Origin of the sequence: Sphaerimonospora mesophila, assembly GCF_001417795.1 — a bacterium.
In the GTDB taxonomy this organism is placed as follows: Bacteria; Actinomycetota; Actinomycetes; order Streptosporangiales; family Streptosporangiaceae; genus Sphaerimonospora; species Sphaerimonospora mesophila.
In genome coordinates this window covers 1-57,671 of record NZ_BCBX01000044.1, presented here as the reverse complement: position 1 = coordinate 57,671, position 57,671 = coordinate 1, and the positions used below count along the sequence as shown (strand labels likewise).

Genomic DNA, 57,671 nt, shown 5'->3' with positions numbered 1-57,671 from the left:
CCAGTGCGGCGGTCGCACCGGCACGCCGGTCGGCCGCCTGCCGGATCGACAGCGGGCCGCCGACGTACCGGATCCTCCGCAAAAACCTGTTGGCGGACCACGGCGACCACTGCTACTTTTCCGGAGGCCGTGCGAGAGAACGAGGAGGTGGTACCCGTGAACGCAGTATCGACATGGGTGCTTCCCTCCGGGGTCACGGTCGGGCGATAGGTCGTCCGGGAGCGCCGTTCAAGAGCACTCCCGAAAGGCACGACCATGCGATTCACTTCCGAGCAGCGCCTCGACGGCGTCCTCGAACGCGAATTCACCCTCGGCGAGATCCCCGGCATCCTGTGGACGCCCGCATCCGCACCGGCGCCGCTGATCCTGCTCGGCCACCCCGGCGGACTGCACAGGATGTATCCCCGGCTGGTGGCCCGGGCCCGGCAGTCGGCGGAGTACGGCTTCGCCGCGGCCGCCATCGAGCTCCCCGGAAGCGGTGACCGGCCCCGTTGGGCCGCCGCCGAGCAGGCCCGCGCCGACCTGCACCGGGTGCTGGAGGCCGGCGAGCCGGTCTCCGAGGAGATCGTCGACCGGCTCGTCCTCCCGCTGGTCGAAAAGGCGGTCCCGGAATGGCAGGCCGCCCTGGACGCCCTCCTTTCGCTGCGCGAGATCGGCGGCCCGGTCGGGTACTCGGGGGGAGTGATCGCGATCGGGATCCGGCTGGCGGTGGTCGAGCCGCGCATCTCGGCCGCCGTTCTGTTCGCCGGGAGTTTCGTGCCCCGCACCATGTTTGAAGAGGCCCGGCAGGTCACCGTTCCGCTGCACGTCCTGCTGCAGTGGGACGACGAAGGCAACGACCGGCAGATGGCCCTGGACCTGTTCGACGCCTTCGGCACGAGGGAGAAGACGCTGCACGCCAACATGGGCGGGCATACGGGAGTCCCGCAGTTCGCGGGGGATGACGCGGCCCGGTTCTTCGCCCGGCATCTGAGCTAGCCGCCACCACCCTTGCCGGCCGCTCCCGCCGTGCCATAGGCACCCTCGCCGTCGACTTATGGGGGTGTCCGATCAGCGTGACGTGGTGGCCTGGCCGGGTGGCGGGCTCACGGGCCCGTCGGGTGATTGGGCGCGGCGGTCGAGGTCCTGGACCCACTTGACCGCGACCGCGGCGACCTGGATCAGCTCGTCGCGCAGGCGGTCGGCGCCGTCCTCGGCGAACGCCTCGAGCACCTCCTCGTGCAGGATGTGCCGCCAGGTCAGCCGGCCTTCGGCCGCGGCATCGGCCACCGCCTGCTTGGCCAGGTCGGCCTCGGCCGCGTACCGCGCTCCGGTGCCGTCGGGATGTGCCTGGAGGCCCCATTTCGCATCCTGAGCGGCCCGTTCTGCTGCCACATCAGCCAGGACTCGCTCCAGAGAGCCGGAAAGACCATAATCGCCAGGCTGGATCATGTGTTCGCGTCCTTTCCCAGGGGGACCCAGTCTTGCTGATCCCCGGCTGAGACGCCCAAGGCGTGAAATCGGCGGGTGGCGTCGTCGCAGGCCGGACGTCGGCGAGATCATCGCTCGCTTCTCCGTCTCGACGCGACTGGGCGGCACTCGGTCCGGCAGCCACCCTGAACGGATGCCCCAACGGGAGACACGTCCGCTCATTGGCCTCACTCCTGCCGGGCTCGAAAAATGTTGGCGCCTCCAACACGTTGATCTGTACCCTGACCGCATGCCGGTGACGGATGTACCAGGATCCAGGCGGCCGGACCTGTCGGCGCTGTGGCGCGAGCGGTGGCCGCTGTGCCCGCCGCTGGCGTACGAGCTGAAGAACGCCTACCACGACCGGTGGGTCCGCTTCCACAGCCTGCCCGATTCCAAGCGCTATGCCGATGACGAGGCCGAGTACGCGATCCTGCTGCACCGATACAACACGGTCCTCGGCCCTGCTGCACCGGTACAACACGGTCCTCGGCGAACTGTTCGCCGGTGAGCGGGTTCACATCGTGACGGCCGGCTACGGACCCTCGGGGAAGCCCATCGAATTCTTCGGTGGGTGTGACCCGCACGCGCTGAACCCCGGATCGGAGTTCTGGACGACATTACGGGACGAAGATCCGGCCAGGGATACGTTCGTGCACCTGTACGTCAGCGAACGCCCATGGGAGTCCGGGTTGATCGACCCGCTGCTCCGGGCCGTCGCCGACGACGGAGGCGTTGACGTCATCATCACCGACACTGGGCTGCGCCGCCTGTATCACCCCTACGACGGCGGGGCGGACTGCATCCTGGAGACCACCGAAGAACGCGACTGGCTCAAGGCAGCGCACCGCGACTGGCTGTCGGGGCACCCGGGTGGTCTGTGACGTCCAGCAGGTCCGTCTCCTCCCGACGGTCGAGATAGGCAGGATCGATGGCTTTCGGGCATGGCCTGTCGCGGACGGTGCCGCCCGGCTCGTGCTCTCCGGCCGACTCCTGCCCGCCGAGATCGGCGCGGTCGTCGCCGCCCTGGCGCAGGTGAACCTGTACGACGGAGACGGTCCGGATCTGACCGGGCGGGACGCGACCGTTCTGGTCGATGGTCTCCTCCATCAGGACGGGTTCATCCTTCCCGGCGGTCTCGAGATACGAGACCTCGACACCGGTGTAACGATCGTTCCGGGGTGCTGTTGCGGGCTGGAGTCTTGGCGGGAGTGGTCGCAGGTCCCCAACGGAGGCAACGAGCGCGGTCTCGCCCGCCACGAACGGGGTGTCGGCCACTGTTCCGCCTTGTCTCACCAGGCCTCGTCGCACGGGTGGTCCTCCTGCCGCTGGGCTTCGGCAGGGGGACCCCGTTGATCGTGGGTGGCGCCGCCGGCCGGGCTCGAACCGGCGTCCACCCGGTCCCAGAGCCGGGCGCTCTACCGCTGAGCTACGGCGGGCCGAGACCCAGTCTGCTCGAGAGGGCCTGCCTGGCGCCACAGGTTAACGGCGGGCATGGTGGTCGGGCCGGTTGACGATGGATGGGGACCTTGCCGGCCGGGCTCGAACCGGCGTCCACCCGGAGAAGAGCCGGGCGCTCTACCGCTGAGCTACGGCAAGGTCACCGGCTTATTGTGCCGGATGGTCGGCTGCGGGCAGATCACTGACCACGACCCCGGAGGCCAGCCCGTGGGCGACGTCCGCGGCCAGTCCCGGTTTGACCTGCTTGCCGCTGAACACCCCGGCCCGTCGCAGCAGCGCCGCCCACACCGGGTCGGCGATGCTCACCCCGTGCACCAGCTCGGGCGTCGGGCGGAACACCGCCACCGCCCCCTGCACTCGGGGTGCGGTCCAGCCCGCTTTCTCCGGGTCGAGCCCGGCCGTACGGCAGGCCGCTTCGACGTCGGTGCGGGTGCAGGCCGCGCTGCCGTCCAGCACATCCCAGGGTGGGGGCAGCGCCGCCCACACCGCGGTGTTGGGGTCGACGTCGCCGCCGCCGGCGTGGTGCCAGGCGACCAGGTCGGCGGCCATCAAGCGCATGGCCTTGCCCGGGCAGGCCACCTCCAGCAGGTCCAAAGCGTTCAGGGCGGCCAGGCACGCGAGCCACCCGGCGCGGGCGGCGTTGTAGGCCACCGCCAGGTTGTTCCAGGTGGTGGAGTCGTCGCCGCTTTGGACGACCATCGTGGTGCGGTCGGTGGCGGGGTTCCAGCGGGCGGCCAGTAGCGCCGCGCTGTGCCGCATGACCGCCGACCACTGCCCGAGCAACCGGCCCCGTTCCCGGTCGCCCAGGTGGCGCAGCACGTCGGGTGTCGTGCGTACCTGCGCGATCATCCACCAGTCGTTGCGGTCGGTGCACCGCTCCAGCAGCACCTGGGCGATCTCGTCGAACGGGTTGTCCCGCCCGGACAGACTGAACCGCCGGCGCGTCTTGCGCCGGGCCGTGTAATACGCCACGAAGCACGCCGCGTCGATGTCGGCGATGAAACGATCGAGGGGGATTTCGGTGCCGAAGCCGGTGACGCCGATCATGAGCAGGCGCCGCTTGTCCTGCTCGACGCGGAGCGTGCCGGCCTTGGCGGCGATCCTGCCCAGCATGCGGAACCGCCGGTTGTACTGCCGCTTGGACAGCTCGATCCCCGCCGTCGCCCGTGCGTCGCGGTTGAGGCGGTCGGCCAGGAAGTCGGCTCGCTCCGGTGCCCACTGGATCTCGTGTCCCACGGCCGCGGCGAACTCCAGCAGTGATTCGGGATCCTCCGGGTCGACCTCCCTTCGGTGGTCGAACAGGCGCGTGGTGGCGGCGACCTGCCGGGCACCGCCGACGGGGCGGGCGTAGTCGGTGGACATGGAGGAAAACCATCCCTGCCTGCGGGAGGAGTGCCTGGCCCCGCGTTCCAGCACCACCCGCCCACGCCGCGACAGCCGTCCATCCAGTGCCTGCAGCACCAGGTCGGCGACGTCCTCGGGCCGGTAGCGCCGATCCAGCGAGCCGTACAGCTCAACGAGGATCTCCCGGCGGGACGAACCCCCGTCCCCGCTCTTGTCCGTGCGGAACATCATGCCCGTCATCATCCCGGCCGACGCAGTTGGCTTCGACCGGATATCCGGCATGACGTCGGGTAGCCGATGCCCTTCATGAGATCGGCCAGGTCGAGGTCGGGGTTGAGTGCCTGCGCCCTGACAGGAGCACGGCGATCGCAGCGCGCGCAGCTGCCGCCGCCGAGAAAGTTGGTGCTGTCCGCCCACTGGTCGGCGCATCCTGAGGTTCCCCTGTTCTCCGGACACCTCGTGACCTTCATCGACGAACACCGCGAACTGTTCGGTGTCGAGCCGGTCTGTCGTGTGCCGGGCGAGCACGGCCTGCCGCATACGGCGGTTTTCGCGCCTTGCGGGCAGAAGCCCGGTCCGGGAGGCCGTAGCCCTCCAGGTGTCCGGACCTCTGCCCGGGGCGTTTCACCCGATCGCCCTCATGCGTGCAACCAGATCGTCGGAATCAGCTGCGCAGGGTCCACTGCTGGTTGGCCTGGCCGTGACAGGACCACAGGATGAGCTTTGTGCCGTTGGTGGTACCGGCCGCGTTGGCGTCGAGGCACAGCCCGGACTGCACGCCTGTGATGGTGCCGTTGGAGTTGATGTTCCACTGCTGGTTGGCCTGGCCGTTGCAGTCCCAGATGATCACCTGCGTGCCATTGGCGGTGCCCTGTCCGTAGGCGTCCAGGCACTTGTTGCCGTACACCTGCAACTGCTTGCCGGAGGTGTAGGTCCAGCGCTGCATGATGCCGCCCCAGCAGTCCCACAGCTGCACCTGGGTGCCGTTGGTGGTGCTGGAGTTCGGCACGTCGACGCACCGGCCGGACTGGCCGCCCACGATCTGGACGTTCTGCTGCGGGTCGGCGCCGCTCGCCGGTGCGTAGCCGGCGGCGGCGATGTTGGCCTGTACGGCGTTCTCGGTGGCCTCCGACGGGTAGCCGGAGGTCAACACGCCCTCGAAGAAGGTGCCGCGGCCGGAGACGCTGTTGTCGCCGCCGATGCCGAGCAGGATGGCGCCTTCCTTCTTCATCGGGTGGTAGCCGTTGGGGCGCCGTCCGTCGAAATAGGTCGTCAGGCCGCCCGACTGCGCGTTGCCGCCCCGGATCGCCCAGTGGTTCGGCTCGCCCTTGACCATGGCCGTGACGAAACGGTGGTTGATCGACGGAAGGCTGTTGTAGCCCGCGTTCACCCCGGAGAACAGTCCCCACTCCAAGTCGGCCATGATCCATGGACCGGCTCCGTCCCCGTAGCCCCACTGTTTGTCGGCGCCGAAGTAGACGGTCTCCATGATGGCTGGGGCGTCGGCCAGGCCATCTGTCTGCGCGTTGCCGTAGTCGAAGCAACACCACTGGTTGTAGTGCGTGCCGTCGACGACTGCGTAGATGCCCTCGGGCTGGTCGCCGGTCGCCACGCCGTTGGTGTTGTTGTTGCGGTAGCCGGTGCCGGGCTCCACGCGGACACCGTACGCCTTCTGGCCGCCGATGGTGATCGGGGCCGCCTTCGCGTCGGCGAGGTTGTCCCATCCGCCAGGGGCAGGGCCCTTCCAGTAGCCGGGAGGTGCCTGGGTGAGGCGGTTGTTGCGGCCGGACTGGTCATAGATGATGGTGATGACGCAGGACGTGTTCGCGCAGAACGAGTCCTGGGCGGCGGCGTTGACCACACCGCCCGCACTCAGCACGCCGATGTCGCGAGTGGCGTTGTCCGAGGAGCGCCGCACCTGGTACAGCGGGCCGTTGTAGGAACCGTACAGCGCACGGGTCGTGCTGTGCGCCGCCACACACGGCGTCCCGCCCGCGGCGTAGATGTCACACGGCTGCGATGCCGCGGCCCGGGCCGTACCACCGCCGACCAGGCAGGCGGTGGCGAGCACCGCGCTCGCCCCGGCCGCGAGCGCCCTTCTCAGGCTCCCGAAAAGCATCATGCCTTCTTCTCTCGATCAGGAATCATGATCGGACGTACCGATACGGCAGGCCTGTGCGAGCGGGTGTTAGCGCTAACATCAATTGTCGTCCGACACTGATTCGCGATTGCCAGTTGTGGCGAGTCAATTCAATGAAGGTCCCGGCGTCAAGAACGTGGATCAAATTTCTCCGACGCCCGGGTGCCGTCGGCGCGCCGCCTGGGCTCTTACCGTGACGCGTTCGCACCGTTGCGATGAGATGTCGTGAAACTTTCATCTCTCGCGTCCGCCGGGTGAGGGTCTGCCCAGTGATCGGCTCTGTCGCGGATTCGGTGGTGACGGGATCGAGGCGCGGAGCGGATCCGGCGGAAGACGCTTTGTCGGGGGCATCTGGAAGGGTCGGTGGCATGGTCTTTTTCATCTACCGCAGCCTTTACCAGGGTCCTTCCGGCAGGCTGGTGCGTCACTTCCCCGATGAGACGGTGCTCGGCTGGTTCCGCTGGGCGTGGGAGCAGACAAAGGAGGGCGACGCAGACGGGTGGCTTGAACGCGAGCTCGGCGCGGATGTCTACGGCCTCTCCAGCATCTTCGAGACCGGACTGCCGGCACCCGAGACAACGGCAGAACTGCACCGCCTGCTGGAGGAACACCTCTACGTTGAACAGGAACTACGGATCGACGAACACAGCGTGCGGGTGCTCACCGATGACGATGAGGTCATGCTGGCCTATTTCTTCGTCGAGGATGCCCTTGTGGCGGCCGAGCCGGACCGCTGGGCCTACCTGCTGCACGACGGGTGGGCGCTACCCGATGTCCCCGCCGGCTTCTCCGGTGGCCGGCCGTTCACCTGTCCGATGCCGACCCGGACCCAGGCATCCGTGCCGCCCGCGGGTGAAGGGGCGACCTACGCCGTCGTCCTGACCTCCTACGCCACCTCCGACAGCATCGGCGGGAACACGCCGGTGTGCTTTCCCGGCGTCCGGTTGCCCCGGTTCGCTGCCACCTTGCGGGAGGCCGGCGCCACCCTCGACGAGTGGCCCGAGGAGTTGGTCGTCTTGCGCGCCCTCGTGGCACCCGGCGAGGACGAGATCGGTCCCGCCCTCAAGCGATGCAACCGCTGGCCGGACTTCGAGCGGGAGATCGCCGAGACGTACGACGCTCACCGGCAGGCGCACGAGTTCGCGCTGCGCCTGCTGGAGGGGTTCGAGCCGTCCCACGGCCGCGATCCAGACCGCACGATCATTCGTCACAGCGAGCACGTCGCTCAGATGGCCATCCATATCGACGGTTACTTCGGCTACCGTCAGTGGTTCTTCTTCGACGATGTCTGGGCCGCCGCCTATCCCGATCTGGCCGCCTCACTGCTGGACTACGGCCCTCACTGGGATCCTCGCTGTCCTCGCGACCACGGTTACGGGGAATGCGTCCCCTGAGGAGCTTCGGCATCGAACCGCAGGCGTACCGTAAGGGCGTTTCTCAGACGGTTGATCGGTCGTCCCGACGGATCGGCCGGCGCCGGATGAGACGTGAGAAGGAGCCGCTTCACGTTTAGGGGAGCCACTCCTGAAGCCCGGGGAGATGCCCGAGTTCGGACTCGACGTACTGCCTGTCGTCAGCGGTGAGCTCCAGACCACGCAGATCGGCGAGCCAGGGATCGGTGGGCGCACCGAGGGTCGTGGCCAGGTCGACAAGGTGACACAGGGCGATGGCCCGCTCGACCAGCGAGGCGTCCGCGCCATGCCTGCGTACCGCGGACTTGAGCGCACGGAAGGCCTGCAGGTCATCGTTCTTGAACTCGCGCAGTATCCGGGCGTTGTCGAGCGCCTTGGCCAGGCCCGTCAGCTTTCTCGATCCGCCATACTCCAACTCGGCCGGCTCGTCGCGCTGGATGAATATGATCGAGTTCCCGGACGGATCGACGAGCGTGAACCGGGACGCGCCGGGCCGGTAGCGGGTGATCCGTGGAAGGCCGGAACTCAGCACCTTTCCGTAGACCCGGCGCATCGCCGCGACGAACGCCGCATGGTAGGGCGCCACGGCGTCGACCATGACCGGGCAGCCCCCGGACTCCTCCCGGACCGGATCATGCGGACGCCGCCGCGCCGCTCGACCGCTTGACGAAGTGCCCGCGGCAGTGGGTGCAGCAGAAGCCGTACGTCCGCCCATCGCGCTCCAGGATCACGGCGTCCTCGAGCGGGACGGTGGCGCCGCAGACCGGATCGACGATCATGTTGTCCGGGACCGGGGCCGCAGAGCCGGTTTTGGCCTGCTCGATCAGCTGCAGGACGTCGGAGGAGTGCTGGGCCCGCCCGCGCAGGCCGTAGCCTCCCTCGGGAAGGCTGATCACATGCACCACGGCCCGCGGCTCGGGATTGCCTTCCGCCTGCGCCAGCTCAGCGGTGATGCGCGAGATGAGGTGCTCGCTCATCTCCTTTCCCCACATCCCGGCGATCACGTTGACCACATACCAGGGGCGCTGCGAGGCGTCGAGCAGCCGACCGCCGGCGTTCCATACCTCCTCCTCGCGCACCACCACATGGCTGAGTGACTCGAACAGGTCGATCACGCCAGGATCGGCGGCCTGCGTCTCCCCGGCCGACAGCAGGCGCCGCCCGGTCAGCCGCTCGGCGAGGTTTCGGCGCTCTCGCTCATCGAAAACACCCCTGGGCACCAGTAGCTCAACGAACAGCATCGTCGATTCGTCCTTTCCGAAGAGGATCCGTCAGTGGAAATGCTTCCGCGCCGGATTCCTCTCCGTCGTCGGCCCGGGGACGACTCTCCCGGCTACCTCGTCAGGAGTAGCGGGCCGGCACTCTACGACCGGGGGAGTAATGCGGTGGGCTCTCAGAACAGACCGGTGAACGGACCGGAGCCCGCCGCCGCGTGGGCCTGGACGTCCTGCCGTTCAGGGCCTGCGGCCGCGAAAAGTGCGGCGCAGGTCGTTCACCCAGGCGTCGGGGTTCTCCCAGGGGATGAAGTGGCCGCCGTGGTCGTGGGCGTTGACGTTGACGTGGTTGAACCACTCGCCCTGCGGGCCGGTCCTGAACGCCTGTACGCGCTCGGCGGCGGTGTGGATGCCAGGCGGGTTCTCGTAGGTGACGAAGGTGAGGCCGACCGGGGCCACGAGCGGGTCTCCACCGACCAGTGGCCGATAGACCGCCTTTACCAGGCCCGGATCGAGGACCCGGGCACCTCCGGCCGCCTCCACCCACTGGAGCGCCCCGAGTTCGGCGAGCTGTTCACCCACGCGCGTCGAATCGCGTCGCATTGGGCGTCCCCCTGCCGTCCACCACCGACCCCGGCAGGTGGAGGTCGCCCGAGTGCTCAGTGTGGAAACCACGGGTGTCGCCTGTCAAGAGACCTTTCGAACCGTTTCGATCCACTGCCGCTCTGCACAGGCACCCCCGCCGCGCTTTGATGAACGTTTCAGACGGTGTCCCAGCCGACGCACGGGCCCAGCGGGAGGAACCGGCCGGATGCTTGACGGGACCCCGTCGTGTCGTGTTTGCTCCGCTGCACCACCACCTTCATCAGCCGAAGGAGAGGAGCGCTGTTTCGCAGAGCGTGGTGTTAGCGCTAACGATCCAGGAAATCCCTCACCCGTCGGCGGAGGCGGGCGACCGTTCGGCGGTACCCGCCGGCCACCGGTCGCCATGAGCATCCCGTCCGCCTGACCGTCCTGTTCCGCGTCGCAGCCCGCCCCCATCGAGTGCCGCGGCCATGCCGCATGCGGTCAGGCGGACGGGATCCCCACCATGTCCCTTTCCCCACCAGAACGTCCCGCCCGCCTGGATCGGCTCCCGGAGCCGCTTCGGCAACGTTGACGCCGACCTCGGTGCCGTAGCGGTGGTGCCAGTCGGCGCCGCCAGGCGGGCGGGACCACCAGACGCAGCCACATCCAAGAAGGCTCCCGGCGCCGCGTCAGGCGGTTCCCCGGGGTGCGTCTCGAACCGTGAGCACTCCACCGTCCCTCCCAGCGAAAGGAGACAGATGAGAACCGGAGTATGGCTGATCGGAGCACGAGGATCGGTCGCGGTCACCAGCATGTTCGGGGCGCTGGCGGTGCGGGCGGGCCTGGCCGAGCCGATCGGATGCGTCCTGGAGTCGCCCGAGCTGCACAGCGACGCCCTCCCCGGCATAGGGGAGCTGGTCTTCGGCGGCCACGACATCTCCTCGATCCCCCTGGGCAAGAAGGCCGCCGCGCTGGCCGAGGCGGGAATCGTTCCGGCCCGGCTCGCCCCGGCCGTGCGGGACGCGCTACTGGAGATCGAGCAGGACGTACGGCCGCTGCCGCTCCGCGACACCCAAGCCGAGGTCGCGGACGCCATCGGCGCCGACCTCGACGACTTCCGCCGGCGACACCGGCTGGATCGCGTCGTGGTGATCAACGTGTCGACCACGGAACCGGCGGCGCGCCCACATCCCGCCCACACCGATCTCGACGCGCTGCGGGCCGCGCTGGACGGTCCGGAGCCCGTCCTGCCGCCCAGCGCACTGGCGGCCTACGCCGCGCTCCGGGCCGGCTGCCCGTACGTCGACTTCACGCCCTCCACCGGAGCCCGCCTGCCCGCCCTCGACACCCTGGCCCGCAGGAAGAGGCTTCCGTACGCCGGCCACGACGGCAAGACCGGCGAGACCCTGGTCAAGTCGGTGCTCGCCCCGATGTTCGCCCTACGCAACCTGAAGGTGCGCACCTGGTCGGGGATCAACCTGCTGGGCGGCGGCGACGGCGCGAACCTGGCCGAGCCGACGGCCAACGCGGCCAAGTCCGCCAGCAAACAGCGCGTGCTGACCGAGACCCTCGGCTACGCCCCGCAGGGTGACATCAGAATCGACTATGTCGAGGACCTCGACGACTTCAAGACCGCCTGGGACCTGATCTCCTTCGAGGGCTTCCTCGGAACCCGCATGCGCATGGAGTTCACCTGGCACGGCTGCGACTCCGCGCTGGCCGCGCCGTTGATCCTGGACCTGGCGCGGCTGACGGCGGCCGCGCACCGGGCCGGCCGCACGGGGCCGCTCACCGAACTGGCCTTCTTCTTCAAGGACCCCCTCGGAGAGGTCCCGCACGGGCTGGCCGAGCAGTGGCAGGCGTTACGGGTCGCCGTGGACGCGCTCGGCCCGCGGGGGACGGCGCGATGACGGCGCTCCGCGACCTGATCGACCTGGTCCGGGCACCGGCCGCGCTGTCGGTACCCGGCGACGTGATCGCCGGGGCGGCCGCAGGTAGGACGCTCGGCCGCCGTACCATCGGCCTGGCCTGCTCCTCGGTCTTCCTGTACTGGGCGGGGATGGCGGCCAACGACTGGGCCGACCGGCACCTCGACGCGGTCGAGCGGCCGGAGCGACCCATCCCCTCGGGGCGGGTGTCGGCCCGTACGGCTCTCGGCGCAGCGGTGGGGCTCACCGTCGCCGGGGTCGCCGTGGCCGGGCTCGCGGGCGGTCGGCGTGCCCTGGCGGTGGCCGCCCCCTTGGCCGCCGCCGTCTGGGCGTACGACGTGGCGGCCAAGGGCACCCCCGCCGGTCCCGTGACGATGGCGCTCTGCCGCGGCCTCGACGTGCTGCTGGGCGCCGCCACCGGATCCCGCACCGCCGCCGCGCTGCCTTGCGCGCTCACCATCGCCGCGCACACGTACCTGCTCACCGCGCTCTCACACGCGGAGGTGTCGGGGGCGGACCCGCGCCTGCCCGCTGCGACTCTGGCGGGCACCGCCGCGCTCACCGCCGCCACCGCCCGCGGCGCCGCCGGCCCGGTGCGGCCGGCCCTCGCCGGCTGGTACGCCGTGCAGTTCGGTCTCCCGCAGGTCCGCGCCGTCGCCGATCCCTCCGCCCAGCGTGTCCGTGACGCGGTCAGCGCGGGCATCGTCAGCCTGCCGGCCCTCCAGGGAGCCCTCGCCGCGCGCGGCGGCGCCCCCCTCCTCGGTCTCGCCCTCGCGGCGGCGGTCCCGCCGGCCCGGCGCCTGGTCAGGAAGACCTCCGTGACATGAGATTCGGCTACGGCACCAACGGTTTCGCCGGTCACCGGCTGCCGGACGCCCTCGACGTCATCGCCGGCCTCGGTTACGAGGGGGTGGCCCTGACGCTCGACCACTGCCACCTCGACCCGTACGCCGACGGGCTGGGACGGCGCGTGGCGGAGGTCGCCGACAGGCTGCGCGACCTCGAGCTGGCGGTGGTCGTCGAGACCGGTGCGCGTTACCTGCTCGATCCACGGCGCAAGCACGCACCGACACTGCTGGACGACGACCGGGACCGAAGGGTGGACTTCCTGCGCCGCGCCGTCGCGATCGGCGCTGACCTCGGCGCCGAGGCGGTGTCGTTCTGGTCCGGCATCCGCCCGGCCCGGCTCGACCGGGCCATCGCCTGGGACCGGCTGGTCGACGGCTGCGAGCGTGTTCTCGACGCCGCGCGGCGCGCCGGGGTGCCGCTGGGATTCGAACCCGAGCCGGGGATGCTCGTCGAGACGATCGCCGGGTGGCGGACGCTGCACGAGGCGCTCGGATCTCCGGACGGCTTCGGCATCACGCTGGACATCGGGCACTGCCGCTGCAACGAGCCCGACCCGGTGCCCCACTGCGTCGCGGCCGTCGCCGGGCACCTGGTCAACGTCCAGATCGACGACATGCGACGGGGCGTGCACGAACATCTGGAGTTCGGGGAAGGCGAGATCGACTTCCCGCCGGTGCTGCGCGCGCTCGACGACGCCGGCTACCGGGGCCTGGTCGCGGTCGAGCTTCCCCGGCACTGCCACGCCGCGCCCGCCGTGGCCGCACGCTCCATCGAGTTCCTGCGCAGAGCCGAGCACGCGTCCGGGCGTCGTGGCGAAGGGAGAGCGGGATGACGGGTCCGGAGCGGCTGCGCGCCGCGCTGCGGGAAACGCCGCGAGGGGAATGGGCGGAGGCCGCGCTCACCGCGGCGAGCGAGCGACCCGAAACGATCGGCCGGTCCTTCGTCCAGGCCGGACGGCGGGCCGGTCGCGCGCCACTGCCCGGCGTGCCCGGCTGGACGGCGGACGAGGCCACGCGGGCGCTGCTGCTCGCCGCGCTGCCGGCGGACCGAGTGGAGACCGAGATCGGCGACCTCTACCGCTACGGTGACGCCGACGAGAAGCGGGCCGTGCTCAAGGCCCTGCCCATGCTCGCCGTCGGCGCGGCGGGGCTGCCCCTGCTGCACGACGCGATCCGCACGAACGACGCGCGGCTGCTGGCCGCCGCCCTCGGGCCGTACGCCCGGCACCTCCACCAGGCCGCTTGGCGGCAGGCGGTGCTCAAGTGCGTGTTCATGGCGGTGCCGCTGACCGTCGTCGACGGGCTGGACGAGCGGGCCGACCGTGAGCTGGCGGTCATGCTGGCCGCCTTCGCCGACGAGCGCGCCGCCGCGGGACGCTCCATGCCCGCCGACGCCGCCGACCTGCTCGACCGTCTGACCCGCGAGGAGTCCTGATGCGCATCTTCGACCCGCACATCCACATGACGTCGCGCACCACCGACGACTACGCGCGGATGGCCGCGGCCGGAGTCCGGGCCGTCGTCGAGCCGGCCTTCTGGCTGGGGCAGCCGCGCACCAACACCGGATCGTTCACCGACTACTTCGACTCGCTGATCGGCTGGGAGCCGTACCGGGCGTCCCAGTTCGGCATCGTCCACCACGCGACGATCGCGCTGAACCCCAAGGAGGCGAACGACCCGCGCTGCCGCCCCGTGCTCGATCTGCTGCCGCGTTACCTGGACAAGGACCGGGTCGTCGCGGTCGGCGAGATCGGCTACGACTCGATGACCCCGGAGGAGGACGACGCCTTCGAGCGGCAGCTCGCCCTCGCCGTCGAGCACGACCTGCCGGCGCTCGTCCACACCCCGCACCGCGACAAGGCCGGCGGCACCCGGCGCACTCTGGAGGTGGTCGCCGCCTCGGGGATCGCGCCCGAGCGGGTCGCCGTCGACCACCTCAACGAGGTCACCGTCGGCATCGTGCACGGCTCCGGATGCTGGATGGGCTTCTCCGTCTACCCGGAGACGAAGATGTCGCCGCCTCGCATGGTGGAGATCCTCCGGCGGTACGGCACGGAGCGGGTGCTGGTCAACTCGGCCGCCGACTGGGGCGTCTCGGACCCGCTGCTCACGCTGGAGACCGGGACGGCCATGCTGGCCGCCGGGTTCACCGAGGACGACGTCGACCGGGTGCTGTGGCGCAACCCCGTGGAGTTCTACAGCGGCTCCGGGCGTCTCGACCTGACCGGCGCCGGCACCGACGCGGACCAGCCCACCTTCGCCGGCAGCTCCATCAAGCGCGGGGGCAGCTGATGCGGCTACGCCATCCGGGAGGAGCCCCGCTGCACCTCGGCTACTGCACCAACGTGCACGCGGCCGAGGATCTCGACGGCGTCATCGCCCAGCTCGACACCTACGCGGTCCCGATCCGCGTCCGCCTCGGCACGGACGTCCTGGGGCTCGGGCTCTGGCTGGCGGCGCCCGTCGCCGCCGCCCTCGCCGCGGACCCCGCCCTGCGTGCCCGGCTCCGCCGCGAGCTGACCGCCCGTGGCCTGGAGGTGGTCACGCTCAACGGCTTTCCGTACCGTTCCTTCCAGGACAAGGTCGTCAAGCACGCCGTCTACCATCCCGACTGGACCACCCGGGATCGTCTGTCGTACACCCTGGACCTGGCGCTCATCCTCGCGGACCTGCTGCCCGGCGACGTGGCCAGAGGGTCGATCTCGACGCTGCCGCTCGCCTGGCGCGACCCCTGGGACGCCGGGATGGCCGACCTCGCCGCACGCCGGCTCGATCGGCTGGCCGACGGTCTGGCCGCCATCGAGTCCGCCACCGGGCGGGTGATACGGGTGGGGTTCGAACCCGAGCCCGGCTGCGTCGTGGAGACGACGGGCCAGGCGGTGGCACGGCTCGCCGGCGTCGACGGCGACCGGCTCGGCGTCTGCCTGGACCTCGCCCACCTGGCCTGCGCCTGGGAGGAGCCGGCCGGTGCGCTGAAGGAGCTGAGCCGGGCCGGTCTGCCGGTCGTCAAGGTCCAGCTCTCCGCCGCCCTGGAGACCGCGGACCCGGACGCCCTGCGGGAGTACGCCGAGCCGCGCTTCCTGCATCAGACGCGCAATCCCGCCGGCGCCGCCGCCGACGACCTCGACGAGGCCTTCGAGCGGCGGCTTCCCGGGCCGTGGCGGGTCCACTACCACGTTCCTCTCCACATCTCACCGCCGGCGCCGCTGGCCACGACCATCCCCGTGCTGCGAACGGCGCTCGCGGAGCTCGTCGGCGGGCCGCGGCCGCTCTGCGACCACTTCGACGTGGAGACCTACACCTGGGGGGTGCTGCCACCCGCCCTGCGCCCGCGGACCCCCGGACAGCTCGCCGCCGGCATCGCCGGCGAGCTGGACTTCGCCCGTGCCGAGCTGTGTGACCTTGGAGTGAGTACATGACGTCGTTGCTGGTCCTGGACGTGGTGGGGCTGACCCCACGGCTGCTGGCGCACATGCCGCGGCTCCGGGCCGTCGCCGCCGGCGGCTTCCAGGCGGAACTCGGCACCGTGCTGCCCGCCGTCACCTGCTCGGTGCAGTCCACGTTCCTCACCGGCGTCCCGCCGGCCGATCACGGCGTCGTCGGCAACGGCTGGTACTTTCGCGACCTGGGCGAGGTTCTGCTGTGGCGCCAGCACAACGCGCTCGTCGGCGGAGAGAAGGTGTGGCAGGCCGCCCGCCGCGAGCGGCCCGGCCTCACGGTGGCGAACGTGTGCTGGTGGTACGCCATGGGCGCGGACGTGGACTGGACGGTCACCCCCCGGCCGATCTACTACGCCGACGGGCGCAAGGAGGCCGACTGCTACACCTACCCGCCGGAGCTGCACGACGAGCTCACCGCGGCGCTCGGCGCCTTCCCCCTGTTCAGCTACTGGGGGCCGGGAGCCGGCATCGCCTCATCGACCTGGATCTGCCGCGCCGCCCGGCACGTCATGACAGCGCACGACCCCGATCTGACGCTGGCCTACATCCCCCACCTCGACTACGACCTGCAGCGGTACGGCCCCTCAGACCCGCGCGCCGCCGCGGCGGCCGCCGAGCTCGACACCGTGCTGGCACCGCTGCTGGACGCAGCGGCGACGCAGGGGAGGACCGTCGTCGCCGTGTCGGAGTACGGCATCACCGACGTCTCCCGCCCCGTCGACGTCAACCGGATGCTCCGCGCTGAAGGGCTCCTGAACGTCTACACCCAGGACGGCATGGAGTATCTCGATCCGTGGACCTCGCGCGTTTTCGCCGTCGCCGACCATCAGGTGGCGCACGTCTACGTCGCCGACCCCGCCGACGTGCCGGCCGCCGCCGAACTCTGCGCGTCCCTGCCCGGCGTCGCCGAGGTGCTCGGCGAAAGCGGAAAGAAGGCGCACGGGCTGGACCACCCCCGCTCCGGCGAGCTGGTCCTGCTCGCCCAGCCCGACGCGTGGTTCACCTACTACTACTGGCTCGACGACGCCCGCGCACCCGACTTCGCCCGGCTCGTCGACATTCATCGCAAGCCCGGCTACGACCCGGCGGAGCTCTTCTTCGACCCGGCGGACCCCGGCGCCGCCAAGCGGAGGGCCGGTGTGGCACTGCTGCGGAAGAAGCTCGGCATGCGCTACCTCATGAACGTCGTCGGCCTCGACCGGGGCGCCCGTGCCGTACGCGGCTCGCATGGGGTGCTTCCCGCCGACTCCGCCGACGCACCGGTGCTGCTCTGCTCCGATCCCTCCGCGGCCAGGGAACGGTTCGAGGCGACGGATCTCAAGGACCTGCTGCTCCGCCTGCTGGCCGGGTGAACGGGACCGTCCCGCACGGGGCGCCGGCGCCGCCGACGCGAGTCTTGACCATGTTGCGGACGGTCAGGTCCTCGATCACGAGCGTTTGGTTTTCGCGCACGAGTCGAGTGGTCGGCTTGTGCAGGTGGTCGCGCCCGCGGTCGGTGATGCGGGCGTAGATCCGCGCGACCTTGCGCCGGGCCTTGGCCCGGTTGGCCCCCTCGCCCCTGGCCTTGCGGGCGAGGTTCCGATCTACCATGTCAGCTTGTGAAGCCCTGCGGCGTATTCGGCCGGCAGACCACGATCGCCCAGCGGCGATTCGTCTTTCCCTGCCCTGCTCCGCAGGAATCCGATTCCTCCCACGCCTGAAGGCGGGGGTTTCCTCGGAGGTCTCCGATGAAAGCGACTGCCCCCGTCTACGGGGGGATCGAAGCGGGCGGGACGAAGTGGGTGTGCGCGGTCGCCGGCGCCGGGGGAGACGTTCTCGCGACCGAAGTGATCCCCACGACCACGCCGGAGACGACCATCGGCGCCGTGGTGCGGTTCTTCGGGGACCGCCGGCCCCTCGCCGCGATCGGTGTCGGCACCTTCGGCCCGGTCGATGTGCGGCCGGGCTCGCCGACGTACGGCCGCATCCTGGCCACGCCCAAGCCGGGCTGGGCGAACACCGACGTCGTCTCCCCGCTGCGCGCCGCGCTGGGTGTACCCGTCCGCCTGGAAACGGACGTCAACGCCGCCGCGCTGGGGGAATGGCGGCGCGGAGCGGGCGTGGGGCTCGGCTCGCTGGCCTACATGACCGTGGGCACCGGAATCGGCGTGGGAGCGGTGGTGAACGACGGGCTCGTGCACGGACTCCTGCACCCCGAGTTCGGGCACATCCGCATCCCCCACGATCCGGTCCGGGACCCGTTCCCGGGCTGCTGTCCCTTCCACGGCGACTGCCTCGAAGGGCTCGCGTCGGGCGAGGCGATGCGCCGGCGATGGGGGCGGCCCGCCGAGCATCTGGACGACGAGTCGGCCTGGAGACTCGAGGCCGAGTACGTCGCCCTCGCCGTCATGAACCTGACCTACACGCTGTCTCCCGAGCGGATCGTCGTGGGCGGAGGCGTCGCCGAGCACCCTTCGCTGCTTCCGGAAGTGCGGGCGCGCCTGCTCGGTCTCGCCGGAGGCTACCCGGGTCCGCCGCTGCCGGCCGACCCCGAAACCATGAACGAGTACGTCACCGCACCATCCCTCGGCGATCGCGCGGGAGTGGTCGGAGCCGTGGAGCTCGCACGCGCGGCGCGGCCCGCGCCGTGATTCATCGTTTCCCACGGGTCGGAGGTTGTTCGGATGGCCCTGTGGGGGCGGCGAGACGAGACGCCCGGACCGCGGCCAGGTCCCGGCGTTCGCATCGGGCTCGCCGGCGGCCGGCGACGCGGCGGGGGGCCACGTGAGCGGTCGGCGTCGCCGTCGCACGCTTTCGCCGGCTCGGCGAACTCCGGCACCGCGGCCACTTCTCACGAAGCCGCGGTGCCGGGGTCGCTGAACGGACGAGATCTGCAGGGGCACGGCGATCCGGGGCTATCCCCGAAGGGAGACCGCCGGCGTCAGGTCCGGGTCCACTGCTGGTTGGTGCCGCCGTGGCAGCTCCAGATGTGCACCTTGGAGCCGTTGGCGGTGCCGTACCCGGACACATCCAGGCACTTGTTGGCGCCCACGGCGGTGATGGTGCCGTCGGAGTTGAGGCGCCACTTCTGGTTGTTCTGGCCGTTGCAGTCCCAGATGATCACGCTGGAGCCGTCGGCCGTGCCCGCGCCGCTGACGTCCAGGCACTTGTTGCCGTAGACGCGCAGCTCGCCGGCGCTGGTGGAGGTCCACTGCTGGTTGACGCCGCCGTGGCAGTCCCAGATCAGCGTCTGCGCGCCGTTGGTCTGGGAGGCGCCGTCGACGTCCAGGCACCGGCCGGACCCGACGCCCCGCAGCGCGCTCGTGCTCCCCGAGGACGACGGAGTGGGCGAGGGCGACACCCCGTTCCTGGGCCCGGCGGACGACATCACGGCCTGGGCTCCCGACGGCCAGTTGCCGTTGGTGACCGTGACGTTGCCGTTGACGACGTTGCCGCGGTCGCCGTTGGTCACGTTGGTGCTGCCGTTGGTCGACCAGTTGCCGGTGACGGTGAAGTTCCCCATGTTCTCGGCGAACCAGTAGTTGGCGGTGGCCCAGGTACCGGTGTCGGCGAGGACGTTGTTCCTGGCGGTGTAGTACTTGGAGCCTTCGTCGAAGTAGATCCCGAACCAGCCGTTGGTCCGCAGGCAGTAGTTGTCGCTGATCAGAGCGTTCGGGTTGGCCGACAGCGTGTAGATGCATCCGCCGTCGGTCATCTGCTGCATGACGTCGTGCACGTAGTTGCCGACCAGCCGGTTGCCGGACGCCGTGGTGGCCGTCGTGTACCGCGGCTGGTAGTTGTACAGGCCGCGGTCGGCGTAATGGTTGCTGCCGCCCGCGTCGTTGGCGCCCCAGCCGTATCCGATCGACATGCCGGTGTAGGGCATGTTGTAGACCTCGTTATGGGACACGTCGCTGCCCGTGACGTAGGTGGTCAGAACCGAGACGACGCCGCGGTAGTCCAGGCCGAGGTCATGGATCCGGTTGTCGCTGACGGTGATGTTCCGGTTGACCATCCGCTGATCGCCGGGGTGGTGCGCGTCGGCGCGGACACCGCCGACCACGATGCCGCCGGCCGAGCTGTGAGCGATCTCCGACCGGGTCACCGCGATGTCGGAGGCGCCCAGGCCGACACCGCTCGCGTGGGCGTTGGCGTCGTTGCCGATTCCGATGGCCGTCTGGCCCAGGTTGACGAACCGGGAGTCGGTGAAGGTGATGTTCTTGGCCGCGGAGACCTGCACGGCGGCGGGCATCTGGTACCAGTTCGGCCTGGTGGCCTCGAACTGCGGGCAGCCCTCCTGGCAGGAATTCGGCAGGTCGCCCGGCCAGTTCCAGTTACCGGCGATGTAGGCGCCGGTCTGCTGGTCGGCGAAACCCTGGTTGCTGCTGGGCCCCAGCCAGCTGGTGCCGGTGAACGTGATCCCGCTGAACGTGATGTGGTGCGCGGGCGCGTCGTAGGTGCCTCCGACGTTCACCAGGGACTGCAGGACGGGCAGCTCGACGCTGACGTCGTTCACGTTCCGCCCGGCGGGGGGAATGTAGTAGAGGACGCCCGTCCCGGGGTTGAGGTACCACTCGTTCGGCGAGTCGAGGAACTCGTAGGCGTTCTGCAGGTAGAGCGGGCCCGCCCGGTGCGGGGTGGTGAACACGTCGTATCCGAACATGTTGTTGTTCCAGCCGGGCTGCTGCATCGTGATGAAGTTCCCGCTGATGCTCTGCACCCGCACATACCGGTCCGTGAACGAACCGATGCTCTCCAGCTCGACCCGGTTCTGGTCGGCGAGGTTGTTCAGGTAGTTCAACGCGCCGTTGCTGAACCTCATCCCCGCGCCGGTCGCGGTGAAGTCGGCCCGGTTCACCTGGGTGCGGGCGCGGGTGGCGAGGGCGCCGTCGACGTACAGCTGCCGGGCGTCGATTCCGGCGCCGACGTTGGCGCGCCAGATGTTCTTCCCGGAGTCGGCCTGCGACCATCCGGTGACCGCCCGGGCGCCGCTGATGACAGGGTGCGCACCCTGCGCGGCCTGCCATCTGACGGTATAGCCGTTGTTTCCGGAGTCGGCGGCGGTCAGCCGGAGCGGAGCGGAGAGCCGGTAGACCCCGTCGGCCAGCTCCACGACGATGTCGCCGGACATCGCGCCGTTCAGCGACCGCACCGCCGTCTGCGCGGCGGGGAGTGAGCACGGCTGGGCGGAGGTGCAGGCGGTGCCGGAGCCGGAGGGTGACGCGTACAAGGTCGTGGTGGCCGCGAGCGCCGGGGCGGCCGGGGAGACGAGGGCGGCCGCCGAGGCCAGCGCCGCGGCGGCGATTCCGGTCAGGACCGGTCTCAGCGCCGCGACGGGCGAAGTTGATCGCACGGTGGTTCCTTGGGGGGTTAGGTGTCTGGTCAGGTCACGCCGGTGAAGTGGGAGTGCGGACGTGGCCGGCGGGGGACGCGGAGGGCCGTGAAACGCCTCCCGTCCGTGATCCGGCCCGGAGGTTCCGGAAGGGGCTCGTACGCCGGGACCTCGCTACCAATTACGATCGGAGCGCTGATGCCAGTCAAGACCTTAAGCCCACCTATTTTTCCATTCGTACAGTGAAATCCGGGTCGTCGCGAGCCCCTTTTCTCCGTTCACCAGCGGAGATGTTCACCGAACCTCCCCTCTCGCCGGACACTCCCATATGAACGGTTCAGATGTTTCGTACTGATCCGAGTCCGCCAGGCCGGGGAGAAACCGGCTCGATCAGTCATACTCTTGCAAGGGAACGGCGAGGAGGAAGCACGGTGACCGACACCCCGCGCGGAAGCGGATACCGGCCGGGCTACGAGGTGGCCGCGGAGCAGCTACTGGAGTTGATCGTCCGGCTTGAACTTCGTCCGGGCGACCGCATGCCGACAGAGAACGAGCTGGCCGCGCAGCTGGGCACCAGCCGCACGGTCGTACGAGAGGCGGTGAAGATCCTCTCCGCGCTCGGCCGGGTGCGCGCCCAGAAGGGCCGCGGCCTGTACGTCGCCGACGACGAGGGGATGCTCGGCACCGGACGCTGGGCGTCATTCTTCCTCCCCACCGACCTGGACCACGTCTACATGCTGTTCGAGTTCCGCCGGGCGCAGGAGATGGAGACCAGCCGGCTGGCCGCCCACCGTGCCACTCCCGCGGAGCTGCGGGCCATCGAGGAGGCGGCCGGCGTGTGCCGCCACGGCTTCGAGACCGGGCGCGAGGACCTGTTCAACGGGGGCGACGACAGTTTCCACACCGCCATCGCCACCGCCTCGCACAACATGTTCCTCCAGATCGCGGTGCGGGAGGCCCGGCGGCTGCAGGCACAGTCGAGCCTGATCGGGCTGCGGGGCTCGGTGGGCGAGCACGCGGCCAAGGCCGTCGAGGAGCACGATGCCATCTACCGGGCCATCCGCGCCGGCGATCCCGAGGCGGCCGCGCAGGCCGCCGCGACGCACATCGACAACACTCTGGACGACTACCGCAGGGAGATCCAGCAGCGCCTCTTCTCGTCTCACTGATCCCGGTCGGCCCGCCGCTTGCCGAACCGGTTCGACGACAGTAGAACAGACGGGGGCCCGTACCGGCAAGCGGCGCGATGATACTTTCATCGCGCTCGGATCGGCGAGACGCACAGGACGTGGGCCTTGACAGACGGTTCGGCCGTCGTATGTGCTTCCCTCTAGATATCGTCTCTCCCGTTGCGCGTGCCAGTGCCCACGCGAATCGATTCGCGTGTGGTGATCGGCTGCCCGAGCCGGTTCTCCGTCTCCGCCGCGCCCTACCCCCGAAGGAGTACGACAATGCAGCCTCCATCAGTTCCCCTACCCGGCCCCTTATCGGGCCGTGCGACGCGCGGCCGGCGCTTTCGGACGGCCGTCGTCGTGTTCGTCACGGCCGTGCTGACGACCCTCCTGCCCACCGCCTTGACGTGGTCGGCGCCCGCCTCGGCCGCGACGACGCCACTGATCGGTGTGGGGTCGGGGCGGTGCCTGGACGTCGACGGCGCCTCCCAGTCCAACGGCGCGCAGACGCTGATCTGGGACTGCCACGGCGGCGTCAACCAGCAGTGGACCTCCACCAGCGCCGGTGAGCTGCGCGTCTACGGCAACAAGTGTCTGGACGTGTACGGAGCCGGCACGGCCGACGGCTCCAGCGTGATCATCTGGGACTGCAACGGCCAGAACAACCAGAAGTGGCGCCTCAACTCCGACGGCACCATCACCGCCGTGGGCGCCAACAAGTGCCTGGACGTCGCCGGGTACGGCACCGCCAACGGCTCCAAGGTGCACATCTGGGCCTGCCACGGCGGCACCAACCAGCAGTGGACCACCGGAGCCGAGCCCAGCCCGACCCCGACCTTCACGCCGACACCGCCGCCGCCCGGCGCGCGCTCGTGCGACATCTACGCCTCGGGCGGCACGCCGTGCGTGGCCGCGCACAGCACGACGAGGGCGCTCTACGACTCATACGCCGGCAACCTGTACCAGGTCAGGCGCTCGTCCGACAACACGACCCGGAACATCGCCGTCCTCACCGCGGGCGGCGTCGCCAACGCCGCGGCACAGGACTCCTTCTGCGCCGGCACGACGTGCGTCATCACCGTCGTCTACGACCAGTCCGGGCGGGGCAACGACCTGTGGTACCAGGGCTCGAGCGTGGTCCCCGGCTCCCCCCAGAGCAGGCCGGCGATCGCGACCACCGAGTCGCTCACCGTCGGCGGCAACAAGGCCTACTCCCTCTACATCAACCCCGGCAACAGCTACTGGCGCGACGGCCACCTGACCGGCGTCCCCACGGGCAGCGCGCCGGAGGGCATGTACATGGTGACCAGCGGCACCCACGTCAACAGCGGCTGCTGCTTCGACTACGGCAACAGCGAGACGACCAGGAAGGCCGACGCCGCGGGGGCCATGGACGCCATCAACTTCAGCACCCAGTGCTGGTTCGGCGGCTGCTCCGGTTCCGGTCCCTGGGTCCAGGCCGACCTCGAGTGGGGTCTCTACCCCGGCGGTAGCCAGTCGTGGAACCCCAACCAGCGGGCCTTCCCCCACAAGTTCGTCACCGCCACGCTGAAGAACAACGGCACGAGCCGGTTCGCGATCAAGGGCAGCAACGCCCAGTCCGGCAGCCTCTACACCCTGTACGACGGCCCGCTCCCCAACGGCTACAGCCCCATGAAGAAGCAGGGGGCCATCATCCTGGGCAGCGGCGGCGACTGTTGCAAGCCCGATGGCGGCGCCAACCTCAGCGCGGGCACCTTCTATGAGGGAGCCATTGTCGCCGGTTACCCCAGCGACGCCACCGAGAACGCGGTCCAGGCCGAAATCATCGCCGCCGGTTACCGCTGATCCGCTCCCGGGACGACCCTTCACATGAACCGGACGCCGGCCGTCACTCCTCATCAGGGGGGTGACGGCCGGCGTCGGTACGCGGGGCGCGGGGACGGTCAGCGCCGGACGGTGTGAGTCACCTCGTCGCCCGGTCGTGTGCGGGGTGAACCGGTGTGGCCGTGCGGGGTGAGCCGGTGTGGCTGTCCGGGATGGTCGTGGTCGGCCACCGAGAGCAGTCGCCGCCCGGCCTGCTCCGGCCGGACGTTGGGGGTGCCGGCCGTCGTGTCGTCCGGCCCGCGGGTGAACGCGTTGATCGCGTTCTCGTCGATCGTGACGCCCAGGCCAGGCGCGTCTCCGAGGATGAAGGCGCCGTCCTCGATGTGCAGGTCGAGTGACATGCCGAGTGGTGGGTGCAGGTCCTGCAGTTCGCTGGTGATGTGGTTCGGCACCGACGTCGCGGCGTGCAGCAGCCCGACCGGTGTGTTGCCGATCGGGCTGACCGGCAGGTCGTGGGCGTGCGCCAGGGCGGACACCCGGAGGAAGTGGGACACTCCCCAGACCGCGGCCGTCTGGACGATGTCGACGGCCCCGGCCGCCAGCAGCGGACGGAACTGCTCCAGCCCGGTGAGGTTCTCCCCGGTGGCGACGGAGGCGCGGATGCCACGGCCGACCAGGGCCAGACCTTCGGCGTCCCACCGGCGGACCGGCTCTTCGATCCAGGTGAGGTCCAGGGCGCGCTCGATCTCGCGGACGTGCCGGACCGCCTGCTTGCGGGTCCAGGCCTCGTTCACGTCGAGCATGAGGCCCGGCCGTGATCCGTGTCCGGCCTCTGTCAGGACCTCGCGTACCAGCGTCAGGCGGTGCCGGTCGCGTTCGATGTCGAGACCACCCTTGATCTTGGCCGCGCGCACACCGCGCTCGGCGTAGACCTGGTAGACCGCGACGAGGTCGTCGTCGGTCAGGCCGATGTCCAGGCCCGAGGCGTAGGCGGGAACCCGTCTGTCGCGCCCGCCCAGCAGACGCCAGAGCGGTTCGCCCGCAGCCTGTGCCTTGATGTCCCACAAGGCGGTGTCGAGCGCCCCGATCGTGCCGAACACGACGCCCGCGTGCCCCGCCTTGAAGGTCTGCCGCAGCATGCGGTCGTAGAGGGCCGTCACGCCGCGCGGGTCCTCGCCCTCGATCGCGGCGAACACGGCGTCGATCTCCACGTGCGGCCCGAGGCCGACTCCGGTGATCCCCTCGTCGGTGTCCACCAAGACGATCGGTACCGGGACGGTCCCGCCGGCGAAGACGCCGTTGGCGTCACCGACGGGACGATCCCATTCCTGGACGGTCGTCATGGTCCGATACCCCGTGATCCGCATGTCAGCCCTTCGTGGAGCCGGCGGTGACCCCGTCGGCGATTCGGCGCTGGAGGAACAGATAGATCATCAGCACGGGTATCGCGGCGATCAGGACACCCGAGGCGAAGGTGGGGATGTCGCTGGAGTACTGTCCGCGCAGCGAGTTGACCCCGATCATGAGAGTGCGGTGGTCGGGCGACGGCATTATCAGCAGGGAGATGAGCACGTCGTTCCAGCAGAACAGGGTGTTGAGGATGCCGACGGACAGCAGCGCCGGCACACCCAGCGGGAGCATGATCCGCCGGTACACGCCGTAGATCGTGTTCCCGTCGATTCTGGCCGCGTCGACGATCTCCGCCGGAATCGTTGTGTAGTGGCTCGTCATCAGGAAGACGGTGAACGGGAGGAACTGCGCGACGTAGGCCAGGATCAGCCCGGGATAGGTGTCGACGAGACCGCCGTCGGCCAGGACCCTGGTGAGCGGCACCATGATCACCTGGAACGGGATGAACAGCCCGGCGAGGCAGCCCAGGAAGATCAGGGAAGAACCGCGGAACCGCAGCTGACTCAGCGCGAAACCCGCCATCGACCCCAACAGCAGCAGCAGGGCCACGGAGAACGCCACGACGATGAAGGAGTTGGCGAAGTACCGCGCCATTCCGGCGCCGGCCCATGCCTCGACGATGTTGTCCCAGCGCAGCGAATCCGCCGGGGAGAACCGGTCGAGGACGTAGTCGCGCCTGGTCTTCATCGCGACGTTGGCGGTGAACAGAAGAGGGTAGATCGTCGCGAGAGCGAGAACGGCCATCGGGACGGCGGCCAGCCACTTGGCCAGGCGCATTCCGGGCATCAGTCCTGCCTCCCAGAGCGGCGGAGCAGAGTGATCTGCAGGAGCCCCACCACGAGCATGACGACGAACAGAACCGTCGAGGCGGCGGAGGCGAGCGCCGGCCGGTTCATCTGTCCCTGCTGGTGCCAGATGTAGTACTCCGGAAGGTAGGTCGATCCCTCCGGACCTCCGCTGGTCATGATGAAGAGCAGGCCGAACATGGACGTCAGCATCCCGATCATCGTGGTCACGAAGACGAACTGGATGGTGCGGGTAAGGCTCGGGATGATCACGTGCCAGATGATCTGGTGGAGCGACGCGCCGTCCATGCGGGCGGCGTCCAGCAGCGAGGCGTCCAGGGTGCTGAATCCGGCGAGGAACACCACCAGTGCCATCCCGAACGTCGCCCATACGTGCACGCCGATGACGGTGAACATGGCGATGCCCGGATCGCCGAGCCAGTCGACCGGGCCGACGCCGACCGCCCCGAGCACGGTGTTCAACGGGCCGTCGAACGCGAGCATGAGGTTGAAGATCGCACCGACGATCACCGGTGACAGCACGGCCGGGAAGAAGTAGACGCTGCGGTAGACGCGGTGACCGGGCACCCGCAGATAGATGAAGGTCGCGAGCAGGCCCGGAATCGCCACCGCCACGGGGAGCAGCAGCACCAGCAGCCCGACGTTGCGCAGCGACGTAAGGAACAACGGGTCCGCGGCCAGCTCCAGGTAGTTGCCCAGGCCGACCACAGTCCCGTTGAGCTCGCCGTCGCCCGTGAAGGAGAAGTTGACTCCCAGGACGAGCGGCCACAGCCGCAGCACCACGATGATCAGTACGGTCGGGGCCACCAGGACGTAGGGCGCCAGACGTTCGGCGCGAGCCCTACGGGAGACCGGCCGTAGTGAACTCCCCATCGGCACGCGATCAAGCCGTCCGATCGGAGGCGGCCAGCTGCTCCAAAGCCTCGTCCACGGTGGTCGACCCGCTCAGGAGCTGCTGGGACAGCCTTCCCATCAGGTCCAGGGTCTTGGACGACAGCGCGACGTGCAGGGCGGGCTTACCGGTTTTGATCTCGGACAGGATCGTGGCGACGGCCGGGCCGGCCTGTGAGACGTCGATCGTCATGTCGGACGCGATCGCGCCGGCCTTGGCGTAGAACGCGGTCAAGGCCTCGGTCGAGGTCAGCGATCGCACCAGGTCGGCGGCCGACTCCGGGTCCTTCGTCCACTTGGCGACCGCGTAGCCGATGCCGCCGTCGAACGCGAGGCTCGGGGTGGTCCCGTCTGTGACGACGGGGGCCGGCATGACGCCGATCTTGTCGGGAGGCAGGAACTCGCCGAAGTCCTTCCAGTGCCCGACGTCCGACATCAGCCCGATGATGTGCGCGGCCTTACCGGTCTGGAAGACCCGGAAGATGTCGGTGAACATCGCGGTGGAGTTGGCGCCCTCGTTGTTCAGCCCCTCGTCGCCGGCGCTCTTCCACAACTCGAAGATCCGCTTTACGTGGGGGGAGGTCCAGTCGCGCTTCCCGGCGATCCAGTCGTCGTACTCCTGGGGCGTGAGGATGCCGGATCCGAGGCCCGACATGAAGAACTGGATGCCGGCCCCCTCCTTGTTGCCGAGCGCGAAGCATGACGCCTCGGTCGCCTTCTTGATGGCGGCGCAGCCGCTCACGAACTCGTCCCATGTCTTCGGCGGGTTCGCCGGGTCGAGCCCGGCCTCCTCGTAGAGCGCCTTGTTGTAATAGATCGGGTGCCCCTGCAGGGTCACCGGCGCCGCATAGATCTTGCCGTCCTTGGTGAACGCGTCCCAGCCCGCCAACCGGCTCTTGTCCTCGGCCACGTACTGGTCCAGCGGGAGAAGCGCGTCGACCCGGTCGCGGATCTGCCCGCCCCCGTTGAAGAGCATGACGTCGGGCCCCTTGCCGGTCTGGATCGCCGTGCCGAGCAGGGTGTAGTACTGGTCGAACGGCTGGGCGACGAACTCGACGGTGACCCCGGGGTGCCGCTTGGCGAAGTCGGCCTTCGCCTTCTCGATGTACTCGGCGGCGGTCGGTTCGCCGGACTTCCAGTCCCAGACCACGAGCTTCTGCGGCTTCTGCTGCGATTCCTCGGCCGGGGACTCCGTCTGGGCCGCGCTCCCGCAGCCGGCCAAGGCCAGTCCGGCGACCATCAGGACCGGTATGAACACTCGCAGCTTCATGGCTTGCTCACTTTCCGAGATCGGCTGGGGGGACGCCGCCTCCGCGGAAAGGTAACTCGTATGACGTATGACCGTCAATACGGTCACGTATACTCGGCGTTGGCGCTTCACCAGGCCACCGGAGGGGGACATGACGGCATCGCAGGAGACAGTCGGCGGTGTCCCGGCACCACCCGCCTGGGTACGACGCCCGGCCAGCCTCTCCAGAGCGGTCACGGCCGAGTTGGTGGAGCGCATCGTGCGCGGCCTCCACCCCCCGGGAACGCCGCTGCCCCCCGAGCCCGCGCTGTGCCAGGCCTTCTCGGTGAGTCGCACCGTCGTCCGGGAGGCCGTGAAAGTCCTGCAGGAGAAGGGGCTGGTACAGGTCCGCCAAGGCGCCGGCACGATGGTGACCCCGCCGGCGATGTGGGACATGCTGGACGAGCTCGTCCTCGCCGCGACCATCGCCGAGGACGAGAGTCTGGCGATTCTCGACGACCTCGTCGTCACCCGGCGTGTTCTGGAGTGCGACATGGCGAACGTCGCCGCCCGTCTGGCCGGGCCGGACACCGTGGAGCGGCTGCGCGCGTTGGTGGACCGGATGGACGAGCTCGTGGACGACCACGTCATGTACGCCGAGAGCGACCGCGCCTTCCACGACACGATTATGCAGGCGTCGGGAAACCGCATCGCTCGTGGCGTCGTGCGGGCGCTGGAGAGCCAGGTCGTCAACACCGCCCGGTACATGGGCCGGACCGAGCGGGCCCTTTGCGTGGCGTCGAACCACGGCCACCGGCGCATCTACGAGCGCATCGCCGCCCACGATCCCGAGGGCGCCGCCGAGGCGATGTTCAATCACATCACCGAGGCCTGGCTCGTCCGCCGCAGCGGACAGGCCGATCCCGTCCGGCTGCAGCGTTAGATCGCGTCCGGCGCCCCCGGCCCGACCTGATCGCGTGTTCGCATCGGCGCAAACGATTCGACCGGCGACGCTGAAAGTTTCATAGGAGTCTTCGGCGGTGATCACGGCCGCTTTCCCTGGCCAAGCGACAGGAGGGGCGGAGTGTGCCGGGTGGCGGCCCGCACCGTCGGAACGGCCGAACCTTGACAGGTCCGGTCACGGTCATATTTGCTCCGCTGAACCACCGCACTCCAGCCACCCGGAAGAAAGGAGATCCGGTTCGGCGGTGATGAGTTAGCGTTAACATCGAGCCTCTCGACCGGCCGGTCGATAACACCCCCGGGCCGGCGGGTTTCGACTGGCAGAACGCGCCGTGTGCGGCGAACCGGTATCCGCCGAGCCGGCGACCGGAAAAGCCGGCCGGCCGACTCCCGCACCCCCGGAGAAGGCGGAAGAAATGACTCCCCCACGCACGTGTGTCACCAGAAGATTCGAAAAGGAAATCGCGTGATGTCGCGGCACAGGTCTCTCTTCACCGTTATCGCGACCACCGCGCTGCTCCTCCTGACCTCGGCACAGACGGCGCTCGGCGACAGCACGACAACGTCGCGCACCGAGGCGAGCGCTCTCGCGGCCACCGCGGGATGCGGCAAGACTCCGACGCTGAGAAGCGGTACGCAGTCGATCACGACCAGCGGGAAGAATCGCAGCTATATCCTGAGGATTCCCGACAACTACAACAACACCACCCCTTATCGATTGATCTTCGGGTTCCATTGGAACGGCGGCACCGCCAATGACGTCGATTCGGGCGGAACCAGCGGTTATGTCTGGTCCTACTACGGACTCAGGGCATTGTCGAACAACACCGCGATTTTCGTCGCCCCACAGGGAACGAACAACGGCTGGGCCAACCCCGGCGGTGAGGACATCACCTTCGTCGACGACATGATTCAGCGGATCGAGGCGGATCTCTGCGTCGACACCGCCCAGCGCTTCGCCCTGGGCTTCAGCTACGGCGGCGGCATGAGCTACGCGCTCGCGTGCGCCCGGGCGACGACCTTCCGCGCTGTGGCGGTCTACTCCGGTGCGCAGCTCAGCGGATGCAGCGGCGGCACCCAGCCCGTCGCGTACATCGGCCTGCACGGCCTCAGGGACCCGGTGCTCAACATCTCCGCCGGCCGGTCGCTGCGTGACCGGTTCGTCAGGAACAACGGCTGCACGCCGCAGAACCCGCCGGAGCCGGCGCAGGGCAGCCTGACCCACATCATCACCTACTACTCGGGATGCCAGGCCGGGTATCCGGTCGCGTGGGCGGCGTTCGACGCGGGTCACACCCCCAGCCCCGTGGACGGGAGGTCCGGCGACTTCGAACCGGGCGAGAACTCCTGGACCAGGCATGCCGTGTGGGATTTCTTCACGCAGCTCGGCGGTGGTAACCCGACGCCGACGGCGACTCCCACGAGCACTCCTACGGGCAATCCGCCGGCGACGAGCGCGCTGCGGGGCGTCGGGTCCGGCCGGTGCCTGGACGTCGACGGCGCCTCCCAGACCAACGGCGCGCAGACGCTGATCTGGGACTGCCACGGCGGCGTCAACCAGCAGTGGACCTCCACCAGCGCCGGTGAACTGCGCGTCTACGGCAACAAGTGCCTGGACGTCAGCGGCGCGGGCACGGCCGACGGCTCCAGCGTGATCATCTGGGACTGCAACGGCCAGAACAACCAGAAGTGGCGCCTCAACTCCGACGGCACCATCACCGCCGTGGGCGCCAACAAGTGCCTGGATGTGTCCGGGTACGGCACCACCAACGGCTCCAAGGTGCACATCTGGACCTGCCACGGCGGCACCAACCAGCAGTGGACCCGGGCCTGACACCGTCTGAGGGTCTGCCCTCGTCGCTGTCACCGGCGAGGGCGAGACCCTCCTCCCCGTGCCGGCCGCGCACATCGCCGGCCGGATAGGCGACCAGGGGCGGCACCTCCTGGACGCGAAGCAGAACTCTGGCACACGATCTGGCAACAGCGCGGCGGCGCGCGCCTTGCCCTGACTGACCTCCATATGTCAGGAAGGAACACCGATGCCCCGACGTCCGTGGCTCACATCGCTGACCACGATGGCGCTGATCATCCCCGGAGCCTTCACGCTCACCGCCTCCCCGGCGAACGCGCTGACCATCCCGGCGTCCGACTACCAGCAGGTGTCGCTCGCGTCCGGCGGCGCGGAGCTGGGTGAGGCGATGTCGCTGGCCGTGATGCCCAACCGATCGGTCGTCCACACGGCCCGCGACGGCACGGTGCGCGTCACCGACGCCAACGGCAACACGAAGGTGGCCGGCAAGCTCAACGTCTACACCCACGATGAGGAGGGCCTGCAGGGTGTGGCGGTCGACCCGGGCTTCGCGTCGAACCGGTACGTCTGGCTCTACTACTCACCACGGCTGAGCACGCCGAACGGTGATGCGCCCGGCACCGGCACGCAGTCGCAGTTCGACCAGTGGAAGGGGCACCTGAACCTGTCCCGCTTCACGCTGAAGTCCGACGACACGCTCGACCTGAGCAGTGAGAAGGTCGTGCTGGAGGTGCCGAACGACCGGGGGATGTGCTGTCACGTTGGCGGCGACATCGACTTCGACGCGGCCGGCAACCTGTACCTGACGACCGGCGACGACAGCAACCCGTTCGAGTCGAGCGGCTATTCCCCGCTGGACGAGCGGACCAACCGCAACCCGCAGTACGACGCCCAGCGTACCGCCGCCAACACCAACGACCTGCGCGGCAAGGTGCTGCGGATCAAGCCGCAGCCGGACGGCTCGTACACGATCCCCAGCGGCAACCTGTTCCCGCCGGGAACGGCGAAGACCCGGCCGGAGATCTACGCGATGGGGTTGCGCAACCCGTTCCGGATGAGCGTGGACAAGGCCACCGGCATCGTCTACCTGGGCGACTACGGGCCGGACGCGGGAGTGACCAACTCCAACCGCGGGCCGAGCGGGCAGGTGGAGTTCAACCGCATCACCGGGCCGGGGTTCTTCGGCTGGCCGTACTGCACGGGTGGCAACACCACCGCAGAGACCTACAACGAGTGGAACTTCGCCACCAACAGCACCGGCCCGAAGTACAACTGCGCGGGCGGGCCGACCAACAACTCCTTCCGCAACACCGGGCTGACGACGCTGCCGGGGGCCAAGCCGGCGTGGATCAAGTACGCCGGTGACTCGGGCTCGCCGCCGGAGTTCGGCGCCGGGTCGGAATCGCCGATGGGCGGGCCGGTCTACCGCTACGACCCGAACCTGAACTCGGCCGTCAAGTTCCCGCAGGCGCTGGACGGGCGGTACTTCGCCGGTGAGTACGGCCGGCGGTGGATCAAGGCGATCGAGGTCAAGGCCGACGGCGGCTACGGGGAGATCTCGGCGTTCCCCTGGTCGGGGACGCAGGTGATGGACATGGCCTTCGGCCCCGACGGGGCCCTGTACGTCCTCGACTACGGCACCGGCAGCAACAACCAGGCGCTGTACCGGATCGAGTACATCGGCGAGGCCAACCGCAACCCGATCGCCAAGGCCTCCGCCGACAAGACGTCGGGACCGGGTCCGCTCGCCGTGAGCTTCTCCTCCGCCGGCAGCTCCGACCCCGAGGGGGGCGCGCTGACGTATTCGTGGAACTTCGGCGACGGCACCACCTCCACGGCGGCCAACCCGAGCAAGACCTACACGGCGAACGGCACCTACACCGTCACGCTCACCGTCCGCGACCCGCAGGGGCTGACCGGCACGGCGAGTGTGATCGTGACCGTCGGCAACACCGCGCCGACGGTCGCCCTGACCCTGCCGGCCGACGGCCAGTTGTTCTCCTTCGGTGACACCGTGCCCTACCAGGTGCAGGTGAGCGATCCGGAAGACGGCACGATCGACTGCACCGAGGTCACCGTCGCCTACTTCCTCGGCCACGACAGCCACGCGCACCAGATCACTTCGAAGAGCGGCTGCAGCGGCTCCATCGCTGTGCCGGTGGACGGCGAGCACGACGCCGCGGCCAACATCTTCGGCGTCTTCGAGGCGTCCTACACCGATAAGGGCGGCCTGACCTCCACCAGTCGCCGTACGCTCCAGCCGCGCCACCGGCAGGCCGAGCACTTCGGCGCCCAGCAGGGCATCCAGACGGCCGACCACACCACCGCCGAAGGCGGCAGGACGGCCGGTTTCATCGACGACGGCGACTGGATCTCCTTCCAGCCGTACGTCCTGAGCAACGCGACGAGGATCACCGCCCGGGTGTCCTCGGCGGGCGCGGGCGGCCGGATCGAGGTGCGGGCTGGCTCGACCACGGGCACGCTGCTCGGCACGGTGAACGTCGCGAGCACCGGGAGCTGGGACACCTTCACCGACGTCTCGGCGAATCTGAGCGGCGCGCCGGCCGGCACGACGACGCTGTACCTGGTCTTCCGCGGCGCGACCGGACAGGGCTACCTGTTCGACGTGGACGCCTTCACCTTCGACACCGGCACGTCTCCCTCACCCACTCCGACACCTACTCCGACGCCCACCCCGACGCCCACTCCGACACCGACCCCGACGCCGTCGGCGACCACGAGTGCGCTGCGGGGCGTGGGATCGGCGCGGTGCCTGGACGTCGACGGGGCCTCCCAGTCGAACGGCGCGCAGGTGCAGATCTGGGACTGCCACGGCGGCGTCAACCAGCAGTGGACCTCCACCAGCGCCGGTGAGCTGCGCGTCTACGGCAACAAGTGCCTGGACGTCAGCGGCGCGGGCACGGCCGACGGCTCCAACGTGATCATCTGGGACTGCAACGGGCAGAACAACCAGAAGTGGCGTTTCAACTCCAACGGCACGATCACCGCTGTCGGGGCGAACAAGTGCCTGGACGTGTCCGGGTACGGCACCGCCAACGGCAGCAAGGTGCACATCTGGAGCTGCCACGGCGGCACGAACCAGCAGTGGACCCGCGTCTGACATCTGCCGCCGGTGTCCAATCTCGACCCACCACGATCACCAATCATGTGACTCCCGGCGCGGCCCAGCTTTCGATGTCGGAAGAGGCCGCGCCGGGCATCGCGACGGAAGGACACCCATGCTTCGACATCTCTTCCCCGCCGCGCCCGGGCGCATCGCGGGGCGCGACCGCAGGACATCCGTGTTACGGCGCCTGTCGGTGACCGCGGCGGCCCTCACCGCCGCCGCCGCGATGGTGATCCCCGCCGTCCCCGCCCAGGCCGCCGACTTCAAGGTGCTGGTGTTCTCCAAGACGGCCGGGTTCCGGCACGACTCGATCCCCAACGGAGTCCAGGCCATTCGCGACCTGGGGGCCGCGAACGACTTCGCGGTCGACGCGACCGAGGACTCGAACGCCTTCAGCGCCGCCAACCTCGCCCAGTACAAGGCGGTGGTCTTCCTCAGCACCACCGGTGACGTGCTGAACAACACCCAGCAGGCCGCCTTCCAGGCGTACGTGGACGGCGGGGGCGGTTATGTGGGGGTGCATGCGGCCGCCGACACCGAGTACGGCTGGCCGTACTACGGGCAGCTGATGGGAGCCTGGTTCAACAGCCACCCGGCGATCCAGCAGGCGACCGTACGGAACGAGGATCGGGCGCACGCCGCGACGGCCCACCTGGGGACGACCTGGACGCGTACGGACGAGTGGTACAGCTACCGCACCAACCCCCGCTCGAACGTGCGGGTGCTGCAGAGCCTGGACGAGAGCAGCTACAGCGGCGGCGGCATGGGGGACCACCCGATCACCTGGTGCCACCCCCAGTCCTCCGGCCGCGCGTTCTACACCGGCCTGGGGCACACCCAGGAGTCGTACACCGACACGAACTTCCGCACGCTCCTGCTGGGCGGGATCCGGTACGCGGCCGGGGCCGCCAACGCGGACTGCCGTCCGGAGACCGGGTACACGGCGTTGTACAACGGGTCGACGACGGGCTGGTCGCAGGCCGGGCCGGGGTCGTTCGGCAACAGCGACGCCACGCTGACCTCCCAGGGCGGCATGGGCATGCTGTGGTACAGCGCCAAGGAGTTCCATTCCTACTCGCTCAAGCTCGACTGGAAACTGACAGGTGACTCCAACTCGGGAGTGATCGTCGGGTTCCCGGCCACCGGCGATCCCGACGCGGCGCTCGCTACCGGGTATGAGGTGCAGATCGACGCGACCGACACTCCGGACAAGACGACGGGGGCGGTCTACGGCGTCAAAGCCGCGGACATCAACGCGCGCGATGCGGCGCTGAATCCGCCGGGTCAGTGGAACACGTACGAGCTGCTGGTGGAGGGTGAGCGGCTCCAGGTGTTCCTCAACGGTACGAAGATCAACGACTTCACGAACACCGATTCGGCCCGCTCGCTCCAGCAGGGTCACATCGGCATCCAGAACCACGGATCCGGCGACGTGGTGTCGTTCCGCAACATCCGCGTCAAGGAACTGGCCGGACCGTCTCCCTCACCCACGCCGACGCCCACGCCCACGCCGACTCCGACGCCGTCGGAGACCACGAGTGCGCTGCGGGGCGTGGGATCGGGTCGGTGCCTGGACGTCAACGGAGCCTCCCAGTCGAACGGCGCACAGGTGCAGATCTGGGACTGCCACGGCGGCGTCAACCAGCAGTGGACCTCCACCAGCGCCGGCGAGCTGCGCGTCTACGGCAACAAGTGCCTCGACGTCAACGGCGCCGGCACGGCCGACGGCTCCAGCGTGATCATCTGGGACTGCAACGGCCAGAACAACCAGAAGTGGCGCCTCAACTCCAACGGCACCATCACCGCCGTGGGCGCCAACAAGTGCCTGGACGTGTCCGGGTACGGCACCGCCAACGGCAGCAAGGTGCACATCTGGAGCTGCCACGGCGGCACCAACCAGCAGTGGACCCGCGTCTGATCCTCCCCTCCCGGGGAACCGCGGAATCCGCCCCGTTCACCGCGACATGACACCCGGTGTGGCCCCGATCGGGCCACGCCGGGCCCGGCCGGTGCGCCCGTCGGGGTCCGCCGATCAGCGGGTGCGTGCGGGTCCGGTCGTCCGGCGCAGGGAGATGGGCGGGGAGAGGAGGATCTGGTGATGCGGGGTGGCGGGATCGGAGATCCGCCGGATGAGCAGTTCGACGGCGTGGGCGCCGAGCTCGTCGGCGGGCACGTCGGCGGCCGTGAGCGGCGGATGCAGATTCTCCGCCCAGTGACGGCCCGCCACACCGGCGATGGAGAAGTCACCGGGCACGGTCAGGCCCGCGTTCTCGATCGCGTGGTACATGCCGGGTATGGCGGCCTCGTTGATGGTGGCGATGGCGGTGAGATCGGGATGGTCGGCGAGGAGCCGCCCGACGCAGGAGAATCCGGCGCGGGAATCGTCGGCGCAGCACATCTGGACGCCTGCCACGCCGCGTTCCGCCGTGGCGCGGTCGAAACCGGCCTGAGCCCGGTGGGCGGGGCCGTACCCGGCGGCCATCAGCTCGGCGGAGCGGTTAACCAGGGCGATGCGACGATGACCCAGATCGGCCAGGTGGTGCACGCATTGTGAGATCAGCGTCTCGTAGTCGAGGTCCACCCAGGACATCTCGTCGGCGCGGTCGGTGCGGCCGATGCCGACGAAGGGCAGTCTGGTCTGCCGCAGGCGGGCGACCCGGTCGTCCTCCAGCCGGATCTCCATGACGATCACGCCGTCGACGCGCCTGCCGCCGACCACCCGCTCGAACGAGCGGTCGTGCTCGCCCCCCGAGGGCGACAGCAGGACGTCGAGGTCGGCGCGTGCGGCGGCGTCGACGACGCTGGCGACGAAGCCGAGCTGCATGTCGGTGAAGTGCCGGCTGGCCGGAGGGATGACCAGCCCGATCGTGCGGGTCCTGCCCTCCTTGAGCGCCTTGGCGGTCGCGTTGGGCTGGTACCCCAGTTCGTCGATGACCGCCTGAATGCGCCGGCGGGTCACCTCCGACACCGGGCGCTTGCCGCTCAGCGCGTAGGAGACGGTGCTGCGCGACACGCCCGATCGCTTGGCGATCTCCCCGATGTTCATCCCGCTCCTCAACCGGTCGTCCCACCGCTGACCATCGTAGGTCGAACCGATAGAACCGACGAGTCGCGGTGTTTTCGCCGGATCCCATTGACGCGAGCGATCCGCGGCCCTATCTTCAGGCGAACCGATTCGAATCGATTCGATATCGGATGACAATAGCCGCAGAACACGTGTCAGCGGAGGTCGGATCATGGGGCCAGGGACAACGAGTCGGCGTGCGGCCGGCCTGAGTATGGCGGTGCTCGCAGCCGCCGGCGGTCTCGTCGCATGCTCCTCATCGTCCGGCGGAGACGCCGCCACGGATGCGAGCCAGGCCAGGACCTACACGATCTGGGACCCCTACCCGCAGCACGACAAGAGCTCGGAGTGGGTCGAGCTGCTGGAGACGTGCGGCGCCCAGGCGGGTGTCACGGTTCAGCGCACGGCCTACGACACCACCGACCTGACGAACAAGACGCTGCTGGCCGCGCAGCAGGGCAACGCGCCCGACGTGCTCATCGTCGACAACCCGGTGGTCTCCACGCTGGCCGAGGCGGGAGTGCTGACGACGACGGAGGAGAACAAGCTCGACACCTCGGCCATCGCGCCGAACCTGCTGGGGGCGGGGCAGATCGGCGGCAAGACGTACGGCGTCCCGATCGGAGCCAACACCCTGGCCCTCTACTACAACGAGAACGTGCTCGAGAAGGCCGGGGTGGACATCGCCTCGGTGCGGGACTGGGCCTCGCTCACCGCGGCGCTGGAGAAGGTCAAGGCGGCCGGCGACAAGGGCATCACGTTCTCGGCGATCGGCACAGAGGAGGGCAGCTTCCAGTTCCTGCCCTGGTTCTGGGGGGCCGGCGCCCGGCTCACCGCGCTCGACTCCCCGCAGGGGGTCGCGGCCGTCGAGTTGTGGACCGACTGGCTGCGGAAGGGGTACGCCCCCAACTCGGTCATCAACAACACGCAGACCACCAGCTGGCAGGAGTTCGCCGGCGGCGACTACGCCTTCGCCGAGAACGGGACCTGGCAGCTGGCCAACGCCCAGAAGGCCGGCTTCGCCTACGGCATCATCCCGATCCCCGCCAAGGACGGCGGGACGGCGCCCGCGCCGACCGGGGGCGAGTTCGTCAGCATCCCGGTGCAGAAGGACACCGGGCGCTACGCCACCTCCCAGAAGCTGGTGACCTGCCTGACCAGCACGGACAACTCCCTGACCACGACCACCGCCCTGTCGTACGTCGCGCCGACAGAGCAGGTGCAGGCCAAGCAGGTCGCCGAGAACCCCGACCTGGCGGTCTGGGTCGAGGCGGTCAAGGCCGCCAAGGGCCGTACCAGCGACGACCTCGGCACCAAGTATCCGAGGATCTCCGAGCCGATGTGGGGCGCGGTGCAGGCGGCGCTGAGCGGGTCGAAGAACCCGCAGCAGGCGATGGCCGACGCGCAGGCCGCGGCCGCGAGCGCCACCCGGTAGCGGCGATGCACGCGGCTGCGAGCGCGGCGGCGCGCGGTGCGAGGGCCGGTCGGTGGGCGGCCTGGGCCTTTCTGGCGCCGGTCGTCGTCTACCTGCTGGTCTTCTACGCCTATCCGCTGTACCGCAACGTCGATCTGAGCCTGCGCGACTACACGGTGCGCTCGTTCGTCCAGGGGGACGCGCCGTTCATCGGGCTCGCCAACTACGCGAAGGTCGTGGGCGACATGACCTTCGGGCCGGCGCTGTGGCACACGGTGGCGTTCACGCTGGTGTCACTGGGCTTCCAGTTCGCCATCGGGCTCGCCCTGGCGGTGTTCTTCTACCGGAACTTCCGGTTGTCGGCCACGTTGCGTGCGCTGTTCCTGGTGCCGTGGCTGCTGCCGCTGATCGTGTCGGCCTCGACGTGGTCGTGGATGCTCAACAGCGACTCCGGCGTCGTCAACACGGTGCTCGGTGTCTTCGGCGTGGGGCCGGTCCACTGGCTGACCTCCCCCGACTGGTCGCTGTGGTCGGTGACCCTCGCCAACATCTGGATCGGGATCCCGTTCAACCTGGTCGTGCTGTACTCCGGCCTCCAGTCGATCGACCCGGTCGTCTACGAGGCGGCGGCGCTGGACGGCGCGACCGGCTGGCAGCGGTTCTGGAAGGTGACCTTCCCGCTGCTGCGGCCGGTCTCGGCGATCACGCTGCTGCTCGGGCTGGTCTACACGCTGAAGGTGTTCGACGTCATCTGGATCATGACCAAGGGCGGGCCGAGCGACTCCTCCACCACGTTCGCCACCTGGTCGTACCGGCTGGGCTTCGGGAACCTGCTGCCGGCCTTCGGACCCGGGGCGGCGGTCGGCAACCTCCTGATCGTGGCGGCTCTGGCGTCCGGGCTGATCTACATCCGGGTGCAGCGGAGGCTGGCCCTGCCATGAACGGGCGGATCGAGCGGATCGTGGGCGCGTCATGAAGGCCGCGCGCAGCTGGTGGAAGACGGCGACCGGGCTGGTGCTGACCGGTGTGATGCTGTTCCCGGTCTACTGGATGATCAACGTGTCCTTCACCCGGGAACAGGACATGCGCAAGAGCCCGCCCTCCTGGTTCCCGCTGGACGGAACCCTGGACGGCTACCGGTCGGTGCTCGACCAGCAGCTGCCCTACCTGGGGGTCAGCGTGATCGTGGGGCTGGGCACGGTCGCGCTCACGCTGCTGGTCGGTACTCCGGCCGGATACGCGCTGGCGAAGCTGCGCCCGAGAGGCGGCGGGGTGCTGAGCTTCCTGCTGCTGATCGCGCAGATGATCCCGGGGATCATCATGGCGATGGGGTTCTACGCCGTCTTCCTCAACGTGGGAGTGCTCAACACGATCCCGGGCCTGATCGTGGCGGACTCGACGCTGGCGGTGCCGTTCGCGGTGCTGATCTTCACGACGTTCATGTCCGGCATCCCCGAAGAGTTGCTGCAGGCGGCCCGGGTCGACGGGGCCGGGGCGCTGCGGACCTTCTGGTCGGTGGTCGTGCCGGTCAGCCGCAACTCGATCATCACGGTGTCGCTGTTCGCGTTCCTGTGGGCGTGGTCGGACTTCGTGTTCGCCAGCACCCTGGACCAGGGCGGCTCGCTGCAGCCGATCACGCTCGGCATCTACCACTACATCGGCAACAACAACCAGCAGTGGAACGCCATCATGGCCACCGCCGTGATCGCCTCCGTCCCCGCCACCGTGCTGCTGGTCATCGCCCAGCGTTACGTCGCCGCCGGAGTCACCGCGGGTGCGGTGAAGAACTAGCCCGGCTCTCTCTCCGACAGAAGGGACCCTTCGTTCATGACCGCCGCCGCAGGTCTGGCATTCTCCCTCTGGGAGATCCCGTTCAGCTTCCGCGGATCGTGGTTCGACTTCTCCCCGGTGATCGGTGAGAAGATCTACGCGCCCGATGTCCATCTGGTGTCGCACCAGACCGGCATGCATCCGATCCTGCGGCTGGTTCCCACCGTGGGCGGAGCCCGCGCAGAGACGACCCTGTCCGCGACCCCGCACGTGCTCGCCTGGGATCACGACGCCGGACGGATCGAGCTCGCCTACGAGACCCCCGACACCGTGCGGATACGCGGTCAGGGCCTGGGGCTGGACCTCGTGGCGGCCGATCCGGTCCTGACGCCGTTCAGCGGTCCGTACTTCTACGCCGATCCCGGCGACGGCTCGTGGGTCTTCACGGTGTACCAGACCGGCCGCCGCTACCGCGTGACCCTCCTCGCCGGGCAGGCGGAGCCGAAGGGCGCGCAGGTGCTCGGCACCGCCGAGCGCGGCGTCGTGCTCCTCGGCGGCGAGTCGTGGGAGATCGCCGTCGAGGAGTACGAGACCGCCCGCGCCCCCTACCGGAGCGGGACCGGCTTCGAGCAGGTTCTGGGAGCCGCGCGGAGCGCCTTCGAATCGTTTCGAGACGCGGTGGCGCCCTGGCGCAGCGACAGGACGCCCGCCGCCGAGCTGGCCGCCTACGTCCTGTGGTCGGCCACGGTGCGTCCGGCCGGCTTCGTCACCCGGCCCGGGGTGCTGATGTCCAAGCACTGGATGGACAAGGTCTGGAGCTGGGACCACTGCTTCAACGCCATCGCCCTCGCCGACGGGCTGCCGGAGCTGGCCAGGGACCAGTTCCGGCTGGTGTTCGACCACCAGGACGCCACCGGCGCGCTGCCCGACTCGGTCACGCATTCGGAGATTCTGTACAACTTCGTCAAGCCGCCCATCCACGGCTGGGCCCTGGGGCGGCTGCGCCCGCTGAGCGCCGGCGAGACCGCCGAGGTGTACCGGCTGCTGGAGCGGTGGACCTCCTTCTGGCTGACCCACCGGCGCGTTCCCGGCCACGAGTTCGCCCACTACCAGCACGGCAACGACAGCGGCTGGGACAACGCCACCACCTTCGACCCCGAGCGCGTCGTCGAGACGGCGGACCTGGCGGCCTTCCTCGTCCTCCAGATGCGCGAACTCGCCCGCCTGGCCGCCGAGCTCGACCTGCGGGACGCGGCCGCCGCCTGGACCCGGGGGGCCGACCGCATGCTCCAGGCGCTGCTGGCCGAGCTGTGGGACGGCGACCGGTTCGTCGCCAGGAGCGCCAGGACCGGACGCACCTGGTCCAGCGCGAGCCTGCTCGACCTCATGCCGATCGTCTTGGGGGCGGAGCTGCCGGAACCGGTCCGGGCGTCGCTGGCCGCCCGGATCGAGACCCACCTGACCGAGTTCGGGCCGGCCACCGAGCTGCCCGGCTCATCCCACTACCAGGACGACGGCTACTGGCGCGGTCCGATCTGGGCGCCCTCGACCATCCTGATCGAGGACGGCCTGCGCCGCGCCGGTTACCCGGGCCTGGCCGACGAGATCAGCACGCGCTTCCGCCTCCTGTGCGAGAAAGCCGGGTTCGCGGAGAACTTCGACGCCCGTAAGGGCACGGGCCTGCGCGACCGCGCCTACACGTGGACCGCCAGCGCCTACCTCATCCTCGCCGCCGCCCACGAACGCCGGGAGGAGCCCATCACGGCGGCGTCCGCTTGAGCCACGCCCGCCGTCGAATCGCTTCGATTCCGATTCCCGGCCAGACCACGCCATGGAGATCACCGTCCCACTTATCGGCGTGGACGACTTATCGGCGTGGACGACCACGAGCGCATCGGAACGGCCCTCGCCGGGATCGGTCGATCACCCGGCGAGGGCCGTTCGCTCCGAGCGGGACGCGGGTCAGACGCGGGTCAGGTCCGGGTCCACTGCTGGTTGGTGCCGCCGTGGCAGGTCCAGATGTGCACCTTGGAGCCGTTGGCGGTGCCGTACCCGGACACGTCCAGGCACTTGTTGGCGCCCACGGCGGTGATGGTGCCGTCGGAGTTGAGGCGCCACTTCTGGTTGTTCTGGCCGTTGCAGTCCCAGATGATCACGCTGGAGCCGTCGGCCGTGCCGGCGCCGTTGACGTCGAGGCACTTGTTGCCGTAGACGCGCAGTTCACCGGCGCTGGTGGAGGTCCACTGCTGGTTGACGCCGCCGTGGCAGTCCCAGATCAGCGTCTGCGCGCCGTTGGTCTGGGAGGCTCCGTCGACGTCCAGGCACCGGCCGGACCCGACGCCCCGCAGCGCGCTCGTGCTCCCCGAGGGCGTGGGGGTCGGCGACGGCCCCGGAGTGTCGGGGGGCAGCAGCGTGATGGTGAAGGTCTCATCGACGTTGGTGTGCGGCAGGTTCACCGTCGTGCCGTTGTTCGACAACGTCACCACCGTGTTCGACACGGTCACGGGACCGGCGACCGCTCCTCCGCCGTTGTACGGGATGCGCTCGGCCACCACCCGGACCTGGTTGTTCTGCACAAGGCCGCTGGTGGTGTCCAGCCGCTGCAGGGCGACCGCGATGTTGCCGGTCGTGCTGCCTCCGCCGACCAGGACCTTCGCCTCCCCGCTGGCCTTGGTCGCGAACGCGTCATAGGCGGAGCTCGGCGTGACCGAGGCGATCTGCCCGGTCTGCGAGCCGTAGAAGCGGTAGACCCACCACTCGCCCTTGGGCTGGTACTGCCCGGCGGAGTCGCGGACGAGCAGGTTGGCCAGGTCGTTGTGCAGGTTGCCGCCGCCGGCCCAGTTGGCCCGCAGGCCGTCCGCTCCGGCCCGCTCCAGCCGGGCTATGTACCAGGCTCCGTCACCGGGGTTCTGCTCGTTGGACGCGCCGTACTCGTTGATCTGGTACGGGCGCGGGTGCGGGATGCCGCGGGAGTCGAGGGTGGTGTTCGCTGTGGCGACATTGGCGACCGGGTCGCCGGGCAGGGAGTGCCAGCTGACGATGTCGGGGACGACGTTGTTGGCCTTGACGTAGTCGAGGTACTGGGTCCAGAAGCCGCCGGTGGACGGCACGCAGGCGCAGCTGGGGCCGACGATCAGGTGGGACGGGAACGCGGCGCGGATGCGCTGGTAGGCGCGCTTCCACATCTCGAAGTACTGGGAGATGGGACGGTTCCAGAACAGGGTGATGTTGGGCTCGTTCCACAGGTCCCACTGGACGGGGGCGCCGGTGGCCCGCACGTCGTCGAGCAGCCGGGTGAGGAAGCTGTCGTAGTCGGCCCAGTTGCCGTTGTCGCCGGGGAAGCGCGAGATCGGGTAGCCGTCCGCGCCCCACAGGTCGTGCACGAGCAGGACGAACTCACCGCCCAGTGACCGGGTGCGCAGCAACTGCGCGCGGGTGGCGTTCCACCGGCGGTCGTACTTGCCCGACACCCAGCCGCCCGGGCCGTCCAGCTGCGCGCCGCCCGCCCGCATGTAGCGGAACCGCACGTCCGTGAAGAAATGGTCCGGGGGGTTGGCGGCGTCCTCCGTCATGCCGTAGATCCACCCGGAGGCCCGGTACGTCGGGGAGCCGTCGGTGACGGAGAAGTTCACGGTGATGGACTGGTCCGCGGCCTGAGCCGGCGCCGTCGTCGTCAGGACGGAACCCGCGACGAGTGCGCCGACGGCGAACAGAGCGGCGATCCTGCGGCGGCCTGTGCGCCGCCTCTTACCTTGTGCATCCACTCATAACTCCTTGACAGGGGGGCGGGGGAGCGGCACGGCCATCGGCGGGCCGTCTCCTGGTGAGCCGCCCGGCCGCCGCCGCCCCGGCCATACGAGACCGGTGCGGTGCGTCGGCACGGAGACGACGTCGCCGATCAGGAGGTCGCTCAAGGGCCGCGAGCCGGTTCGCGCGGGTTGGCGCGGACCGGCTCGACGGTTTGCGATTACAGGTGGCCGGAGGGCGTCAGACGCGGGTCCACTGCTGGTTGGTGCCGCCGTGGCAGCTCCAGATGTGGACCTTGGAGCCGTTGGCGGTGCCGTACTCGGCGACGTCCAGGCACTTGTTCGCGCCCACGGCGGTGATGGTGCCGTCGGCGTTGAACCGCCACTTCTGGTTGTTCTGGCCGTTGCAGTCCCAGATGATCACGCTGGTGCCGTCGGCCGTGCCGGCGCCGTTGACGTCCAGGCACTTGTTGCCGTAGACGCGCAGCTCACCGGCGCTGGTTGAGGTCCACTGCTGGTTGGCGCCGCCGTGGCAGTCCCAGATCAGCGTCTGCGCGCCGTTGGACTGGGAGGCGCCGTCGACGTCCAGGCACCGGCCGGACCCGACGCCCCGCAGCGCGCTCGTGCTTCCCGAGGGCGGAGGGCTGGAGGTCCCGCCGCCGTTGAGCACGTTGAGTACGGCGTCGTAGGCGGGTTTCTTGTTGTAGTTGCCGTCGAACAGCAGCGGGGTGTCGCCGCTGCGCCAGGAGTACTTGTCGGTGACGCCCCACACGGTGATGCCGGTGCAGCGGGGCACGGCCATGCACGCCTGGGTGACGCGGCGGTAGGCGTCGGCCTGGGCCGAACCGGAGCCGCCGACGTCGAGCTCGGTGATCTGCACGTCGACGCCGAGCGCGGCGAACTGGGCGATGTTCTGCTGGTAGTTGGACGGAGGGTTCCCGAAGTGGGACTGCAGGCCCACACAGTCGATGGGCACGCCGCGCGCCTTGAAGTCCCTGACCATGTTGTAGACGCCGCGGGTCTTGTTGGCGTTGGCGTCGTCGATGTTGTAGTCGTTGTAGCAGAGCTTGACGTTCGGGTCGGCCGCTCGGGCGGCGCGGAAGGCCTCCTCGATGAAGCCGTTGCCGAGCTTCTGGGTGAAGATCGAGTCGCGCAGCGTGCCGACCGCGCCGCCGTCGGCGAAGGCCTCGTTGACCACGTCCCAGGCGAATACCTTGCCCTTGTAGTGGTTCATGACCTGGTTGATGTGGTTGGTCATCGCCGAGCGCAGGTCGTTGGCGGACATGCCGCTGTTCACCCAGCCGGGCAGCTGGGCGTGCCACACCAGGGTGTGGCCGCGGACCTTCATGCCCTTGCTCACGGCGTGGTTGACGATCTGGTCGGCGGGTCCCCAGTTGAAGGAGCCGCGGTTGGGCTCGATCGGACCCCACTTCATCTCGTTTTCCGCGGTGACCGAGTTGAACTCCCGATCCCACGTCGCTACATACGCCGAATCACCGAGATGGCCGGCCGCGATCGCGGCGCCGTAGTAGCGGCCACTCTGCGCGGCCGCCGCGCCCAGGGTGCCCTCTGCGGCCCCCGCGGCGGTGGGGACCGCCGTCAGAGCCGTCGCCATGCCCAGGGTGCCGAGAGCCGCGGCGATCAGGGCCCGACGAGTGCCGTGGAGCGGTCGCCGGGATCTTGTGGTGGATAAAGGATTTCGGGCCATGCGTGAGCCTCCAAAGACGGATCACGAGGGAAGAGTCGCAAGATCACGGTCCGATCCATCGTCGAACCGCGTCACATTCGGCGTCCCCCTGCCGCCCACCACCGACCTCGGCAGGTAGAGGTCGCCTGAGTGCTCAGTGTGGAAACCTCGGGTGTCGCCTGTCAAGGGACCGAACGAATCGTTTCGATCCACTGTCGCTCTGCACGCCGTCACCCGCCCGGCCGGTCACACCGCAGATGAACGTTTCAGGGGGCGGCCGGGCCCACGACGGACCCTACCGGACGAACCGGCCGAACGCTTGACGGATTCTCGTCATGTCGTGTTGTCTCCAGTACACCACCACCTCCGTCAGTCGAGGGAGAGGAGGCTGGGTTCATCGAGTGTGATGTTAGCGCTAACATCGCCTGTGCGGCCGCACAAGGAGAACGAGAATGCATGCACTCCCCATCCATGTGGCGCCCACGGCCGGCATCGTTTGCCGGTCGGCGTCGCCGGCAGCCCCGACGGGGTCAACCGTCCGGCGAAGACATATGTGACATTTTCATGACATCCGCGCTTGTAAGACTCATACTTATCGCGTGTGTGTCCGCCGGATGTCCTGTCGGCCTTCACCGGGCGAAGAGAGGCGAGCCGACCTGATGGATCGGCGTCATCTGGCGTTGCGCGTACTCCCGGAGACGGCGGGGCGCTCGTCCGGCGTGTCGGCAAGCCGCCCTCCGCTCACCGGAATAAGCATGCTTGACAGGTTCGTTGGGTAGATCTATTTTCCTTGCGAATCGATTCGATCAATTTGCACGGTCGGTCCCGGCGTCCATGCGCGCCGAGTGCAGAGCGCCGCGTCCCGCCGACGACTCCCACCCCCCACTAGGAGCTACACGTGCACGACTCCTCACCTCGTACGGCGCGAAGGCCGGTCCCGGCCGGTGCCACCGCCGTGGCGCCGCCCGCCGGTCCCGGCCCCGCCCTGCGTTTCGCCGGGTGGGCCGCGTGCTGAAGATGACCGGCATCGGCAAGAGCTTCCTCGGCGTCCGGGTCCTCGACGGAGTCGACCTGGAGGCGGCCGCCGGTGAGGTCCACGCGGTGGTGGGGGAGAACGGCGCGGGCAAGTCGACGCTCATGAAGATCCTCGCCGGAGTGCACGCCCCGGACGAGGGGACGATCGAGATCGACGGCAGGAGCGTGGCGTTCGGGCACCCGATCGAGGCCCAGCGGGCCGGGGTGGCGATCATCTACCAGGAGCTCACCCTGCTGCCCGAGCGGACGGTGGCCGAGAACGTCTTCCTCGGCCGGGAACCCGTCCGGCGGGGGCTGGTCGACCGGGCCGCGATGGAGTCGGCGACCGGTGAGCTGCTGAGTTCACTCGGCGAGGAGTCGTTCGGGCCGCGCGATCTCGTGCGGCGGCTCTCGGTCGCGCAGCAGCAGGTCGTCGAGATCGCCAAGGCGTTGTCGCTGAACGCCCGGATCGTGGTGATGGACGAGCCGACGGCCGCCCTGGCCGACCACGAGGTGGGGCTGCTCTACACGCTGGTGCGGCGGCTCACCGAGCGCGGCATCGCGGTCCTGTACGTCTCCCACCGGCTCCGCGAGATCTTCGATCTCGCCCACCGGATCACCGTGCTGAAAGACGGCGCCCGGGTCGCCACGGCGGAGGCCTCGAGCCTGGACGTCGCGACCCTGATCCGCCTGATGGTCGGCCGGGAGCTGGACTCCTACTACCCTCCCCGCGCGGCGGATCCGCCGGGAGAGGTGATGGTGAGCGTGCGCGGCGGCGGCAACGCCAGGCTGCGCGGTATCGATCTCGACCTGCGCGCGGGGGAGATCGTGGGAGTGGCCGGGCTGCAGGGCTCGGGCCGGACAGAGCTGGCCAAGGCGCTGTTCGGCGCCGAGCCCTTCACCACCGGCGAGATGACGCCCTGCCGTCCCCGCTCGGTGCGCGAGGGCATCGCAGCGGGGATCGGCCTGGTGACCGAGGACCGCAAGGCCGAGGGAATCCTGCCGCACCAGCGGGTGCGCGACAACGCCCTGCTCGTCGCGCGGGCCATAAGAAGATCCGCGGGAACGCCCGCGATCGAGCGGCTGCTCCGGCGGGTGCGGCTCAACCCGCCCCGGCCCGCCCAGGAGATCCGGCTGCTGTCCGGTGGCAACCAGCAGAAGGTCGTGCTGGCCAAATGGATGACGGTCGCGCCGCGCGTCCTGCTGCTCGACGAGCCCACCCGCGGCGTCGACGTCGACGCCAAGGCCGCGATCCACGAGCTGATGCGTGAACTCGCCCGGGACGGCATGGCCGTCCTGATGATCTCCTCCGAGCTCCCCGAGCTCATCGGCATGAGCGATCGCATCGTGGTCATGCGTGATGGCGGCATCGCCGGAGAACTGCCATCCGGCTCCACCGAGGAGTCCGTGATGCGCCTGGCGGCCGCGTCATGACCCAGCAGCTGAAGCTCCGGCGCGTCGCCGCCGCCGAAGGCTCGTTCCTCCGGAGGCTTTCGGCCGACCAGCCGGCGCGTGCCGTCTACCTGGCGCTGGCTCTGCTCATCATGCTGGGCTGGCTGCTGTTCACGCTGGACGGCGGGCGGTTCCTGAGCCAGGAGAACATCGTCGGCATCCAGCAGCGATCGGCGGCACTGGGCATCGTCGCGATCGGTCAGACCCTGGTGATCCTGGCCGGGGGCCTCGACCTCTCGGTGGCCTACCTGATCAGCCTGACCACACTGGTCGCGGCCGAGATCATGGCGGGGGCCGGCGCGAACGTGCCCGCCGCGATCGCCGCGGTGCTGGCGGTGAGCGCGTTGGTCGGACTGGTGAACGGGCTGATCGTCACCAGGCTCCAGGTGCACGCCTTCATCGCCACGCTCGGGACGGCGCTGATCATCAGAGGTGTGCTGGACGCGCGGTACGACGGGCCGGCCGGCAGCGTGCCCGCGTCCTTCCGGCATCTCGGGTACGACCGCATCGGGCCGCTGGCGGTGTCGGCGCTGCTGTGGGCCGCGGTGGCGGTGTCCGCATGGCTCCTGCTCAGCCGGACGCGGCTGGGATACCGGATCTACGCGGTGGGCGGGAACACCGAGGTCGCGCGGCTGTCGGGAGTTCGCACCGAGCGGGTCATGATCGCCGTCCACGTGCTCTGCTCGGTCTGCGCCGGGATCGCGGGGCTGCTGCTCGCCTCCCGGCTCGGAGCCGGCACGCCGACCGCCGGGACCGACGGCGGGTACGACCTGGAGTCGATCGCCGCGGTCGTGCTCGGCGGGACCGCCCTGGCCGGAGGCCGCGGCGGGGTCGCCGGGACCGTCGGCGGAGTCCTGCTCCTGGCCGTACTCGACAGCATCTTCAACCAGATGGAGGTCAACTCCTTCGCCAAGGACGTGGTGCGGGGAGTGGTCCTGGTGGCGGCCCTGGCGATCTACGCTCGCAGGAGGCGGACCGCATGAGACGCGCGCTGCCGATCTTCGTGGTGCTGGCCGGGCTGCTGATCGCGATCGCGGTCGTCAACCCGTACTTCCTGGAGCCGCCCGCCTTCCTCGCCTTCGTCAAACGTGCCGCGCCGCTGGTGATCCTCGCGGCCGGGCAGTACTTCGTCATCGTGTCCGGCGAGTTCGACCTGTCGGTCGGCTCCCTCGTCACCGCCGAGGTGGTGATCGCCGCCCGGCTCATCGACGGCTCCGCTGAGGCGACCTGGCCCGTCCTGGCCCTGCTGCTCGTCCTCGGCCTGCTCGTCGGGCTGGTCAACGGGATCGTCACCACCGTCTTCCGCGTCCCGTCGTTCATCACGACGCTCGGCATGCTGCTGATCCTGTCCGGGGCTGTCTTCCTCTGGACGGGCGGCGCGCCCCGGGGCGCCCTGTCCCCGGAGTTCCGCGAGCTGGGCCGGGGGAGCCTGGGCCCGATTCCCTGGTCGGTCCTGATCCTCGTCGCGGTCGTGGCCGCCGCCGTCTGCGCGATGCGCGCCGGTTTCGGCCACACGCTGGTCGCGGTCGGCGACAACGACCGGGCCGCGGCCCTGTCCGGTGTCCGCGTCGCGCGGGTGCGGACGGTGGCGTTCATGATCTCCGGGCTGTCCGCGGCGGTCGCCGCGATCCTGCTCGGTGGCTTCGCAGGGGTGTCCGCACAGGCCGGCAACGGTCTGGAGTTCCAGGCCATCACCGCCGTTGTGCTCGGCGGAGTGGTCCTCGGCGGCGGCCGCGGCTCAGTGGTCGCCGCCATGGCGGGCGCCTTCACCCTGGAGGCCCTGTTCACCCTCCTCAACCTGTACGGCATCTCGGGGGCGCTGGAGCCGGCCGTACAGGGTGTGATCATCATCGCCGCGGTGGCGCTGGGAGCCGTGCGCTTCCCGCGCAGGAGAACCGCGGCCGCCTCGTGATGGAAGGAAGACGATGCGTTCATATTCGCGGCGGTTCCTCGCCGTGGCGGCACTGGCCGTGCTGACGACGACGGCCGCGTGCACCACCGACGAACCTGCGCCCTCCGCCGCGCCGGCAGGGTCCTCCGGGCCGGCCGAGTCCGCCGGGCCGGGGGACAGGGGCACCGGAGCGCAGTCGAAGTTCTTCGTGCAGGCCGACTACGACGCTCAGATGGCGATGCGCCGGGCGGAGCCCACCGGCCCGGCGGACAAGCCGTGGGAGCAGAGCATCGACCCGCGGCTCGTCGACACCGCCGCGTACAAGAAGGCGGCGCCGTACCACCTGTGCTTCTCCAACGCCGCGATCGACAACCCCTGGCGGCAGGTCGGCTGGAAGACCATGCAGGCGGAGGTCGCCCTGCACAAGGAGATCGAGCGCTTCACCGCCCTGGACGCCGAGGGCAAGGACGACAAGCAGATCTCCGACATCGCGGAGCTGCAGGGCAAGGGCTGCGACGTGCTGATCGTCTCGCCCAACACCACGGCCACGCTGACTCCCGCGGTGTCCGGGGCCTGCCCCAAGGTCCCCGTCATCGTGTTCGACCGGGGGGTCGAGACCGACTGCCCGGTCACCTTCATCAAGCCGGTCGGCGGATACGCCTTCGGCGCCGAGGCGGCCGAATTCCTCGTCGACAAGGTGCCGTCCGGCGGGAAGATCCTGGCGCTGCGCATCCTGCCCGGGGTCGACGTGCTGGAGACCCGGTGGTCGGCGGCGAAGGTCGCGTTCGACAGCAGCGACCTCGATGTCGTCGGCGTGGAGTTCACCGACGGCGACGCCGCGAAGACCAAGAGCATCGTCGGAGACTACATCCAGCGCTACGGCAAGATCGACGGAGTCTGGATGGACTCGGGCGCCACCGCGGTCGCCGCCGTCGAGGCGTTCGAGGACGCGGGCCTGCCCGTACCGCCGATCAACGGCGAGGACCAGCAGGACTTCCTGCAGAAGTGGAGCGACGCGAAGCTGACCGCGATCGCCCCGACCTATCCGACGTACCAGTGGCGCACCCCCGTCATCGCGGCGCTCAAGATCCTCAAGGGGGAACAGGTGCCGAAGATCTGGAACCTGCCGCAGCCGGCGATCACCCAGGAGAACCTCGCCACCTACCTCAAGCCCGGCATGCCGCCGCTGCACTACGCCCTGTGCGGCTGCGAGGACCTGCCCGGCTACCCGGAGAAGTGGGGCGGCACGTCGTGATCGGCGTCAACACGTGGGTCTGGGTCTCCCCGCTCACCGACGACTCCCTGGCCGCCCTCGCGCCGAGGATCGCGGAATGGGGATTCGACGTCGTGGAGCTGCCGGTCGAGCACCCCGGCGACTGGGATCCGGGCAGGGCTGCGGCCCTCCTGGCCGGGCTCGGGCTCGGCGCGTCGGTCGTGCTCACGATGCCGCCGGGACGTGAGCTGGTCGCCGCATCGCCGCAGGGCGTCCGGGAGACCCAGGACTACCTGCGGCACTGCGTGGACGTGGCGGTGACCGTGGGTGCGCCCGCGGTCAGCGGGCCCGCCTACGCCTCCGTCGGCCGGGCCTGGCGGATGAGCCCCGACGAGCGGCGCACGCTCTACGCCGAGCTGAGGGAGAACCTGCGACCGGTGGTCGCCTACGCCGCCGAACGCGGGGTCCGGATCGGCGTCGAACCGCTCAACCGGTACGAGACCAGCGTCATCAACACCGTCGAGCAGGCGCTCGAAGCCCTTCCGGAGGAGTGCGGACTCGCCCTCGACACCTACCACATGAACATCGAGGAGAAGGATCCCCTCCGGGCCGTCCGGCTGGCCGGGGACAGGATCGCGCACCTTCAGGTGTGCGGGACCGACCGCGGCGCCCCCGGCGGCGACCACTTCGACTGGCCGGGCTTCGCCGCCGCCGTGCACGACGTGGGCTACCGCGGGCCGCTCGTCATCGAGTCCTTCACCGCCGGCAACGCGACCATCGCCACCGCGGCGTCCATCTGGCGTCCCCTGGCCTCGAGCCAGGACGCCCTCGCCACCGAAGGCCTCGCCTTCCTCCGCACCCTCGCGAACCTCCACACCTCGACGACCTGACCGACCCCTTCCCCCGACCACCCATGCCTTCGCACTCCCGCAAGTCCAACCGTCACCGGTAACCTCAGGAGATCCTTCATGCGAAGATCACGATTACTCCCCGCCCTGGCCGCAGCCCTGCTGGGGCTGCTGCTGTCCGCGGCGCCGCCGGCGGCGCACGCGGCCGAGCCGCAGTTCAAGGTGCTGCTGTTCACCAAGACCGCGAACGGCGCCTACCGGCACGACTCCATCCCCGCCGGTATCTCGATGTTCCAGCAGATGGCGGCCGACAACGACTTCCAGCTCGACCAGAGCGAGAACTCCGCCGTCTTCACCTCGTCGACCCTCGACACCTACGACGCGGTGATCATGCTCCAGACCTCGGGCATGGTGTGGGACAACGACGCCCAGCGTCAGGCCATGCAGGCCTATGTGCGCAGCGGCCACGGCGTCGTGGCGATCCACAACGCCACCGACATGAACATCGAGTCGCAGTTCCCCTGGTGGGACCAGGTCGTGCTGGCCGGCGCGCACATGACCCAGCACTCCTCGATCGTGCAGGGCACCGCCAAGGTGGCCGACAAGGTCCACCCCTCCACGCAGGGTCTGCCGGATCGGTGGACGCGTACCGAGGAGTGGTACAACTTCGACAAGAACATGCGCGGCTCGGTGCACGTGCTGGTGACAGCCGACGAGACCACCTATGACGCGGGCTCGTACAAGATGGGCGCCGACCACCCGATCTCCTGGTGTCACAACCCGGAGGGCGGCCGGGTGTGGGCCACCGCGATGGGCCACCAGTCGTCCTCCTATTCGGAGCCGCTGTTCAAACAGCACCTGCTGGGCGCGGTGAAGTGGGCTGCCGGCGCGGCGCCGGGTGACTGCGGCGGCACGGTCGCGGCCCGGTTCCAGAAGGTGACCCTCGACGGCGCGCCCGACCAGCCGATGGAGCTGGACGTGGCCGCCGACGGCAGGGTCTTCTACATCTCGCGCTCCGGCAAGGTGAACATGATCCCCGCGGACGGCGGGGGCACGCGCGTCATCGGCACGCTGTCGGTGTACGACGGCGGTGAGGACGGCGGAATCGGGCTGGCGCTCGACCCGAACTTCTCCACCAACGGCTGGATCTACCTCAACTACTCGCCGTCCAACGGCGGCGAGGTGAACCGGGTGTCCAGGTTCACCTTCAACGGCACCAGCCTCGACATGGGCAGCGAAAAGAAGATCATCGAGGTTCCGGCGTACCGCAACGTCGACGAGCCGGGCCACACCGGGGGCTACCTCGCGTTCGGGCCGGGCGGCAACCTGTACATCGGCCCGGGTGACGACACCAACCCCAACGCCTCCAGCGGGTACGCCCCGATCGACGAGCGGTCGGGCCGGGAGCACTACGACGCCCAGCGGTCCTCGGCCAACACCAACGACCTGCGCGGCAAGATCCTGCGCATCCACCCCGAGCCCGACGGCACCTACACGATTCCGTCCGGCAACCTGTTCGCGCCGGGAACCGCCAAGACGCGGCCGGAGATCTACGCCATGGGCTTCCGCAACCCGTTCCGCTTCTCGGTCGACAAGGTCACCGGGTGGATCTCGTTGGGGGACTACGGCCCTGACGCGGGCAGCACCAACCCCAACCGTGGTCCCGAGGGCACGGTCGAGTGGAACCTGATCAAGCAGCCGGGCTTCTACGGCTGGCCGTACTGCACCGGCGACAACACCCCGTTCAACGACTTCAACTTCGCCACCAACACCTCGGGGCCGAAGTTCAACTGCTCGGCGCCGGTCAACGACTCGCCGAACAACACCGGGCTGACCAACCTGCCCGCGGCCAAGCCCGCGACGGTCTGGTACGACTACCACGCCTCGGCCGAGTTCCCCGAGATCAACTGCTGCGGCGGCGCTGCCCCCATGGGCGGCCCGTTCTACAGCTACGACGCGAACAGCACCTCGGAACGCAAGTTCCCCGAGTATTTCGACGGCACGCCGTTCATGTACGAATGGAGCCGCAACTTCGTCAAGGAGTTCCGCCTGGACTCCTCCGGCAATCTCCTGAAGATCAACGCATTCGCCGCACAGCTCACCCCGCACGCGCCGATCGACATGAAGTTCGGCCCCGACGGCGCTCTGTACATGGCCGACTGGGGCAACGGCTTCGGCCACGCGAACACCGATGACGCCATCTACCGGATCGACTATGTGGCCGGGAACCGCGCTCCCGTCGCCAAGGCGAGCGCCGCCCCCGACTCGGGCACAGCGCCGCTGACGGTGGCGTTCTCCTCGGCCGGCTCGTCCGACCCGGACGGCGACGCGATCACCTACAGCTGGAAATTCGGCGACGGCGGGACCTCCACCAGCGCCAACCCGTCCCACACCTACACCGCCGACGGCAACTACACCGCCACACTGACCGTACGGGACTCCGGCGGGAAGACCGGCAGTGTCACGTTGCCCATCATCGTCGGCAACACCCGTCCCAAGGTCGCCTTCGCGGCGCCGCCCGACGGCGGGTTCATCGGCTTCGGTGATCAGGTGGCCTACACGGTGAACGTCACCGACCCCGAGGACGGCGCCGTCGACTGCGGCAAGGTCAACGTGATCACCGCGCTCGGTCATGACCAGCACGCCCACGACACCGGTCAGTACACCGGTTGCTCCGGGACGGTCACGACCACGGCGTCCGGCCACGACGAGGCCTCCAACGTCTACTACGTCCTGTCCGCCGACTACACCGACGGTGGCGGCCTGAAGGGCACGGCCGGCGTCATGCTGCAGCCCAAGCACAAGCAGGCCGAGCACTTCACCGGCTCGTCCGGGATCCGGGTCGTCGAAGAAGCGGGAGCCGAGGGTGGCAGGCGCATCGGCGACATCTCCAACAACGACTGGATCTCCTTCACGCCGATCAACCTGTCCGGGATCGACACGGTGTCCTTCCGCGTCTCGGCGCCGTCCAACACAGGAGGCTCCATCGAGCTGCGCGCCGACTCGCCGACCGGGGCGCTGATCGCCTCCAGTTCCGTGCCGGCGACCGGGGGATGGAACAACTACGTGTCCCTGCCCGCGGTGGCCGTCACCGACCCCGGTGGCACCCGCGACGTCTATGTCGTGTTCAAGGCGCCGTCGGCGAACGCGTTCGACCTCGACTCGTTCACCTTCGGCGGCGCGGGCGTCGGGCAGGGGGGTGGTTCCCCCTCACCCACCCCGACACCCTCGGGGAGTACGAGCGCGCTGCGGGGCGTGGGGTCGGGACGGTGCCTGGACGTGACCGGGGTGTCGCAGTCGAACGGTGCGCAGGTGCAGATCTGGGACTGCAACGGCGGCGCCAACCAGCGGTGGACCTCCACCGGCGCCGGTGAACTGCGTGTGTACGGCGGCAAGTGCCTGGACGTGAACGGCGCCGGCACGGCCGACGGCACCGCTGTAATCATCTGGGACTGCAACGGGCAGAACAACCAGAAGTGGCGCCTCAACGCCGACGGCACCATCACCGCAGTCGGGGCCAACAAGTGCCTGGACGTCGACGGCGCCGGCACCGCCAACGGCACCAAGGTCCACATCTGGACCTGCCACGGCGGCACCAACCAGAAGTGGACCCGCGTCTGACCCCGGCACGACACCAGAACCTTGGAACCGGTCCGCCCCCCGGCGGACCGGTTGGGTCCGACCGGGGGCGAGCGGAGTCAGGTCAACCGCGATAGGTCTCCAGCAGCCGCAGCCAGATCTCGCTGATGGTCGGATAGGCGGGTACGGCATGCCACAGACGGGCGATCGGGACCTCGGCCGTGACCGCGATAGTCGCCGAGTGGAGCAACTCGGCCACACCCGGACCGACGAACGTGACACCGAGCAGCGTTTCACGATCAAGGTCCACCACGGCCCGGGCCCGCCCCCGGTAATCGTCGGCGAACAGGGAGGCTCCGGCCACGCCGCCCAGGTCGTAGTCGACCGCCCGCACCCGGTGCCCGCGCCGGGTCGCCTCGTCCAGGGTGAGACCGACGGAAGCGACCTCGGGGTCGGTGAAGACGACCTGTGGCACCGCCCGCTCGTCCGCCGTGGCCACGTTGCGGCCCCACGCGGCGGTGTCCAGTTCTCGCCCGGCGGCGCGATCGGCGATCACCTGGCCGAAGATCCGCCCCTGGTACTTGCCCTGATGGGTCAGCAGCGCGCGGCCGTTGACGTCCCCGGCCGCGTAGAGCCAGCCGCCGGAAACGCCGACCGCCCGTCCGGTGGCGTCCACCTCGATGGGCTCGCCCGGGGTGAGGCCCACCGTCTCCAGCCCCAGGTCGGCGGTGGCCGGCACCCGGCCGGTGGCGAACAGCACCTCGTCCGCCGTCACCGTCTCGCCGCCGGCCAGCGTGAGCGTCACCTGGTCGTCGCGGCCGGCCTTGACGACCGAGACACCGAACCGCACGTCCACGCCGCCCGTCAGCAGGCTCTCGGCCACCAGCTCCCCCGCGAAGGGCTCCATCCTCGCCAGCAGCCGTGATCCGCGCACCAGCATCACCACTTCACTGCCCAGCGCCCCCCAGGCGGTGGCCATCTCGCAAGCCACGACTCCGCCGCCGACGACGGCGAGCCGTGACGGCACGAATCCGGACCCGGTCGCCTCACGGCTGGTCCACGGGTGTGCCTCGGCCAGGTCCGGGATGCCGGGCAGCGCGGCACGCGTCCCCGTGCACACCGCGACGGCATGGCGGGCCGTCAGCACCCGCCGTCCGCCGTCGGCGGTCTCCACGGCGACGCGCCTTTCCCCTTCCAGCCGCCCGTGCCCACGCACCAGCACCAGCCCGGCCTCTTCCAACCAGGTGACCTGGCCCTCGTCGTTCCAATGCGAGGCGAAACCGTCCCGGCGGTCGAGCACCGCCGCCACATCCAGCGCACCGGTGACGGCCTCGCGGGCTCCCGCCACGCGCCGGGCGTCCCCGAGCGCGGTAGCCGGCCGCAGCAACGCCTTGCTGGGCATGCACGCCCAGTACGAGCATTCCCCGCCGACCAGTTCGACCTCCACCACCGCGACGGTCAGCCCGCCGGCCCGTGCCCGCTCCGCCAGGTTCTCCCCTGTAGGTCCGGCACCCAGCACTACGACATCGAACTCATCCAACGCCGGTCTCCTCTCGGTGTCCGTCCATCATGCGGCCCTGCTTCCCCTGATTCATCCACGTACCGTGCCACACCGCATGAATGGGAGACCGACCCTTGCCAGTGCCGCCGGGCCGTCGGGCCCCAA

44 protein-coding genes, 2 tRNA genes and 1 pseudogene are annotated in these 57,671 nt (G+C 69.5%); 28 read left to right on the top strand and 19 right to left on the bottom strand.

Going from position 1 to position 57,671, the window contains the following annotated elements:
* Positions 1–255 precede the first annotated feature (255 nt).
* Positions 256–978 (top strand): dienelactone hydrolase family protein, encoded by a 723-nt coding sequence (locus AP234_RS25435; RefSeq protein WP_055482259.1) that lies wholly within the window; start codon positions 256–258, stop codon positions 976–978.
* Between the two features lie 72 nt (positions 979–1,050).
* On the opposite strand, the gene AP234_RS25430 is transcribed toward AP234_RS25435, so the two are convergent.
* Positions 1,051–1,374 (bottom strand): hypothetical protein, encoded by a 324-nt coding sequence (locus tag AP234_RS25430; RefSeq protein WP_200926707.1) that lies wholly within the window; start codon positions 1,372–1,374, stop codon positions 1,051–1,053.
* Positions 1,375–1,699: 325 nt separating this feature from the next.
* Here AP234_RS25430 and AP234_RS38145 point away from each other — a divergent pair, with 325 nt between their 5' ends.
* Together AP234_RS38145 and AP234_RS25425 are read left to right on the top strand one after the other, a co-directional pair.
* Complete coding sequence (locus tag AP234_RS38145) at positions 1,700–1,960, top strand: DUF3885 domain-containing protein (protein ID WP_200926706.1); 261 nt, start codon at positions 1,700–1,702, stop codon at positions 1,958–1,960.
* 13 nt (positions 1,961–1,973) lie between these two features.
* Positions 1,974–2,333 carry a DUF3885 domain-containing protein gene (locus AP234_RS25425; RefSeq protein WP_200926705.1) on the top strand — a complete coding sequence of 120 codons (360 nt, stop codon included), beginning with the start codon at positions 1,974–1,976 and terminating at the stop codon, positions 2,331–2,333.
* Here the strand turns inward: AP234_RS25425 and AP234_RS38845 are convergent.
* The 5 genes from AP234_RS38845 to AP234_RS38840 all read right to left on the bottom strand — a co-directional run bounded on the left by AP234_RS38845 (position 2,284) and on the right by AP234_RS38840 (position 6,376).
* Positions 2,284–2,727: a hypothetical protein gene (locus tag AP234_RS38845; RefSeq protein WP_152990614.1), complete on the bottom strand. Its 444-nt coding sequence runs from the start codon at positions 2,725–2,727 to the stop codon at positions 2,284–2,286. The genes AP234_RS25425 and AP234_RS38845 overlap by 50 nt on opposite strands.
* A gap of 85 nt (positions 2,728–2,812) precedes the next feature.
* A tRNA-Gln gene (locus tag AP234_RS25415) sits at positions 2,813–2,889 on the bottom strand.
* Between the two features lie 87 nt (positions 2,890–2,976).
* A tRNA-Lys gene (locus tag AP234_RS25410) sits at positions 2,977–3,048 on the bottom strand.
* Between the two features lie 9 nt (positions 3,049–3,057).
* The gene (locus AP234_RS25405) at positions 3,058–4,485 is read right to left on the bottom strand and encodes a hypothetical protein (protein ID WP_200926704.1); all 1,428 of its coding nucleotides are present in this window, start codon (positions 4,483–4,485) and stop codon (positions 3,058–3,060) included.
* A gap of 433 nt (positions 4,486–4,918) precedes the next feature.
* Positions 4,919–6,376: an arabinofuranosidase catalytic domain-containing protein gene (locus tag AP234_RS38840; RefSeq protein WP_083502425.1), complete on the bottom strand. Its 1,458-nt coding sequence runs from the start codon at positions 6,374–6,376 to the stop codon at positions 4,919–4,921.
* 386 nt (positions 6,377–6,762) lie between these two features.
* Between AP234_RS38840 and AP234_RS25395 the strand changes: the two genes are divergently transcribed.
* A complete protein-coding gene (locus AP234_RS25395) occupies positions 6,763–7,788 on the top strand; it encodes a hypothetical protein (protein WP_055482255.1) in 1,026 nt (341 codons plus the stop codon).
* Between the two features lie 115 nt (positions 7,789–7,903).
* Here the strand turns inward: AP234_RS25395 and AP234_RS25390 are convergent, their stop codons facing one another.
* The 3 genes from AP234_RS25390 to AP234_RS38835 all read right to left on the bottom strand — a co-directional run bounded on the left by AP234_RS25390 (position 7,904) and on the right by AP234_RS38835 (position 9,602).
* Positions 7,904–8,392 carry a hypothetical protein gene (locus AP234_RS25390; protein ID WP_431999112.1) on the bottom strand — a complete coding sequence of 163 codons (489 nt, stop codon included), beginning with the start codon at positions 8,390–8,392 and terminating at the stop codon, positions 7,904–7,906.
* A 46-nt stretch (positions 8,393–8,438) separates the two neighbouring features.
* Positions 8,439–9,047 carry a hypothetical protein gene (locus AP234_RS25385; protein WP_055482254.1) on the bottom strand — a complete coding sequence of 203 codons (609 nt, stop codon included), beginning with the start codon at positions 9,045–9,047 and terminating at the stop codon, positions 8,439–8,441.
* A 213-nt stretch (positions 9,048–9,260) separates the two neighbouring features.
* On the bottom strand, positions 9,261–9,602 hold the full coding sequence (locus tag AP234_RS38835) for a hypothetical protein (protein ID WP_235558369.1): 342 nt from the start codon (positions 9,600–9,602) through the stop codon (positions 9,261–9,263).
* 743 nt (positions 9,603–10,345) lie between these two features.
* Between AP234_RS38835 and AP234_RS25375 the strand changes: the two genes are divergently transcribed.
* Genes AP234_RS25375 through AP234_RS25345 form a run of 7 tightly spaced genes read left to right on the top strand, consistent with a single transcriptional unit; the run spans position 10,346 to position 17,155 of the window.
* Positions 10,346–11,497 (top strand): inositol-3-phosphate synthase, encoded by a 1,152-nt coding sequence (locus AP234_RS25375; protein WP_055482252.1) that lies wholly within the window; start codon positions 10,346–10,348, stop codon positions 11,495–11,497.
* Positions 11,494–12,342: an SCO3242 family prenyltransferase gene (locus AP234_RS25370; RefSeq protein WP_055482251.1), complete on the top strand. Its 849-nt coding sequence runs from the start codon at positions 11,494–11,496 to the stop codon at positions 12,340–12,342. Before AP234_RS25375 ends, AP234_RS25370 begins: the two co-directional genes overlap by 4 nt.
* Positions 12,339–13,196, top strand: coding sequence for a sugar phosphate isomerase/epimerase family protein (locus AP234_RS25365; protein WP_055482250.1), 858 nt, complete (start codon positions 12,339–12,341; stop codon positions 13,194–13,196). Before AP234_RS25370 ends, AP234_RS25365 begins: the two co-directional genes overlap by 4 nt.
* Entirely contained in the window at positions 13,193–13,798 is a 606-nt protein-coding gene (locus tag AP234_RS25360) for an EboA domain-containing protein (protein WP_055482249.1), read from the top strand. Before AP234_RS25365 ends, AP234_RS25360 begins: the two co-directional genes overlap by 4 nt.
* Positions 13,798–14,655 carry a TatD family hydrolase gene (locus AP234_RS25355; protein WP_055482248.1) on the top strand — a complete coding sequence of 286 codons (858 nt, stop codon included), beginning with the start codon at positions 13,798–13,800 and terminating at the stop codon, positions 14,653–14,655. Before AP234_RS25360 ends, AP234_RS25355 begins: the two co-directional genes overlap by 1 nt.
* Entirely contained in the window at positions 14,655–15,782 is a 1,128-nt protein-coding gene (eboE, locus tag AP234_RS25350; protein ID WP_055482247.1) for a metabolite traffic protein EboE, read from the top strand. Before AP234_RS25355 ends, eboE begins: the two co-directional genes overlap by 1 nt.
* Entirely contained in the window at positions 15,779–17,155 is a 1,377-nt protein-coding gene (locus AP234_RS25345) for a nucleotide pyrophosphatase/phosphodiesterase family protein (RefSeq protein WP_055482246.1), read from the top strand. The genes eboE and AP234_RS25345 overlap by 4 nt, the downstream gene beginning before the upstream one ends.
* Before the next feature lie 43 nt (positions 17,156–17,198).
* Here the strand turns inward: AP234_RS25345 and AP234_RS25340 are convergent.
* A pseudogene (locus AP234_RS25340) lies at positions 17,199–17,420 on the bottom strand (transposase); the annotation flags it as partial.
* Positions 17,421–17,530: 110 nt separating this feature from the next.
* On the opposite strand from AP234_RS25340, the gene AP234_RS25335 reads away from it, so the two are divergent.
* The gene (locus AP234_RS25335) at positions 17,531–18,433 is read left to right on the top strand and encodes an ROK family protein (RefSeq protein ID WP_055482244.1); all 903 of its coding nucleotides are present in this window, start codon (positions 17,531–17,533) and stop codon (positions 18,431–18,433) included.
* Between the two features lie 290 nt (positions 18,434–18,723).
* Here AP234_RS25335 and AP234_RS38830 read toward each other — a convergent pair whose 3' ends face one another.
* Positions 18,724–21,135 (bottom strand): RICIN domain-containing protein, encoded by a 2,412-nt coding sequence (locus tag AP234_RS38830; protein WP_083502424.1) that lies wholly within the window; start codon positions 21,133–21,135, stop codon positions 18,724–18,726.
* A gap of 410 nt (positions 21,136–21,545) precedes the next feature.
* Between AP234_RS38830 and AP234_RS25325 the strand changes: the two genes are divergently transcribed.
* Both AP234_RS25325 and AP234_RS25320 read left to right on the top strand, forming a co-directional pair.
* Positions 21,546–22,283: a FadR/GntR family transcriptional regulator gene (locus AP234_RS25325; RefSeq protein WP_055482243.1), complete on the top strand. Its 738-nt coding sequence runs from the start codon at positions 21,546–21,548 to the stop codon at positions 22,281–22,283.
* A gap of 363 nt (positions 22,284–22,646) precedes the next feature.
* Complete coding sequence (locus AP234_RS25320; RefSeq protein ID WP_055482242.1) at positions 22,647–24,113, top strand: arabinofuranosidase catalytic domain-containing protein; 1,467 nt, start codon at positions 22,647–22,649, stop codon at positions 24,111–24,113.
* Between the two features lie 98 nt (positions 24,114–24,211).
* Here AP234_RS25320 and AP234_RS25315 read toward each other — a convergent pair whose 3' ends face one another.
* Genes AP234_RS25315 through AP234_RS25300 form a run of 4 tightly spaced genes read right to left on the bottom strand, consistent with a single transcriptional unit; the run spans position 24,212 to position 28,469 of the window.
* On the bottom strand, positions 24,212–25,435 hold the full coding sequence (locus AP234_RS25315) for a mandelate racemase/muconate lactonizing enzyme family protein (protein WP_200926703.1): 1,224 nt from the start codon (positions 25,433–25,435) through the stop codon (positions 24,212–24,214).
* A gap of 25 nt (positions 25,436–25,460) precedes the next feature.
* Positions 25,461–26,288: a carbohydrate ABC transporter permease gene (locus tag AP234_RS25310; protein ID WP_055482241.1), complete on the bottom strand. Its 828-nt coding sequence runs from the start codon at positions 26,286–26,288 to the stop codon at positions 25,461–25,463.
* Positions 26,288–27,181, bottom strand: a complete 894-nt coding sequence (locus tag AP234_RS25305; RefSeq protein ID WP_055482240.1) for a carbohydrate ABC transporter permease — start codon at positions 27,179–27,181, stop codon at positions 26,288–26,290. The genes AP234_RS25310 and AP234_RS25305 overlap by 1 nt, the downstream gene beginning before the upstream one ends.
* Before the next feature lie 10 nt (positions 27,182–27,191).
* The gene (locus AP234_RS25300; RefSeq protein ID WP_055482239.1) at positions 27,192–28,469 is read right to left on the bottom strand and encodes an extracellular solute-binding protein; all 1,278 of its coding nucleotides are present in this window, start codon (positions 28,467–28,469) and stop codon (positions 27,192–27,194) included.
* 130 nt (positions 28,470–28,599) lie between these two features.
* Between AP234_RS25300 and AP234_RS25295 the strand changes: the two genes are divergently transcribed.
* From AP234_RS25295 to AP234_RS25280, 4 genes are all read left to right on the top strand, one after another.
* The gene (locus AP234_RS25295; protein WP_083502421.1) at positions 28,600–29,370 is read left to right on the top strand and encodes an FCD domain-containing protein; all 771 of its coding nucleotides are present in this window, start codon (positions 28,600–28,602) and stop codon (positions 29,368–29,370) included.
* A gap of 489 nt (positions 29,371–29,859) precedes the next feature.
* Complete coding sequence (locus tag AP234_RS25290; RefSeq protein ID WP_083502420.1) at positions 29,860–31,224, top strand: ricin-type beta-trefoil lectin domain protein; 1,365 nt, start codon at positions 29,860–29,862, stop codon at positions 31,222–31,224.
* A 205-nt stretch (positions 31,225–31,429) separates the two neighbouring features.
* Complete coding sequence (locus tag AP234_RS25285) at positions 31,430–34,321, top strand: lectin (RefSeq protein WP_055482238.1); 2,892 nt, start codon at positions 31,430–31,432, stop codon at positions 34,319–34,321.
* Positions 34,322–34,439: 118 nt separating this feature from the next.
* Entirely contained in the window at positions 34,440–36,245 is a 1,806-nt protein-coding gene (locus AP234_RS25280) for a lectin (protein ID WP_083502419.1), read from the top strand.
* Between the two features lie 114 nt (positions 36,246–36,359).
* Here the strand turns inward: AP234_RS25280 and AP234_RS25275 are convergent, their stop codons facing one another.
* The gene (locus AP234_RS25275) at positions 36,360–37,373 is read right to left on the bottom strand and encodes a LacI family DNA-binding transcriptional regulator (protein WP_055482237.1); all 1,014 of its coding nucleotides are present in this window, start codon (positions 37,371–37,373) and stop codon (positions 36,360–36,362) included.
* A gap of 238 nt (positions 37,374–37,611) precedes the next feature.
* On the opposite strand from AP234_RS25275, the gene AP234_RS25270 reads away from it, so the two are divergent.
* The 4 genes from AP234_RS25270 to AP234_RS25255 are packed head-to-tail and all read left to right on the top strand — an operon-like array spanning position 37,612 to position 42,354.
* Positions 37,612–38,826 carry an extracellular solute-binding protein gene (locus tag AP234_RS25270; RefSeq protein WP_200926702.1) on the top strand — a complete coding sequence of 405 codons (1,215 nt, stop codon included), beginning with the start codon at positions 37,612–37,614 and terminating at the stop codon, positions 38,824–38,826.
* A 5-nt stretch (positions 38,827–38,831) separates the two neighbouring features.
* Complete coding sequence (locus AP234_RS25265) at positions 38,832–39,746, top strand: carbohydrate ABC transporter permease (protein ID WP_055482235.1); 915 nt, start codon at positions 38,832–38,834, stop codon at positions 39,744–39,746.
* A 31-nt stretch (positions 39,747–39,777) separates the two neighbouring features.
* Positions 39,778–40,596, top strand: coding sequence for a carbohydrate ABC transporter permease (locus AP234_RS25260; protein ID WP_055482234.1), 819 nt, complete (start codon positions 39,778–39,780; stop codon positions 40,594–40,596).
* A 36-nt stretch (positions 40,597–40,632) separates the two neighbouring features.
* Positions 40,633–42,354 (top strand): MGH1-like glycoside hydrolase domain-containing protein, encoded by a 1,722-nt coding sequence (locus tag AP234_RS25255; RefSeq protein ID WP_055482233.1) that lies wholly within the window; start codon positions 40,633–40,635, stop codon positions 42,352–42,354.
* 194 nt (positions 42,355–42,548) lie between these two features.
* Here AP234_RS25255 and AP234_RS25250 read toward each other — a convergent pair whose 3' ends face one another.
* Positions 42,549–44,339 carry a lectin gene (locus tag AP234_RS25250; protein WP_083502418.1) on the bottom strand — a complete coding sequence of 597 codons (1,791 nt, stop codon included), beginning with the start codon at positions 44,337–44,339 and terminating at the stop codon, positions 42,549–42,551.
* Between the two features lie 223 nt (positions 44,340–44,562).
* The gene (locus AP234_RS25245) at positions 44,563–45,936 is read right to left on the bottom strand and encodes an endo-1,4-beta-xylanase (protein ID WP_235558368.1); all 1,374 of its coding nucleotides are present in this window, start codon (positions 45,934–45,936) and stop codon (positions 44,563–44,565) included.
* Between the two features lie 1,089 nt (positions 45,937–47,025).
* Between AP234_RS25245 and AP234_RS25240 the strand changes: the two genes are divergently transcribed.
* The 6 genes from AP234_RS25240 (at position 47,026) to AP234_RS25215 (ending at position 56,047) form a co-directional block, all read left to right on the top strand.
* Positions 47,026–48,456: a sugar ABC transporter ATP-binding protein gene (locus AP234_RS25240; RefSeq protein ID WP_083502440.1), complete on the top strand. Its 1,431-nt coding sequence runs from the start codon at positions 47,026–47,028 to the stop codon at positions 48,454–48,456.
* Entirely contained in the window at positions 48,453–49,457 is a 1,005-nt protein-coding gene (locus tag AP234_RS25235) for an ABC transporter permease (protein ID WP_055482230.1), read from the top strand. The genes AP234_RS25240 and AP234_RS25235 overlap by 4 nt, the downstream gene beginning before the upstream one ends.
* The gene (locus tag AP234_RS25230) at positions 49,454–50,386 is read left to right on the top strand and encodes an ABC transporter permease (RefSeq protein WP_055482229.1); all 933 of its coding nucleotides are present in this window, start codon (positions 49,454–49,456) and stop codon (positions 50,384–50,386) included. The genes AP234_RS25235 and AP234_RS25230 overlap by 4 nt, the downstream gene beginning before the upstream one ends.
* Positions 50,387–50,399: 13 nt before the next feature.
* Entirely contained in the window at positions 50,400–51,620 is a 1,221-nt protein-coding gene (locus AP234_RS25225) for a substrate-binding domain-containing protein (protein ID WP_055482228.1), read from the top strand.
* The gene (locus AP234_RS25220; protein ID WP_055482339.1) at positions 51,617–52,468 is read left to right on the top strand and encodes a sugar phosphate isomerase/epimerase family protein; all 852 of its coding nucleotides are present in this window, start codon (positions 51,617–51,619) and stop codon (positions 52,466–52,468) included. The genes AP234_RS25225 and AP234_RS25220 overlap by 4 nt, the downstream gene beginning before the upstream one ends.
* 78 nt (positions 52,469–52,546) lie before the next feature.
* Positions 52,547–56,047, top strand: a complete 3,501-nt coding sequence (locus tag AP234_RS25215; RefSeq protein WP_055482227.1) for a lectin — start codon at positions 52,547–52,549, stop codon at positions 56,045–56,047.
* An 82-nt stretch (positions 56,048–56,129) separates the two neighbouring features.
* On the opposite strand, the gene AP234_RS25210 is transcribed toward AP234_RS25215, so the two are convergent.
* On the bottom strand, positions 56,130–57,545 hold the full coding sequence (locus AP234_RS25210) for a dihydrolipoyl dehydrogenase family protein (protein ID WP_055482226.1): 1,416 nt from the start codon (positions 57,543–57,545) through the stop codon (positions 56,130–56,132).
* Positions 57,546–57,671 lie beyond the last annotated feature (126 nt).

Coding starts and splice junctions, on each gene's coding strand:
- AP234_RS25235 (WP_055482230.1), top strand. CDS start 48,453: ATGACCCAGCAGCTGAAGCTCCGGCGCGTCGCCGCCGCCGAAGGCTCG.
- AP234_RS25395 (WP_055482255.1), top strand. CDS start 6,763: ATGGTCTTTTTCATCTACCGCAGCCTTTACCAGGGTCCTTCCGGCAGG.
- AP234_RS25215 (WP_055482227.1), top strand. CDS start 52,547: ATGCGAAGATCACGATTACTCCCCGCCCTGGCCGCAGCCCTGCTGGGG.
- AP234_RS25310 (WP_055482241.1), bottom strand. CDS start 26,288: ATGCCCGGAATGCGCCTGGCCAAGTGGCTGGCCGCCGTCCCGATGGCC.
- AP234_RS25230 (WP_055482229.1), top strand. CDS start 49,454: ATGAGACGCGCGCTGCCGATCTTCGTGGTGCTGGCCGGGCTGCTGATC.
- AP234_RS25405 (WP_200926704.1), bottom strand. CDS start 4,485: ATGATGTTCCGCACGGACAAGAGCGGGGACGGGGGTTCGTCCCGCCGG.
- AP234_RS25245 (WP_235558368.1), bottom strand. CDS start 45,936: ATGGCGACGGCTCTGACGGCGGTCCCCACCGCCGCGGGGGCCGCAGAG.
- AP234_RS25315 (WP_200926703.1), bottom strand. CDS start 25,435: ATGACGACCGTCCAGGAATGGGATCGTCCCGTCGGTGACGCCAACGGC.
- AP234_RS25385 (WP_055482254.1), bottom strand. CDS start 9,047: ATGCTGTTCGTTGAGCTACTGGTGCCCAGGGGTGTTTTCGATGAGCGA.
- AP234_RS25255 (WP_055482233.1), top strand. CDS start 40,633: ATGACCGCCGCCGCAGGTCTGGCATTCTCCCTCTGGGAGATCCCGTTC.
- AP234_RS25280 (WP_083502419.1), top strand. CDS start 34,440: ATGCTTCGACATCTCTTCCCCGCCGCGCCCGGGCGCATCGCGGGGCGC.
- AP234_RS38840 (WP_083502425.1), bottom strand. CDS start 6,376: ATGATGCTTTTCGGGAGCCTGAGAAGGGCGCTCGCGGCCGGGGCGAGC.
- AP234_RS25370 (WP_055482251.1), top strand. CDS start 11,494: ATGACGGCGCTCCGCGACCTGATCGACCTGGTCCGGGCACCGGCCGCG.
- AP234_RS25260 (WP_055482234.1), top strand. CDS start 39,778: ATGAAGGCCGCGCGCAGCTGGTGGAAGACGGCGACCGGGCTGGTGCTG.
- AP234_RS25305 (WP_055482240.1), bottom strand. CDS start 27,181: ATGGGGAGTTCACTACGGCCGGTCTCCCGTAGGGCTCGCGCCGAACGT.
- AP234_RS25335 (WP_055482244.1), top strand. CDS start 17,531: ATGAAAGCGACTGCCCCCGTCTACGGGGGGATCGAAGCGGGCGGGACG.
- AP234_RS25375 (WP_055482252.1), top strand. CDS start 10,346: ATGAGAACCGGAGTATGGCTGATCGGAGCACGAGGATCGGTCGCGGTC.
- AP234_RS25275 (WP_055482237.1), bottom strand. CDS start 37,373: ATGAACATCGGGGAGATCGCCAAGCGATCGGGCGTGTCGCGCAGCACC.
- AP234_RS25365 (WP_055482250.1), top strand. CDS start 12,339: ATGAGATTCGGCTACGGCACCAACGGTTTCGCCGGTCACCGGCTGCCG.
- AP234_RS25300 (WP_055482239.1), bottom strand. CDS start 28,469: ATGAAGCTGCGAGTGTTCATACCGGTCCTGATGGTCGCCGGACTGGCC.
- AP234_RS25240 (WP_083502440.1), top strand. CDS start 47,026: ATGACCGGCATCGGCAAGAGCTTCCTCGGCGTCCGGGTCCTCGACGGA.
- AP234_RS25345 (WP_055482246.1), top strand. CDS start 15,779: ATGACGTCGTTGCTGGTCCTGGACGTGGTGGGGCTGACCCCACGGCTG.
- AP234_RS25355 (WP_055482248.1), top strand. CDS start 13,798: ATGCGCATCTTCGACCCGCACATCCACATGACGTCGCGCACCACCGAC.
- AP234_RS25435 (WP_055482259.1), top strand. CDS start 256: ATGCGATTCACTTCCGAGCAGCGCCTCGACGGCGTCCTCGAACGCGAA.
- AP234_RS25225 (WP_055482228.1), top strand. CDS start 50,400: ATGCGTTCATATTCGCGGCGGTTCCTCGCCGTGGCGGCACTGGCCGTG.
- AP234_RS25265 (WP_055482235.1), top strand. CDS start 38,832: ATGCACGCGGCTGCGAGCGCGGCGGCGCGCGGTGCGAGGGCCGGTCGG.
- AP234_RS25360 (WP_055482249.1), top strand. CDS start 13,193: ATGACGGGTCCGGAGCGGCTGCGCGCCGCGCTGCGGGAAACGCCGCGA.
- AP234_RS25290 (WP_083502420.1), top strand. CDS start 29,860: ATGTCGCGGCACAGGTCTCTCTTCACCGTTATCGCGACCACCGCGCTG.
- AP234_RS38145 (WP_200926706.1), top strand. CDS start 1,700: ATGCCGGTGACGGATGTACCAGGATCCAGGCGGCCGGACCTGTCGGCG.
- AP234_RS25295 (WP_083502421.1), top strand. CDS start 28,600: ATGACGGCATCGCAGGAGACAGTCGGCGGTGTCCCGGCACCACCCGCC.
- eboE (WP_055482247.1), top strand. CDS start 14,655: ATGCGGCTACGCCATCCGGGAGGAGCCCCGCTGCACCTCGGCTACTGC.
- AP234_RS25285 (WP_055482238.1), top strand. CDS start 31,430: ATGCCCCGACGTCCGTGGCTCACATCGCTGACCACGATGGCGCTGATC.